Below are 57,671 nucleotides of genomic sequence, written 5' to 3' on the forward strand. Positions count from 1 at the left end.
GTGCTGAAACCTGTCAAAAAGGCCTGAAGTCAGGCCTTGTTTGGACTCCGTTAGGCCAAAGCGCTTGAAAAAGCGCCAAACCGGACGGGTTGGGGCAGTTGAAGCCGAGTTTTTCAACGGCCTGCTAACCCTTCGCGGTCGGTGCATGCGTTGCGCCGGCCAGCCTCTTCCTACAGGCCCAGGCGCTCGCGCATCTGTTCACTGAGCGTCTGCTGCACCTGCCCGATACCCGCCCAGGGGTCATCGTCGCCCAACTCCTGCAGCCGTTCGAACAGGTTGCCCACGGTCCAGAGGTTGGCGCCTTTCAGCTCACCCAGCTCCTCGCGATGGATCGGCACGGAAACCGGCAGGCCCGCCCGCGCCCGCACCGAATAGGCTGCAACGGTACTGGCGCCGCGGCTGTTGCGCAGGTAGTCGATGAAGATGCGCCCCACGCGATTCTTCGGTCCGCTGACCGCCGAGAAATGCCCGGGCAGCAGCTTGGCCAAGTATTTGGCAACGGCGTGGCTGAAGGTTTTCACCTCGCCCCAGCCATGCACCGCCTTGAGCGGCACGATGATGTGCATGCCCTTGCCGCCGCTGGTCTTGAGGAAGGAATCCAGGCCGATCTCGTCCAGCAGGGTCTGCGTCAGCTGGGTGGCTTCTACCATCCGTTTCCACGGCAGCGCGGGGTCGGGGTCGAGGTCGAGCACGAAACGGTCGGGATGGTCCAGCGCCGGCGCCACGGCGTTCCAGGTATGCAGTTCGATGGTGCCCATCTGCGCCGCGCCGACTAGCGCTTCGGCGCTGTCGATCACCAGCAGCGCGCCATGCTCGGGATCGAGCGCCGGATCGAGCTGGGTAATGTGCGGGATGGCCAGCTTGTCGGCGTGCTTCTGGAAGAACAGTTCGCCTTCGATGCCTTCCGGGGCACGCACCAGCGCCAACGGGCGGGCGCGTAGCTGCGGAAGTGCCCAGGGCGCGACGCGGGCATAGAAGCGTGCCAGCTCGATCTTGGTCGTACCGCTGGCCGGATCGATGATCCTCTGGGGGTTGGAAATCCTGATCCGAGCGTTCCCGAGCGGATCGGCCTTCTCGCGATCGGGGCGTGCCGGCGTGCCGTTGCCAACCGGCCTGGCCCGCTCGCGGGTGATCGCCTTGGCCGGCTTGTCCGTGCGCAGGCCGTGGAAGACCGAATGGCGGATGACACCTTGCCGGGTCATCTCGGCATAGGCGACCTCGCACATCAGCTCGGGCCTGAGCCACTGCGCACTGCGCACGTCGGCAGCGGGCGGCGCCTTGGTCAGCGGACTGCGTCCGGTTTCCAGCTGCTTCAGCTGTTTGTGCAGGCTCTGCAGGGTGGCATGGTTGAAGCCCGTGCCGACCTTGCCGGCATAGCGCAGCTCGCCGTGCTCGTCGTGCAGCCCCAGCAGCAGCGCACCGAAGCCGGTTCGCGTGCCCTTGGGCGGGGTGTAGCCGACGATGATGAACTCCTGGCGATTGCTGCACTTGATCTTGACCCAGCTGCTGCTGCGGCGCGACGTGTAGGTGCTGCCGGCGCGCTTGCCGATCAGCCCCTCGAGTTTCATCTGGCAGGCGCTTTCGAGAATGCTGTCCGGCTGCTCGGAGAAGTCCTCGGAAAAGCGCAGCAGGTCGCTGTCGTTGCGTTCCAGCACTTCGCGCAACGCGGCGCGGCGCTGCTCCAGCGGGACTTCGCGCAGGTCCAGGCCATTCAGGTAGGGCAGGTCGAACAGGTAGTAGAGGATATTGCCGCTGCGCCCGGCTTCGAAAGCATTCTGCAGCGCCTGGAAGTCCGGCGTGCCCTCCTCGTTCGGCACCACGATCTCGCCATCGAGCCAGGCCGACTCCAGGCCCAGGCCGGCCAGCGCCGCGGCCTGCTGCGGCATCTTCGCCGTCCAGTCATGGCCATTGCGGGTGAACAGCCGCACCTTGCGCGAGTCGATGCGCGCGACGATGCGGTAGCCGTCGAACTTGATCTCGTAGCGCCAGTCGCCGTCGGGCACCGAGTCGACCAGCGTCGCCAGCTGCGGCTTCAGGCTGTCGGGCAAGGCTGCCGGTTTCGCCCCCTGCAGCGAGACGTCCTGTTTCTTGGGGCGAGCCTTGGCCGGGTGTGCCACCGGCCTGGGCGGCGTTTCCCCGGTCCCTGCCTTCGTCGCACCGCGCTTGCGCGGCACCAGGGTGCGGTCGCTGAGCACGCTGTGTGGCTGCGCGGCGACGACGTCGTATTCGCTCTCCTCGCGTGCCGCCTCGTCGCGGGACTTGATCAGGAACCACTGCTCCTTCTTACCGTCCATGCGCGTGCGCACCAGGTTCCAGCTGCCGGCGAGCTTCTCGCCTTGCAGGGTGAACTTGAGCTTGCCCTTGCGATACCCCTCGTGCGCATCGCCCTGTGGTATCCATACGCCGCGGTCCCAGACGATCACGTCGCCGGCACCGTAGTGCCCCTCCGGGATGTGCCCCTCGAAGGAGGCATAGTCCAGCGGGTGATCCTCGACATGCACGGCCAGCCGGCGAACGCCGGGATCGAGACTCGGCCCCTTGGGAATAGCCCAGCTTTTCAGCGTGCCGTCGAGTTCCAGGCGAAAGTCGTAATGCAGGCGCGTGGCGTCGTGCTTCTGGATGCAGTACTGCAGTGCGTGCGCCGCCTTGCCCCGCTTGCGTCGTGGTTTACCGCCCGCCGGTTCGGGCGTGGCGGCGAAATCGCGCATGCGCTGGTATTCGTCGAGGGCCATGGTCGTCCTCCGTCTGGCGTGGCGGACGGATCGTTCGAGCCACCCGGTGCCCACCGAAGACCGCATGGCTGCGTTCTTATTTCGATCATCCTGCACTGGCATGAGTTCAGGACGCCTGCCGCCCCGGCTGTTGCTGCATTCCGATGAATGGCGGCGGCGCCGAAGGCCTTGGATCGCCCCTGCGGACTTAATCCGCCGAGCGGCCATATGCCGCAATTTACAACCGGCCATGGACTGCTACGGTTGGATGGTGGCGGGAAATCGGTGGTGCGCAGGATGTCGCTGCGCCTCAGTCACCTCCAAACTTTTAGGGAGGCTTTATGAGCACGCGTCTACCACTGTTCAAGATCGAAGCGATCCTGCACACCTACCTGCGCCCCTATCAGTGTGAATGTCATACGGAGCCGGATAGCTCGCTCAGCGTACGTCTGTATCGCGAACCCTGCCGCAACGAGGAATTGACCGTCCTCGGCATTTCCTACGATCAGTGCCGCGACGCCGCCAATCTGGTGCGACTGGCCCAGGAGCTGCGCATCGAGATGTATGCGACCCGGGGCAGCATCGCGGCCGAGCCCGAGCGCCTCGGCGTCGTGGAGTAGATTTCCTCAACGGGCGGCAGCCTGCATTCAGCGCTTGGCTTCGACCTTCGGCTCCATGGCGCGGGTCAGGTAGGCCTGGGTCAGCTCGGCGAGGTGATCGCGCAGCCAGTCGGCCATGGCGATTTCCTCCACCAGGATGCGCTCGCAGACTTCCTGGGTCTGCTGGTCGCCCACCGCCTGCGCTGCGGCGATAAGTACCTTGTAGGACGCGATTTCGAGATTCTCGAAGACATATCCCATCAGGGCGCCCTTGACGATCTCGTCGTTGAGCATCATCCCGCCCATGGCCTGCCCCATCGCCATCATCTTGCCGCCGAGATCCTTGAAGCCGGAATAGGATTTGTCGTAGCGCTGCAGGCAGCCCTCGATCAACCTGGCCTGGTTCTGCGTTTCGCCAATGTGCTGCTCGATGCGCGCCTTGAGTTCGGGGTAATGCTCGATGCGGCTGGCCTGCTTTTTCAGCATGGTTTCGGCCTGCGCCTCCATCGCATGGGCATCGCGCAGCCACTCGATCAGGCGTTCGGTACGGATGTCGTTGCCGGTTTGTGCACTCTGCATAGTGGGTACTCCTGCCAGGTCCAATGAACGGGCCTTCTCAGCCCTGTCGTCATGTGTGAGGTACCCCGCCGGCATGAGTTCCCCCGGCCCGACTGGCTGCCGCTGCGGGCAAACGCCCATGAACTTTGCATGGACGGATCAGTCATTGCCCAGACAAACAGCGAACGGGGAGCCTGCGTCATAGAACTTCCAGCCTTCCTTCTGCAGTGGGACCAGTACATCAGCCAGCCGGGGTTGCGCACACTGGCGGTCGCGCTGTTCGTGGCCTTGGCACTGAGCCTGTTCGGCCGGGTGCTGACTGCGCTGGTACTGCGGCTGGCCCGTGCCTTCGTGTTCACGCGCGAACTCGCCGAGCAGCTGGAAAAGCCCACCCGGGTGCTGCTGCCATTGCTCGGCCTGCAAGGCGTCTGGGCCTCGGCCCCCAGCGACCTGCTGCTGATCGGCGCGGCGCGGCAGGTCACCACGCTGCTCATCATCGCGACCCTCACCTGGCTGGCGATGCGGCTGTTGCGGGGGCTGCAGCTGTTCATCCAGTTGCGCAACCCGGTGGACGTGGTCGATAACCTGCGCGCACGGCAGATCCAGACCCAATCCCGCGTGCTGTTGCGCACCCTGGGTTTCTTCGTGCTGCTGGTGGGCCTCGCGGCGATGCTGATGACCTTTCCCGGCGCGCGTCAATTCGGCGCGAGCCTGCTGGCCTCGGCAGGCCTGGCCGGCCTTGCGGTGGGATTCGCCGCGCGGCCGGTGCTGGCCAACCTGATCGCCGGCGTGCAGATCGCGATGACCCAGCCGATCCGCCTCGATGATGTGGTGATCGTCGAGAACGAATGGGGCCGTATCGAGGAAATCACCGGAACCTACGTGGTGGTGCGCATCTGGGACGATCGGCGGCTGGTGGTACCGCTGCAGTATTTCATCGAGAAACCGTTCCAGAACTGGACCCGACGCAGCTCCAGCCTCATCGGCACGGTGTTTCTCTGGGCCGACTATTCGCTGCCGCTTGAGCCGCTGCGCGAGGAGTTGCGCCGCCTGTGCCGGGAAGTGCCGCAATTGTGGGATGGCCGGGTCTGCGTGCTGCAAGTCACCGATGCCGGCGAGCGATCCATCCAGTTGCGCGCCCTGGTCAGCTCGCCGGACTCATCCCGCAACTGGGACCTGCGCTGCCATATCCGCGAGAACCTGCTCGGCTTCATCCAGCGCCAGTACCCGCATGCACTGCCCCTGGTTCGCGCGGACCTGAGTGTCGGGCACAAGCAGACGGTGGACAGGTCGCCGCCCGAGCATACCGAGCCGGAGCGGCAGCCGCCGGTGTGACGCAGAGCCAACTTTTTCTTGGTGGGCGAAACATGCCGAAATCCCAGAAGACTATCTGGATAGATAGCCAGGGTTCTGACCGATGGCGACACCGACGAACTGATCCGTGCGATTGGCCACGTGGCAAAAGCACGCGGCATGTCGCAGATAGCCAAGGACTCGGGCTTGGGGCGGGCAAGCCTTTACAAGGCCTTTGCACCCGGCGCACAGCCCCGCTTCGATACCGTGATGAAAGTCATGCGCGCCTTGGGAATCGAACTGCACATTACAGCAGCTCATTCCTGAACTGACGGAGTCGCCGGCTGGATTGGGGAGGCATTCTGAAAAACAAACGCCTCAGTCCAATGGATAGCGGCGACATCCACATTTCGCGCTGCACATATCCGATCACTCAAGCCTCTCCAGCAGTTCGGCATATTTCTTCGGCAACCGGGTCAGCCCATGCCGTGCCGCCTGCTTGCGAATCTCCACCCGGTCGCCGTCGAATTGCACCGTTTCGCTCACCACCACCTGTCGCTCGCCCCGCATCAGTGCATAGGCGAAGCACTGGGTACCGCCTTCGTCCTGCTGTTCATCGTCCGCCACCCCCGTATTGGCGACCGCCAACGTCGCGCCGCTGACATCGAGGGCGCCGATGGCCATCTCGCTGGCGACCTCCTCGCTGGTGAGGCCGAATCGCTCGATGGTCTCGAAATCCACGTTGAGCAGGCGGTTCTTCGCCTTGGGCGAATACACCACGAAACCGCTATCCAGCACCTGGCCGCAGCCGGGAATATCACCGAGCAGCGAGGCCATCAGCCCGCAGGTGCAAGACTCCGCGGTGACCAGCCTGAGCTCTTCGCGCTGAAGAAACGCAACGATACGCTCGATCTCTTGCATGCTTTTTGCTCCAGCCCATTACAGGCCACAGTCGTTTCGGCCTTTATGTTCGGAGCGGATTGCCAGGGTACGAGTTCCAGCTGCGGTTTTTTGGTCTGCTTTTAAGAACTTCTACCGCGACGTCATGTCTGGTTTTTGGTAGGGCCAACGCAGCTCTACTGCCTTCGCGGCTGCTCCGAACAAGATTTCAGCCTTGTCGTGTTCATGGTGTGTGACGGTCATCAGATCGTTGCATGGGAGAAATATGCTCGTAGCTGGCGCCGGCGCTTGGAAGCCGGAGCTCTCTGGGGAGATCATGATGAGTATTGCCGCTGTGAACGCCCGGCCTTTCAGCCTGCTCAGAACCACACCTGTTCTACCTCGGGCAATGCGCCCCAGATTGCAGATTCGCAGTAGCCATGACGACAAACGAAGAATTCTCTTCGTCACCTCCGAACTGACCGACCTGGTCAAGACCGGTGGCCTCGCCGACGTTTCCGCCGCCCTGCCCCGCGCCTTGGGCGGGTTGCACGATGTACGGGTATTGATTCCCGGCTATTCGCAGGTGATGAACTGCGGCCAACCCATCCGCGTCGTTGGCGCACTCGGGCCGTACGCCGACATACCGGGCTGCCGCATCGGCCGGATGGACATGCCCGACGGCCTGATCATCTACGTCCTGATCTGCCCCGAACTCTACGAACGCGAAGGACTGCCCTACGGCGACGAGCACGGCAACGACTGGCCGGACAATCCGCTGCGTTTCGCCCGCCTGGGCCTGGCCGCCGCGGAGATCGCCGGCGGCAGCGCCTGCATCAGCTGGGCTCCGGAGCTGGTTCACGCCCATGACTGGCCGGCGGGCCTGGCGCCGGCGTACATGCACTGGCGTGGCCTGAACGTCCCGAGCGTCTTCACCATTCACAATCTGGCTTACCAGGGCAACATCGACATGAGCCTGCGGCGCCCGCTGGGAATTCCGGTCGAGGCCTGCGACCCCGAACGCATGGAGTTCTACGGCAAGCTCTCGTTGCTCAAGGCCGGCATCGCCTATGCCAGCCGCGTGACCACGGTCAGCGCCACCTACGCCGAGGAAATCACCACGCCCGAATTCGGCTGCGGCATGGAAGGCTTCCTGCGCATGAAGGCACGGCAGGGGCTGCTCAGCGGCCTGCTCAATGGCATCGACGAGAGCTGGGAACCGGAAAGCGATCCCCATCTGGTGCGCGGCTTCAGTGCCCGCTACTGGGACGGCAAGGTGGACAACGCGTCCTATATCCGCGAGACCTTCGGCCTCGCCCCTTCCGATGCCCCGCTGTTTGCCGTGGTATCGCGGCTGGTACACCAGAAAGGCGTGGACCTGACCCTCGATGTGGCACACAGCATCGTCGCGGGCGGCGGCCAGCTGGCCATTCTCGGCCGCGGCGAACCCCATATCGAAGAGGACGTGCGCCAGCTCGCGCTGCGCTATCCGGGGCGGGTCGCGGCGCATATCGGTTTCAACGAGACCGATGCCCGGCGGTTGTTCGCCGGCAGCGACTTCCTGCTGATGCCCTCACGCTACGAACCCTGTGGCCTGAGCCAGATGTACGCCCAGCGCTACGCCTCGTTGCCGATTGCCCGTCGCACCGGCGGCCTGGCGGACTCCATCGAGGACGGCGTCACCGGCCTGTTGTTCGACGAGCCCAGCGTCGACAGCTACCGACATGCCGTGGAGCGCGCCCTGGAAATCCACAAGCGCCCGCAGCTGCTGAGCGCCATGCGCTGTCGGGCGATGGCCGCCGGCTTCTTCTGGCGCCACGCCATCGGCCCTTATGACGCGCTCTATCAGCAACTGCTCGGCGAACGCCGTGAGGTCCGTCTTTCCCTATTCTGACGAGGGTGATCCATGCAGAGGCAACGTGCCCATGCCGGGCGGCACGGTCCGGCGATACTGGATAGCAGGACCACCCGTTTCAGGCTCTGGGCCCCGGATGCGCAGAAGGTCAGCCTGAGCGTAGTGGGTGCGCAAACATTGCCTATGAGCGCCGAGAAAGACGGCTGGTACAGCATCGACGCACCGTATGGCGCCGGCACGCTGTACCGCTTCCTGATCGACGATGAGCTGGAGGTGCCCGACCCCGCTTCACGTGCCCAGGCCGGCGACGTGCATGCCCCGAGCGTGGTGGTCGATCACACCGGTTACCGCTGGCGCAACGCCGAGTGGCGCGGCCGGCCCTGGCACGAGACGGTACTCTACGAGCTGCATGCCGGCCTCTATGGCGGATTCGCCGCAGTGGAGCAGCACTTGGCCGGGCTCGTCGAGCTGGGCGTCACCGCCATCGAACTGATGCCTATCGCCGAGTTTCCCGGCGACCGCAACTGGGGCTACGACGGCGTCCTGCCCTACGCGCCCGAAGCCGCCTACGGCAGCCCGGAAGAGCTCAAGCACCTGGTCGACACGGCCCACGGCCTGGGTCTGATGGTGTTTCTCGATGTGGTCTACAACCACTTCGGCCCGGACGGCAACTACCTGGGGCGCTACGCCCGGCACTTCTTCCGCCATGACCAGCAGACCCCCTGGGGCGATGCCATCGACTTCCGCCGCCGCGAAGTACGGGACTTCTTCATCGACAATGCGCTGATGTGGCTGCTCGACTACCGCTTCGACGGCCTGCGCCTGGATGCGGTGCACGCCATTCCCGACCGCAGCCTCCTCACCGAGCTGGCCGAGCGCGTGCATGCCACGGTCGAACCCGGGCGCCACGTGCACCTGGTGCTGGAGAACGAAGACAACCGGGCCAGCCTGCTGGCCCAGGGCTTCACCGCACAGTGGAATGACGACGGCCACAACGTCCTGCATTGCCTGCTGACCGGCGAGCACCAGGGCTACTATGCCGACTACCATCGAGAGGCGACCGGCAAGCTGGCGCGCTTCCTCGGCGAAGGGTTCATCTATCAGGGGCAGAACAACCGCCGTGGCGAATCGCGCGGCGAGCCCAGCGCGCACCTGCCGCCGACGGCGTTCGTCCTGTTCCTGCAGAACCACGACCAGACCGGCAACCGCGCATTCGGCGAGCGCCTGGTCAGCCTCGCCGATGCCGAGGCGCTCAGGGCGGCTACCGCGGTCCTGCTGCTGTCGCCGATGGTCCCGCTGCTGTTCATGGGCGAGGAATGGGGCGCCCGCCAGCCATTCCTGTTCTTCACCAGCCACCATGGCGAGCTGGCCGACGCGGTGCGCGAGGGCCGGCGTGCCGAGTTCGCCGAGTTCGCCGAGTTCGCCCAGTTTGCCGACGAAAACGTCCGCGAGCACATTCCCGACCCGAATGCCCTGTCCACCTTCGAGGACTCCCGCCCCGATTTCAGCAGCCACCGGGAGCCAGGGCACGTCGAGTGGTCGGCGCTGTATCGCCGGCTGCTGCAGATTCGCCACCGCGAAATCATCCCGCGTCTGGACGGTGCGCGATTTCGCGGCGCCCAGGTGCTCGGTGACGCCGCGGTCCTGGCGCACTGGTGGCTTGGCGATCACAGCACGCTGCGCCTGGAGCTGAACCTTGGCGCGGCGGCGGTTCCGCTGCCTGCCGCCCCGGCCGCGGCGCGCCTGCTGTTCGACAGCCGCGAGGCCGATGCCCAACGCGGGCAGTTGCCCGCCCGCAGCGCCCGGTTGTACCTGGAGAATGCCCATGAGCGATGAACGCCTTATCCACTTGGCCGAAGCGGCAGGTCTGTCCATCGACTGGGTGGATGCCGATGGCCGCGACCAACGCGCCCGGCCGGAGGTATTGCGCGCCGTGCTCGCCGGCCTGGGCCTGGCGGCCGAAACCGCCGCGGACATCGACGCCAGCCTGGAGAAACTGCACCTGAACAACCGCAGCGCCAGCCTGCCGCCCCTGCTGACAGGCGATCAGGGGCTGGCGCTGGACCTGTCCGCCCATTTCCCTCCGGCAACGCGGTTCAGCCTCCAGCTCGAGAATGGCGAATACCGCGATGCGGCGCTGGATGACGATGCACACCTGCCGGCCATCGAGGTCCCCGGTTATCACCGCCTGGAAATCGATGACCACCAGGTGACCCTGGCCATCGCCCCCCCCTCCTGCCCAACCGTGAACGAGATCGCCGGCGAAGGCGCCTGGGGGCTCACCGTGCAGCTCTACAGCCTGCGCCGTCAGGGCGATGGCGGTATCGGCGATACCCAGGCGCTGGAAAGCATGGCGCGCAATGCCGCCGCCCACGGCGCCGACGCCCTGGGTATCAGCCCGGTGCATGCGATGTTCAGCGAACACCTGAACCAGTACAGCCCCTACTCGCCCTCCAGCCGGCTGTTCTACAACGTGCTGCACAGCGCGCCGGGCAGCATCCTCGGCGATCATCCGCTGCATCAGGCGGTGGAACGCTGCGGCCTGGGCGACGAACTGCGGCGCCTGGAACAGCTCGAACTGGTCGATTGGCCGGCGGTGGCCGAGGCCCGCCAGCGCCTGCTGCGGACCTTGTTCCATGATTTCGGCACCGGTGGCAACGCCTTGCAGCAGGACTTCGAGAGCTTCCGCAAGGCCGGCGGCGAAGCGCTGGAGAACCACTGCCGTTTCGAAGCCCTGCATGCCGCGCTGCGCTCGCCACAAGGCCATCCGCAACACTGGCGCGACTGGCCGGAGCCGTACCGCGACCCGCAGAACCCGGCGGTGCAGCGCTTCGCCGAAGAACAGGCCGATGCCGTCAGCTTCCATGCCTTCGCCCAGTGGCTGATGGCGCGCGGGCTGGAACGGGCCCAGGTGGCCGCGCGCAGCTCGGGCATGCGCATCGGCCTGATCAGCGACTTGGCGGTTGGCGCCGATGGCGGCGGCAGCCAGGCCTGGAGCCGCCAGGGCGAGGTGCTGGCCGACCTCACCGTCGGCGCGCCGCCGGACATCCTCAACCGCGACGGGCAGAGCTGGGGCATCTGCGCATTCTCGCCCTGGGGGTTGAAGGAGCATGGCTATCGCGCCTTCATCGAGATGCTGCGCGCCAACCTGGCACATTCCGGCGGCATGCGCATCGACCATGTGATGGGCCTGATGCGCCTGTGGGTGATTCCCATCGGGGCCGGGCCGGACCACGGGGTCTATCTCAACTACCCGCTCGACGACATGCTGCGCCTGCTGACGCTCGAAGCCTGGCGACACAAGGCGGTGATTCTCGGCGAGGATCTCGGCACGATCCCGGCGGGATTGCGCGACAAACTCGCCGCCCGCGGCATCCTCGGCATGCGCGTGCTGCTCTTCGAGCGCGATGGCGCCTCGAACTTCCTGCCGGCGGCGCACTGGTCCCGGCATGCGCTGGCCACCACCACCACCCACGACATCCCGACGGTCAGCGGCTGGTGGCAGGGGCACGACATCGACTGGCGGATTCGCGTCGGACAGTACGCCGAACACACCCGCGATGAACAGCTCGCCGAGCGCGCGCGCGAACGCGCCGGCCTCAACCGGGCCCTGTGCGAGGACGCCGGGCAACCTGGCGAGGAATTGCTGGAGCCGTCGGCCGCGGTGGATGCCAGCGTCTGCTTCATCGGCCATACCCCGGCGCCGCTGGTGCTGGTCCCGGTGGAAGACGCCCTCGGCCTCGAGGAGCAGACCAACATGCCCGGCATCGTCGAAACGCATCCCAACTGGCGCCGCCGCTACCCTGCCGACAGTACCACGCTGCTCGACGATCCAGTCTGCAGCCGCCGCCTCAGGTGCCTGGTCGAGGCACGGCACGCATTGCACGAGGCACCATGATGAAAGAGCTCAGCGCCACCCTGCGCCTGCAGTTCCACCGGGGCTTCACCCTGGACGACGCCACCGCTCTGGTCGATTACTTCGCCGAACTGGGCATCAGCCATCTCTACGCCTCGCCGCTGCTGACCGCCCGCCCCGGCTCCATGCATGGCTACGACGTGATCGACCCGACCCGCATCAATCCGGAACTGGGCGGCGAGCCCGCGTTGCGCCGGCTGATCGCGGCCCTGCGCGAAAAAGGCATGGGCCTGATCCTGGACATCGTGTCCAACCACATGGCGGTCGGCGGCGCCGGCAACGCCTGGTGGCTCGATGTGCTGGAGTGGGGCCGACGCAGCCCCTACGCGCTGTTCTTCGATATCGAATGGAACTCGCCCGACCCGCTGCTCGAAGGCCAGCTGCTGGTGCCCTTCCTCGGCAGCGACTACGGCGAGGCCCTGCAGCAGGGCAAGGTCGTGCTGACGCTGGATGCGGACAACGGCTCGCTCTATGCCGAGCATTACGAGCACCGCTTCCCCATCACGCCCCCCAGCTATGGCGAGGTGCTGCGCGCCGCCGACCACCCGCAGCTGCGCGCCCTGGCGCAACACTTCGATGCCTTGAAGACCGAGCCCGCTCCCTACCAGACCGCGCGGCTGCTGCGCAGCGAACTGGCGCAGCAACTGGAGGACGCCGGCACGCGACAGGCGCTGGAGCAAGCGCTGAAGCTCTACGACGGCACCAGCGCAGAAGGCTTCCAGCGCCTGCACGGGCTGCTGGAGCGCCAGCACTACCGGCTGGCCAGCTGGCGTACCGCGGCCGACGACATCAACTGGCGGCGCTTCTTCGACATCAACGAGCTCGGCGGCCTGCGCGTCGAACGGCCGGTGGTGTTCGAGGAAACCCACGCGAAGATCTTCCAGCTGATCGCCGACGGCCTGGTGGACGGCCTGCGCATCGACCATATCGACGGCCTGGCCGACCCGCGCGGCTATTGCCGCCGCCTGCGCCGGCGTGTCGACCGGCTGAATGCCGGCCGCCCGCCGCAAGCGCTGCAGGACCACGTCCCCATCTACGTGGAGAAGATTCTCGCCGCCGGCGAACGCCTGCACGACGATTGGGGCGTGGATGGAACCACCGGCTACGAATTCATGAACCAGGTGTCGCTGCTGCAGCACGATCCGGCCGGCGAAGCATTGCTCTGCGCGCTCTGGCGCGATAGCAGCGGGCGTGGTACCGACTTTCTCGAAGAAGCGCGCCAGGCACGCCAGCTGGTGTTGACCGGGCCGCTGGCCGGCGACTTCGAGAGCGTCGCCCAGGCCCTGCTACAGGTGGCCCGCGGCGACGTGATGACCCGCGACATCACCCTCGGCGCGATCCGCCGGGCGCTGCTCGAACTCATCATTCATTTCCCGGTGTACCGCACCTACATCGCGGCACCGGGACGCCGCCGCCTCGACGAGCCGTTCTTCCAGCAGGCGCTGGAAGGCGCCCGTAATACCCTGGGCGAAGCCGACTGGCCATTGCTCGAGCACCTCGGGCGCTGGCTCGGCGGCGAAAGCCTGCGCGCTCTGCCACGTGGCCCGCTGCGCAAGTTGCGCCGCCAGGCCTGCATCCGTTTCCAGCAGCTGACCTCGCCCGCCGCCGCCAAGGCCGTGGAAGACACCGCCTGCTATCGCTCCGGCATCCTGCTTTCACGCAACGATGTGGGCTTCGACCCGCAGCGCTTCAGCGCACCACCGCAAGCCTTCCACGAGGAATGCCGCTGGCGAGCCGCACACTATCCGCGCAACCTGCTGACCACCGCCACCCACGACCACAAGCGTGGCGAGGACACCCGTGCCCGTATCGCCGTGCTCAGCGAACGGGCCGAGTGGTTCGCCGCCCGGGTGCGGCGCTGGCGCGAACTGGCGCGCGCGCAGTTGCAGGAGCTGGATGACGGGCCGGCCCCCTCGCCCGGCGACGAGTTGATGCTGTTCCAGACCCTGCTCGGCAGCTGGCCGCTGGCGCTGGGCCCGGACGACGAGCAGGGCATGCACGACTATTGCGCACGCATCCTGCAGTGGCAGGAAAAGGCGGTGCGCGAGGCCAAGCTGCGCAGCACCTGGAGCGACCCGAACGACGCTTACGAAAGCGCCTGCCGACGCTACGTCGAACACCTGCTGGTGAGTCCGGAAGGGATGCCGCTGCGTGGCGAGATCGCCGCCGCGGCCGCCGAACTGGCACCGGCCGGTGCGCTCAACAGCCTGGCACAGAGCCTGTTGCGCATGACCACGCCCGGGGTGCCGGACCTCTATCAGGGCGCCGAATACTGGGACTTCAGCCTGGTCGATCCGGATAACCGGCGGCCGGTGGATTTTGCCGCGCGCCGGGCTTCGCTGGACGATCAGGCGCGCCCCGACCAGTTGCTGGGCAGCTGGCACGATGGTCGCATCAAGCAGTTGCTGATCAACCGTACCCTGCAGCTTCGCCGCCGCTATCCACGATTGTTCAGCGAGGGACGCTATCTGCCGCTCGTGGTGGAAGGCGATCAGGCGACCCACCTGCTCGCCTTCGCCCGCGAACGCGGTGGTGAATGGCTGGTTGTAGTGGTGCCTCGACTGGTCGCCGGCCTGCTGGCGGACAGTCCGCTGCCGGTGGTTCCCCACCAGCGCTGGGGGGATACCCGGATAGTACTCCCCGAGGCGCTGGACGGTAGTGAATTCAAGCGACTTTTCGACGGAACGGCAGTCACATCCAGACAAGCGAGGCTCGATGCTGCGCGGGTTCTGGACAGCCTGTCGGTGGCCGTCCTGCATACGTCTATCAGTCCCACAGGAGAATCCCAACAATGAAGTCAGAAGAGCAACGTATCCGCGAGTTCGCCTACCAGATCTGGCAATCCGAGGGCTGTCCGCATGGCCAGGACGCGCGCCATTGGACGATGGCGCGCAAACTGGTCGAGGCGGAAAACGGCATCCCCACCGCCAAACCTGCCAGCCGCGCCCGCAAGACCGCCACCAAGCCCACCGACGCCACACCGAAAACCGCAGCGAAGGCCAAGGCAGCCCCGGCCAGCAAGCCACGCACCTCGCGCGCCGCGCCGAAGACGGAAACCCCGGCTATCCCGAGCCCGGCGACAACCGTCAAGAAGCCCCGCGCGCCGCGCGTCAAGAAGGAGAGCTGACCGGCGGCGGCACCTTGTCGGCATCGGGCCGGTCGAATGATCGCCCATGCCGGCAGTCCCGTTCGCCTTCGAGAATCCGTTAGTGGAGACATCATGAGCAAGAAAAAGCCCCAAGCGCCGCAGGTCATGACCCCATCCCGGATTCGCGAAGGCCTGCCCTTCCCCCTTGGAGCCACCTGGGATGGTTTGGGAGTCAATTTCGCGATCTTCTCCGCCCACGCCACCAAGGTGGAGCTGTGCCTGTTCGATGCCGGTGGCGAGAACGAAATCGAGCGCATCGAACTGCCCGAATACACCGACGAGATCTGGCATGGCTACCTACCCGATGCACACCCAGGGCAAATCTACGGCTATCGCGTATACGGCCCCTACGAACCGGACGCCGGCCACCGCTTCAACCCCAACAAGCTGCTGATCGATCCCTACGCCAAGCAACTGGTCGGCGAACTGCGCTGGTCCGAGGCACTGTTCGGCTACACGATCGGCCATGCCGATGGCGACCTCAGCTACGACGAACGCGACAGCGCGCCCTTCGTGCCCAAGAGCAAGATCATCGACCCGGCCTTCACCTGGGGCCGCGACCATCCGGTGCAGGTACCCTGGGACAAGACGATCATCTACGAGACCCATGTACGCGGCTACACCATGCGCCACCCGGCGGTGGCGGACGAGCTGCGTGGCACCTTCGCCGGCTTCAAGACGCCGGAAGTGATCGATTACATCCGCAAGCTCGGCGTCTCGTCGATCGAATTCCTGCCCATCCATGCCTTCGTCCAGGACCAGCACCTGCTGGAGAAAGGCATGAGCAACTACTGGGGCTACAACAGCATCGCCTTCTTCGCGCCGCACCCGAAATACCTGGCCAGCGGCAAGATCAGCGAGTTCAAGGAAACGGTCGCGCACCTGCATAATGCCGATCTCGAGGTGATCCTCGACGTGGTCTACAACCACACCGCCGAAGGCAACGAGCTGGGCCCGACGCTCTCCATGCGCGGCATCGACAATGCCTCCTACTACCGGCTGATGCCCGACGACAAGCGCTATTACATCAACGATTCCGGCACCGGCAACACCCTCGACATGAGCCATCCCTGCGTGCTGCAGATGGTCACCGACTCGCTGCGCTACTGGGCCACCGAGATGCACGTGGACGGCTTCCGCTTCGACCTGGCGACCATCCTTGGCCGCGAGCACGAGGGTTTCGACGAACGCCACGGCTTCCTCGTCGCCTGCCGCCAGGACCCGGTGCTGGCCAAGACCAAGCTGATCGCCGAGCCCTGGGACTGCGGCCCCGGTGGCTACCAGGTCGGTCGCTTCCCGCCGGGCTGGGCGGAGTGGAACGACCAGTTCCGCGATACCGTGCGGGCCTTCTGGAAAGGCGACGACGGGCAACTCGCCGACTTCGCCAGCCGCCTCACCGGCTCCGGCGACCTGTTCAACCAGCGCGGCCGGCGGCCGTTCAGCTCGGTCAACTTCGTCACCGCCCACGACGGTTTCACCCTCAAGGACCTGGTCTCCTACAACCACAAGCACAACGAAGACAACGACGAGGACAACCGCGACGGCAGCGACAACAACCTGTCCTGGAACCACGGCGTCGAGGGCCCCAGCGACGATCCGGAGATCAACGCCCTGCGCTACCGGCAGATGCGCAACTTCTTCGCCACCCTGCTGTTCTCCCAGGGCACGCCGATGATGGTCGCCGGCGATGAATTCGCCCGCACCCAGCACGGCAACAACAACGCCTACTGCCAGGACAGCGAAATCGGCTGGGTGAACTGGGACATCAGCGAGGACAGCTACGGCCTGCTGGCCTTCGTGCGCAAGCTGATCCGCCTGCGCCAGCGCTTCCCGATGCTGCGCCGCGGGCGCTTCCTGGTCGGTGCCTACAACGAAGAGCTGGGCGTGAAGGACGTGACCTGGCTGGCACCGAATGCCGAGGAAATGAGCATCGAACAATGGGAGGACGGCCACAACCGCTGCATGGGCATGCTCCTCGACGGTCGCGCCCAGCCCACCGGCATCAGGCGCGCCGGCTCCGACGCGACGCTGCTGATCATCGTCAACGCGCATCACGACCTGGTCAACTTCATCCTCCCCGAAGTCCCCCAGGGTGTGTTCTGGAACCGTCTGGCGGACTCCAACAACCCCACCGCACGACCGGAACGCTTCGACTTCAACGACGAATACGCCGTGACCGGCCGCTCATTGCTGCTGTTGGAGTTGATCAAGGAAGAGGAATGAGGCCCGGGAGTGGAGCACTACTAACTTTCATGGCGCCCTCTTCGCTCCGGCCTCATTCGAATGATCGCCCCTCGCCTGCCTCTTCGTGGGTCACGCCATCGCGGATGTGATAGAGGCGTTTGAACGTGGGAATGATTTTTTCGTCGTGGGTGACGACAACGATCGCGGTCTCGAATTTGCGCGCCATGTCATTGAGGATGCGAATAACGGCCATGGCACGCTCGCTGTCGAGCGGTGCGGTGGGTTCATCAGCCAGGATGACAGGGGGACGATTGACCAAGCCACGCGCAATAGCCACGCGCTGTTGCTCGCCGCCAGACAACTGCGACGGCATCGCCGTGGCGCGGTGCTGGACATCCAGTGCACGCAACAGGTCGAGTGCAGTACGGCGGGCCTCGGTGTTGGGCATCTTGGCAAGCATCGGCAGCAGCGCAACGTTGTCGATGACGTCGAGAAACGGGATCAGATACGGCGCCTGAAATACGAAGCCGATCTTGTCTCGGCGCAAGGCACGCAGGTCTCGAACATTCCAGCCATCGTCGTAGATCAGCTCGTTGCCCAGCGTCATACGCCCGGCCGTTGGTTCGATAACGGCACCAAGGCACTTGAGTAGTGTGCTCTTTCCCGACCCCGAGGGACCGATCAGCCCCACCACTTCGCCGGGGGCGACGTGCATGTTCACGTTCTTCAGGGCGAAAACGGCTGTATCGCCCTCACCATAACGCTTGCTCAGGTTTTCGATATGAATGCCTTTCCCAGTCATTTCAGCCTCCGATGGCTTCTGCCGGATCGACCTTGAGCGCGATGCGAATGGCAACGATGCTGGCCAGCACACAGATAACCAGCACGGCAAGGAATCCAGCGAGGGAGTCGAGCGGCATCAGCAGTACGTACTTGGGAAACAGCGGTGCGGAGTACGTGGCCGCAATCTTGCCCACGGCAAAGCCGATCAGCCCGAGGGCGAGCGCCTGCTGCATGATCATTGCGGCGATGGTGCGGTTTCGCGTGCCGATGAGCTTCAGCACGGCGATTTCGCGGATCTTGTCCATCGTCAGGGAGTAGATGATGAACGCGACAATGGCGGCGCTGACGATGGCCAGGATTACCAGGAACATACCGATCTGCTTGGCTGAGGTGGCGATCAACTTGCCGACGAGAATCTGCTCCATCTGATCGCGGGTGTAGACCGTCAGCCGCTTCCAGCGGCGGATGGATTCGGCCACTGCATCTGCCGAATGGCCTGGTTTCAACCTGACCAAGACGGCGTTGACGTATGGATTGGCAGCCTGGTCAGCAGTGACGGCCTCCAGCAGCCCGGGCACGTCGGGACGATCGAATACGGGATTGGCGGCCGTTCGGCGCCGACCTTGCCAGATGGCGTCGTTGTCCTTGAGGAACTGCGCCTGCTGGGCATCCTTGAGCGCAATGAACACCATCGGGTCGCCACTCGACGACACCATTCGCCGGGTCAATCCGACAACCGTGTACTGGTTGCGGCGAATGACGAGCCGATCCCCCAGCTGAAACCCGGTGGCGATATCGGCTACCGCTTCGTAGTGACCGCGGGTGATCTGGCGTCCGGCGATCAAATAGCTGGGCCAGCCTGGTGTATCCCCCAGCTCGCCAGGTGCCATGCCGACCACCATGGCACGCACGTCGCTGGTTTCCTTGCGTACCTGCATGGTCAGATAGGTGACGTTCGCCGCCTGCGAAACCCCCGGCATGGCCAGAATCGTGCGATACAGATCGTCGTTGATGCTGGACGACTCGGCGTAGGGGCCCAGCGTATCCCGTTGCACCACCCAGAGATCCGCACCGCTGTTGTCGAGCAGGACCTTGCCGTCGTCCACCATGCCGCGGTACAGCCCAGCCATGACCAGCGTGACACCGATCAGCAAGCCCAGCCCAATACCGGTGAAGAGGAACTTGCCCCACGCATGCAGGATGTCTCGGCCAGCTAGGCTGATCATCTCGCTACGCCCGGAATCTGCGTGACGACATGAATACGGTTGTGCGCCGCGAGGGCAGACTCGCTGTACAGAACAACCTGATCCCCGCTCTCGAGCCCTCTGGTCACCTGTACATAACCCGTAAGGTCGGCAGCCCCGAGTTGGACCGGAGTGAAATGCAATTTCCCATTCAGTATTCGCCAGACGCCAATGGTGTCGCGGTCACGCCTGACGGCGCCATTGGGGATGGCCAGCGCGGCCGGAAGCGCCGGCATTTCGATCGTCACTTCCGCCAGTTCCCCCACTGGTGGCAGAGGTTCGAGGGGCGTATCGAAGACTACCTTGGCCAGCAGTTCCTCCGTCACCGCATCGGCCTTGGGTTCTATCCGCAAAATACGCCCCGGCAGCGCTTCGCCAGCCCGCGAGCGCAGCACAATGCGAGCTGGCAGGCCCTCGGCGAGCCCTGTCGCGCCAACCTGATCGAAGCGTACATTGATCCAATAGCTACCGGGATCGATGATTTCCACGACTGCCTGCCCGGCTACAACCGTCGATCCCGGATCCGCATCGCGCATGGTCACCATGCCGTCCACCGGAGCAATCAGGCGCAAATCCTGATACTGCGCCAACAGGACCTCCAGGTCGGCGCGTGCCCGGGCGAGTTGGCCGGAAGCAGAAGCCAGCGCGGCATCGGCGAGCTGCAGCTCATGTCGCTTCGTCACGGCGATTTCTTCGCTGGTTGCGCGAGCCGCGAACAGTTGCGCATAACGCCGGGCCTGGGTACTGGCGTAGGCCTGCTTGAGTTCTGCCTCATGCAGGCTCGCCTCGGCACTTCTGACGGTCGATTCCTGCGCGCGCATCCGCTCGTGGAGATCGATGGGATCCATTTCTCCGAGCAGTTGCCCCGCCATGACCCGATCTCCGACATGCACATCGAGATGCCGAAGGCGCCCGGTCGAGGTTGGGCCGATTTTGTAGGTGTAGCGCACCTCTACCGTACCGATACCGAACAGTGCCGGCGCAACCGACCGTGACGCCACCGGCACGGTCGTCACCGCGACTGGCGCGAGCGGTCCAGAGCGCAGGCCGACGTATCCGAACAGCACAACCAGCGGCACGACTATCACAAGCATCGCAAGGGCGCGACGGTTTAGCGTAGGCCGTTTCATGATGAAGTCTCGATGCCGCGCCGATAGATCGCGAAGGCTCGAGGTGCGTCGCGGCGGATTCGTTCTACGTCTCCATCCAGCAGCGATTGCATCACCAAGCCCTGGATCGTTCCGATGAAAAGCATCGCCGCCGCCTCGCTATCCAGCGAGGCGGACAATTCGCCACTCGACTTGCCTCGTTCGATGACTCGATGCAGACGCTCCCCGTAGCGCTGGATCAACGTCTGTACCATCCGCTTGGCCGCCGTCGACTCGGCACGCTGCAGCTCACCGAAGATCATGCGTGGCACTCCGGGATGCTCGGCGACGAATTCGACATGGCTCATGAACATCGCCTCCATGGCCCCCAGAGCGGATTCGATGCCCTGAGCGGAGCGATCGACCCGCGCGAGCAGGCGCTCGGCCACCCATTCCATCGTTGCTTGCCAGATAGCGTCCTTGTTCGCGAAATGCCGAAACAACGCGCCTTGGGTCACGTGCATGTGCTTGGCGATCGCCGCAGTCGTGATCTCGCTGGGGTTCTTCGATCCGGCGAGTTCGACTACCGATTCGACCGTTACAGCCCGACGTTCGCTAGCTGAGAGGTGTTTGGAGTGTTTGTCCATGGCGGCGCCCAAAAGATAGTAATTGATTACTATCTTATCTCGACCGGAGAACAATGCAAGCAAGCCTCCCATACCGGAGTCGAATTCATGCCGTCCTGTGCCGCTTCAGCCGATCACCAATTGGAATACCGACGTGCGGTCATGAACCCAGGCCTGTGAGCCAAGTCCCAAAACGAACGCGGCCATCTCCAACGAACCGACGGATTCGTCCTGCCCGTCGCCGCGTCGGCAGGTTGTCCCTTCCGTGAAGGATCACGCCATGCACCCTTTGCGACCGCTCGTCTATCCGCTGCTATTACTGCTGGGCCTTGCGCCCCTGCCCGTCCTGGCTACCAGCAATCAAACGAACGCCACCGGCAAGCCCGGGAGCGTGCGCCTGTTCATCAACCGAGCCGGCAGCGGCAAGGTGATGGATGTCAGCAATACCCTGGATGTACCGGTGGAAGTGACGTTGCGGCTCACCCGCAGGGTGAATGTGGCCGGTGTCGGCAAGGGGCCGATCCGCAAGACGGTGCCGGCCAACAGCCGGGTGCGCGTGGCCACGCTGAGCAAGCGCCAGCCCGGTGGGCCGATCATGTTCAAGCATTCGTTCAGCTATGCGCTGGTCTTTTCGCCGGAGCCGGACCAGCCCGGTTCGGTCGCCGGGCCGGCCTATGCGCTGCCCTGGCAAGGCGGGCCTTTTCGCATATCCCAGGGGGCCGGGGGCGACTTCAGCCACAATTCGCCGAGCGGCCGCTACGCGGTGGATATCGCCATGCCGGTGGGCACGCCGATCGTGGCTGCACGGGCGGGCACCGTGGTGAAGGTACGCAACGGCCAGGGCGGCCGCCTGCCCGATCCGGCCGGCAACTACGTGCGTATCGAGCATGAGGACGGCACGCACAGCGCCTATCTGCACCTGCGTCGCGGCTCGGTGCGGGTACAGCCGGGCCAGCCGGTGAAGGTCGGAACGCTGCTCGGCAAATCGGGCAGTACCGGCCGCAGCACCGGGCCGCATCTACATTTCGTGGTGCAGAAGCCCTACGGCAAGCGCATGCTGTCGATCCCTTTCCGGTTCACCCAGCCGGTGGAGTCACTGCCCAACTTCACCCTGAGCAGCAAGTGAGGTCAGGCGGGGCCGGAAAGCCAGGCGATGCCCAGCGATTCGTCGCCTGCCATGCGCTGCAGGTGATCGGCCACCACCGTTTGCATGCGTTGCAACTGCTCCGGATCGGGAGACTGCAATCGCGCTTGCAGGCCGGTCGGCGATACCTGCAGGCTGCACTGGCCGAGCGGCAGCTCGATCTCGCCGCCCTGCTCGTCCACCTGCACCGGAAACTTGTGCCGCCAGTGATTGCACAGGCGTTTGACCAGTCGTGCCGGGTTCGTCGTGGCAACCTGCGCATGGGATGTGTGCATTGGGTTCTCCTGAGGATCGCAGCCCTGGTCGGGTATTCGTTCAGCCGAATCGATAGGCTGACAAGGTGGTTTCCATAACGCGATCGGCGAATACCTTCCGACCGCTCGACGTCGCGCCCGCTCCGGCAGCGACCAGCAGCGGCAGCAGATGCTCCTCGGCGCGCGGAGGATGACAGAGGCGTGCCGCGGGTGCCTGCTCCCAGTGCCGCAGCCGGTCATCGCGCTCTGCCGGGGCTGCCTCGACCGCGGCGGTCAGCCAGCGATCGAAGGTGTCGGAGATCGGCCCGAAACGTGGATCGCCGTAGCCGCGCATGTTGTGGAAGCTCATTCCGCTGCCGACGATCAGAACGCCCTCGTCCCGCAAGGGTTCCAGCGCGCGGCCCGCCTCGATATGCGCGAGTGGGTCGAGATCGCTGCGCAGCGACAGCTGCACCACCGGAATATCCGCGCCGGGGAACATCAGCTTCAGCGGGATGAACATGCCATGGTCGAACCCGCGCTGCGGCTCCTCGCGGGCCGCCAGCGAGGCCTGGCCAAGCAGCTCGGTGACGTGCCGGGCCAGCTCCGGCTGCCCCGGCGCGGGATAGCGCAGTTCGTAGGTATGCGGCGGAAAGCCATGGTAGTCGTAGATCAGCCCCGGGCGTGCAGCGCTGGTGACGCTGAATGACGGCTGCAGCCAGTGCCCGGATACCAGCACGATGGCCTTCGGCTTCGCCGGCAGGCTGGCGGCCACGCCCTTGAGGAATTCGGCCATGGCGTTCCAGGCGGTTGGCGGGTTCCAGTCCATGAAGAAACACGGCCCCGCACCATGCGGAACGAACAGGGTCGGCATGCGCTGTTCGAGGGATGAAGTGTTCGATGTGGCCATGGCCCATTACTCGTGCAGTGAACGTGTCGACAGCATGAATTACACTCCTGCCCGGGAGAACCCGGCAATAATCGCGAACACTTCATACCCAGGGTAGGAAACCAGATGCTCGACCGCATCACCAGCATGCGTGTATTCATCCGGGCGGCCAGCGCCGGCAGTCTCTCGGCTGCGGCGCGTCATCTGGGCATGTCGCCGGCAATGGCGACCAAGCACGTCGATGCGCTGGAAGCACGACTGGGGGTGAAGCTGTTTCACCGCAGCACCCGGCGCCTGAGCCTCACCGAAGCCGGCAGCCGTTATCTGGAGGCCTGCCAACGCATCCTGCCGGAGATCGACGAAGCCGAAGCCAGCATAGCCTCGCAACGGGTGGAGGCGACCGGACTGTTGCGGCTGAATGCGCCGCTGTCCTTCGGTACGCGCTACATCGCCCCGCTGCTACCGGCTTTCAGCCGGCGCCATCCGGCGGTGAAGGTGGAACTGGGGCTGGCCGACAGCCAGGTCGACCTGCTCGACGGCGGTTGGGACCTGGCGGTGCGCATCGGCCAGCTCGAGGACAGCCCGCTGCAGGCCCGGCGCCTTGCCGATTGTGCGATGCAGGTCTGCGCGGCCCCGCGCTACCTGGATGAACGGGGTGTCCCGCGGCGCGTAGCGGACCTCGCCCAGCACAACTGCCTGGGCTACAGCCTGTCGACGCTGGTCGGCAGCAAGCAGTGGGCCTTCGGCCGCGATGCGCAGGTGCGCGTCGCGATCAGCGGTGATCTGGTCGCCAACAACGGTTCGGCGCTGCTGGCGGCGGCCCTGGGCGGCCAGGGTGTGATCTACCAGCCGCAGTTCATCGTGGCCCCGGCGCTGCGCAGCGGCGAGCTGGTGGCGCTGGAGCTGGACCAGCCCTGCATAGCGCTCGGCGGCATCCATGCCGTCTACCCGCCCGAGCGGCGCCCGCCGGCCAAGGTGCGGGTGATGATCGACTATCTGGTCGAGGCCTTTTCCGGCGAGCTGCCATGGAGCCTGACGCCGCCGTGAAGCGTTGCCGCGACAAAAAAAGATGAACCATCCAAAGCCGGAAAAAGTCGGAACAAGTGAGCGCGGTGCCAATCGCCTCACGTCCGGCTGCGTCGCGGTTCCGGCGAATCCGTAGCACAAGCCCCGCGTTCGATATTTCCTACAGCGACCAGGACTGTAGCTCCACCCACCACCCGCCCTTGACACCGCCTAGTGCGATCAAGGGGTGCGATATGGAGTCGTTATGAAAGCTGTTGTCTACCACGCCGTTGGCGATATCCGCCTCGACGATGTGCCCGAGCCGCGCATCGAGGCGCCGACCGACGCCATCGTGCGCATCACCGCCTCGGCCATCTGCGGCACCGACCTGCACTTCGTACGCGGCACCTTCAGCGGCATGCAACCCGGCACCATTCTCGGCCATGAAGGCGTGGGCATCGTCGAGGAGCTTGGCCCCGACGTGCGCAACCTGCAGATCGGCGATCGCGTGGTGATCCCGTCCACCATCGCCTGCGGCAACTGCTCCTACTGCCGCGCCGGTTATTTCGCCCAGTGCGACGGCGCCAACCCCAATGGCAAGGAGGCCGGCACCGCCTTCTACGGCGGGCCGTCGGCCACCGGCCCGTTCCATGGGCTGCAGGCCGAGAAGGCACGCGTGCCTTTTGCCAACATCGGCCTGGTCAAGTTGCCCCCGGAGGTCAGCGACGATCAGGCGATCCTGCTTTCCGATATCTTCCCCACCGGCTACTTCGGGGCCGAGATGGCCGAGGTCGGCAGTGGCGATACCGTCGCGGTGTACGGCTGCGGCCCGGTCGGCCAGTTCGCCATCGCCAGCGCCAAGCTGCTCGGTGCCGGCCGGGTGTTCGCCATCGACCAGTTGAACGACCGCTTGCACATGGCCCAGCACCAGGGCGCGGAAGTGATCAATTTCAGCCGCGAGGACCCGGTCGCCACCCTCAAGCGCCTGACCGGCGGCATCGGCGTCGACCGCGTGATCGATGCCGTGGGCATCGATGCCGACCATGGCTGCTGTGCCGGCAAACCGGACGACCGCCAAAGCCTCCACCGGGGCCTCTGGCAGCCCGGCGATGCGCCGTCCCAAGTGCTGGAGTGGGCGGTACAGAGCCTCGCCAAGGCCGGCACGTTGTCGATCATCGGCGTCTACCCGCCGGATGCGATGACCTTCCCCATCGGCCTGGCGATGAACAAGAACATCACCATCAACATGGGCAACTGCCACCACCGCAAGTACATCCCGCTGCTGATCGAGATGATCCAGGCGCGGCGCATCGATCCGGCGAAGATCCTCACCCAGATCAAGCCGATGAGCGACGCGATCGCCGCCTTCGAGGCGTTCGATCGGCGCGAGAACGGCTGGATCAAGGTCGAGCTCCAGCCACAGCGGCGTGACGGCCGTGGCAGCGAGGAAACGGTGGTGGACGATGCGGTCGCCGATACCTTCCCGGCCAGCGATCCGACCTCGATGCAGAGTCCCAGCTAGCAGGTGAATAGGTGAACGATGGCCGCCATCCATATCGGCATATCCGGCTGGCGTTACGCACCATGGCGAGGTGACTTCTATCCCAAGGGGCTGGCGCAGAAAAACGAGCTGCGCTTCGCCTCGCGGGCGGTGAACAGCATCGAGATCAACGGCTCGTTCTACGCGCTGCAGACGCCCGAGCGTTACGCCGACTGGTACGCCGATACCCCGGACGGCTTCGTCTTCAGCGTCAAGGCGCCGCGCTACGTCACCCATATCCTGCGTCTGCGCGAGGTGGAGAAACCGATCGCCAACTTCTTCGCCTCGGGCCTGTTCCTGCTCAAGGAAAAACTCGGGCCGATCCTCTGGCAGTTCCCGCCCTCTTTCCGCTTCGACCCCGCGCTGTTCGAGAACTTCCTGCGCCTGCTGCCCCACGACAGCGCCGCCGCGCTGGAAATGGCCAAGGGTTGCGAGGTGCGCATGGAGGGCCGCAGCCATCTCGCCATCGACCGCAAGCGCCCCATGCGCCATGCCGTGGAGATCCGCAACCCGAGCTTCGTCGACCCCGCCTTCATCGAGCTGCTGCGCCAGTACCGAGTGGCGCTGGTGGTCGCCGATACCGCCGGCAAGTGGCCCTACCGCGAGGACCTGACCAGCGACTTCGTCTACATCCGCCTGCATGGCGCCGAAGAGCTCTACACCAGCGGCTATACCGACCAGGCCCTGGAACGCTGGTGCCGGCGCATTCGCCTGTGGAGCGGCGGCTCGCAGCCCGAGGATGCCCAACTGATCACCGCGTCCGCGGCGTCGCCAGCCCGTTCGCGCGAGGTGTACTGCTATTTCGACAACGACGTGAAGGTCCGTGCGCCCTACGACGCGCGGCAGCTGCTGCGCCGGCTCGGGCTGGACGAGGGCCTGCAGGCCACGCCCGGCCAGTTGCAAGAAGGAGCATTCGCTTGACTCTGGATAAAGACCACCCCATCGAAAGCACCGATCTCGATGCGCACATGGCCACCGCGGTCAACTCGCTGCGCATACTCACGGTGAACACGCACAAGGGCTTCACCGCCTTCAACCGCCGCTTCATCCTGCCGGAACTGCGCGAGGCGGTGCGCAGCGTTGCGGCCGACGTGGTGTTCCTCCAGGAGGTGCTCGGCACCCACGAGAAGCACGCGCTGCGCTTTCACAACTGGCCGGCGGCGCCGCAGTACGAGTTTCTCGCCGACAGCATCTGGACCGACTTCGCCTACGGGCGCAATGCGGTCTATCCCGATGGCGACCACGGCAATGCACTGCTGTCGAAATTCCCCATCCTGCGCTACGAGAACCTGGACATCTCCATCGCCGGGCCGGAACGCCGCGGGCTGCTGCACAGCGTGCTGCAGGTGCCCGGCCACGACGAATTCCACGCGATCTGCGTGCACCTGGGGCTGCGCGAATCCCACCGCCAGCAGCAGCTCGAACTGCTCTGCGATCTGCTCGACACCCTTCCCGAAGGCGCGCCGGTGGTGGTGGCCGGCGACTTCAACGACTGGCGGCTGAAAGCCACCCGCACACTGGACCGCTGTGCGGGGCTGCACGAAGCGTTCGCCGTCTCCCAGGGGCAGGTGGCCAAGACCTTCCCGGCGCGCTGGCCACTGCTGCGCCTGGATCGCGTCTACATACGCAATGCCAGCAGCCACGGCGCGAAGATCCTCGGCAACAAACCCTGGACGCACTTGTCCGATCATCTGCCCCTTGCGGTGGAGATACGCCTATGAAATTCCACTGGAGAGACGGAAATCGCCTTCAGTTGCTGGAGAACGGCGAAGAGTTCTTTCCCCGTGTGTTCACGGCCATCGCCCAGGCCAAGAAAGAGGTATTGCTGGAAACCTTCATCCTGTTCCAGGACAAGGTCGGTATCGAATTGCAGAAGGCCCTCATCGCCGCTGCCGCGAACGGTGCCAGCATCGACGTCACCGTCGATGGCTACGGCTCGGCCGACCTGCACGGCGAATTCGTTGCACAGATGACCCATGCCGGCATCCGCATCCACATGTTCGACCCCGGTAAGCGCCTGATGGGTCGCCGCCTCAACGTGTTCCGCCGCATGCACCGCAAGATCGTCGTCGTCGATGGTGAGATCGCCTTCATCGGCGGCATCAATTTCTCCGCCGACCACCTGGGCGATTTCGGCCCTGGCGCCAAGCAGGACTACGCCCTGCAAGTGGAAGGCCCGGTGGTGCACGACCTGCACCATTTCGCGCTGAGCCAGATCGCGCCGGACAAACCGACGCGCCGCTGGTGGCAGCGGCGGACCTGGCCGCAGGCGCCGGGCTACGGTGGTGTCAGCCGCGGCGAGGCGCGGGCGCTGTTCGTCATCCGCGACAACGACCAGCACCGCAATGACATCGAGCAGCACTACCTCCAGGCAATTCGAGATGCACGCTCCAGGTTATTGATTGCAAACGCCTATTTCTTTCCCGGCTATCGCGTGCTGCGGGAAATACGCAATGCCGCGCGGCGTGGCGTGCGGGTCCGCCTGATCCTCCAGGGCCAGCCGGACATGCCGATCGCCAAGTTCGGCGCGCGCATGCTCTACAACTACCTCATGCGCGACGGCGTGGAGATCCACGAATACTGCCGCCGGCCGCTGCATGGCAAGGTCGCCCTGGCCGACTACGAATGGTCGACCGTGGGCTCGAGCAACCTCGATCCGCTGAGCCTGTCGCTCAACCTGGAAGCCAACCTGATCATCCGCGACCACGTGTTCAATCGCCATCTGCACGAGCGGCTCGACTACCTGTTGCAGACCGACTGCCGGCGCATCCCGCTGGAACGCATCATCCGCGGCTTCTGGTGGCGGGCGCCGCTGGCATTCCTGATCTTCCACTTCCTGCGGCATTTCCCCGGCCTGGTGGAACTGTTCCCCAGCCACCGGCCGCGGCTCGAACTGCTCGACCCGGATGCCCCGCCCATGGACCCGGCCCCCTCACCCATGCAGCGAGAACAACGATGAGCCAGCCGAGCGAAGCCAAGGCGCAGGGCAGATGGCAGCGGCGCTGGCCGCTGATCAAGAAAATCCTCACCTACGTGTTCTTCGCGTTGGTGGCCGGCCTGTTGATCGGCCTGGCACGCAACCTGGACTGGCAGGAGGTCTACGCCACGCTGCGCAACTACCGCGCCGAAACGCTGTGGATGGCCGGCGCGGCGGCATTCGGCAGCTACGCCGTGTACTGCTTCTTCGACGTCCTGGGCAAGGGCTACGCCCGCCACCACCTGCCGGTGCGGCAGATCCTGCCGGTGACCTTCGTCTGCTATGCCTTCAACCTGAACCTGAGCGCCTGGGTCGGCGGCATCGCGCTGCGCTTTCGCCTCTACTCCCGGCTGGGGCTGCGCCCGTCGCAGATCACCCGGGTATTCACCATGAGCCTGCTGACCAACTGGCTGGGCTACATGTGGCTGGCCGGGCTGATCTTCGTCATGGGCTGGATAAAGCCGCCGGCGAGCTGGGAGATCGGTTTCACCGCACTGCGCGTGCTGGGCGCCGGACTGCTGCTGGCATGCCTGGTGTACCTCGGCTTGTGCGGCTTCTCCAGGCGGCGCTACTGGACGGTGCGCAGGCACGAGATCCACCTGCCCTCGCTGCGGATGGCGCTGGTGCAGATGCTGCTGGGCGCGGCGAACTGGGCGCTGATGGCCCTGGTGGTCTATTTCATGCTCTCCCGGCAGGCCGCCTACCCCGAGGTGCTGGGCATCCTGATGATCAGCAGCATCGCCGGCGTGGTCACCCATATTCCCGCCGGGCTCGGCGTGATCGAGGCGGTATTCGTCGCCATGCTGGCCGACGAGATGAGCAAGGCCGCCATCGTCGGCGGCCTGATCGGTTACCGGGTGGTCTACTTCCTGATTCCCCTGCTGTTGGCCACGCTGCTGTACGTGGCACTGGAAGCGCGGGCCAAGAAGCTGCGCCACAACGGCAACCAGCCCCAGGCGCCGCGTGGGGCGTAGCCCTCGCGGAGCACCAAGCGGGAAGCCCCTGGGGCTCGTAGGAGCCCGCTTGCGGGCGATCCGCCGCAACGCCGATGATCGCCGGCAAGCCGGCTACAGCATGCTCAGTGCTGCTACACCTGCGGCCGCAACACCAGCACGCCCAGCGGCGGCAGCGTCAGCAGGAGCGAGAACTTCTCGCCGTGGCTGACGATGGGTTCGGCGAGCATGCCGCCGCCGTTGCCGGTATTCGAGCCGCCGTAGCATTCGGCATCGCTGTTGAACACTTCCAGCCACCTGGCATCCACCGGCACGCCGATGCGGTAGCCCTCGCGCACCACCGGGGTGAAGTTGCCCACCACCAGCAACGGATGCCCGGTCGAGCTCTTGCGCAGCCAGGCGAACACGCTGTTGGCGCGGTCGTCGCCGATCAGCCACTGGAAACCCCGCGGATCGCTGTCCAGCTCGTGCAGCGCGGGCTCCTGGCCATACAGGCGGTTGAGATCGCGCACCAGATTCTGCACGCCGCGATGGTCCGGCTCGTCGAGTAGATACCAGTCCAGCTCGCGGTCGTGGCTCCATTCGCGCCACTGGCCGAACTCGCTGCCCATGAACAGCAGCTTCTTGCCCGGATGCGTCCACATGAACGACAGGTAGGCGCGCAGGTTGGCGAATTTCTGCCAGCGGTCGCCGGGCATCTTGTCGATCAGCGAGCCCTTGCCGTGCACCACCTCGTCATGCGAGATCGGCAGCACGAAATGCTCGGAGAAGGCATAGATCAGGCCGAAGGTCATCTTGTCGTGGTGGTACTGGCGGTGGATCGGGTCCTCGTGGATGTACTTGAGCGTGTCGTGCATCCAGCCCATGTTCCATTTGTAGGAGAAGCCCAGTCCGCCGTCGCGGGTCGGCTTGCTCACCCCCGGGAAGGCCGTGGACTCCTCGGCGATCACCAGCGCGCCGGGCGTCTCGGTGGCCACCACGTCGTTCAGGTGCTGGAGGAAATCGATCGCCTCGAGGTTTTCGCGCCCGCCGTGGCGGTTGGGAATCCACTCACCCTCGTTGCGCGAGTAGTCGCGGTAGAGCATCGAGGCCACCGCATCCACGCGCAGCGCGTCGACATGGAACTCGCGCAGCCAGTGCAGCGCCGAGGCCAGCATGAAGCCATGCACCTCGGTACGACCGAGGTTGTAGATGTAGGTGTCCCAGTCCTGGTGGAAACCCTCGAACGGGTGGGCGTACTCGTACAGCGCCGTGCCGTCGAATTCGCCGAGGCCATGGGCATCGGTGGGGAAATGCGCCGGCACCCAGTCGAGGATCACACCGATGCCGGCGTTGTGGCAGGCATCGACGAACGCGGCGAAGTCGTGGGCCGTGCCGTAGCGGGCACTGGGGGCGAACTGCGAGAGCAATTGGTAGCCCCAGGAACCGCCGAACGGGTGCTCCATGATCGGCATCAGCTCGATATGGGTGAAGCCCAGGTCGACGATGTAGGGGATCAACCGCTCGGCCAGCTCGTGCCAGTCGTACAGGCGCCCGCCTTCCCCGCCCTCGCGCCGCCAGGAGCCGGCATGCAGCTCGTAGATGGTCATTGGCGCCTGGTACGACTGGCGCGCGGCGCGTTGTTGCAGCCAGGCCTGGTCCTTCCACTCGTACTCCAGCGGCCGCGCGACCACCGAAGCGGTGCCCGGCGGGTGCTCGGTGGCCAGCGCGATGGGGTCGGCCTTGAGCGGCAGGATGCCGTGCGGGCCGAGAATCTCGTATTTATAGATGTCTCCCGGCTGCAACCGCGGGATGAACAGTTCCCATACGCCGGAGGGAAAGCGCAGGCGCATCGGGTGCCGCCGGCCATCCCAGCCGTTGAAGCTGCCGACCACCGAGACGCGCCGCGCATTCGGTGCCCAGACGGCGAAGCGCACGCCCTGCACCCCATCGACCTCCATGACCTGCGAGCCGAACACCCGGCCGATCTCGCGGTGATTGCCTTCGGAGAACAGGTGCATGTCCAGCTCGCCCAGCTGGGGGCCGAAGCTGTAGGGATCTTCGGTGATCTGCTCGCCCCCGGCCCAGCGGATCTTCAGCAGATAGGGCTGCAGGTTGCTCAGGCGGGCGAAGAAGAAGCCCGGTACCTGGCCCTGCTCCATCGCCGCCAGTACCCGGCCGCTGCTGCGCTCCAGAACCTCGGCGCCGAGCGCGTTGGGCAGGTAGGCGCGCACCACCATACCGTCACCGTCGGGGTGCGGGCCGAGAATGGAAAACGGGTCGCCATGCTCGGCTCGCACCAGCGCGTCGACCTCGGCATCGCTGGGCAGCAGGTTTTCCCCGGGCGTCGTCAGAACCGGGCGGTCAGTCATTGGAGCCTCCATCGAAAAGCTGTTGGGTCAGGCTCAGCAGCCCCTGCAGCGGGACAACCAGCCAGGCCGGGCGGTTCTCTGCCTCGTAGACGATTTCATACGCGCATTTCTCCAGGCTGAACAACAGCAGTGCAGCATTCGCGCCATTCTCGTCGCGCCAGGCATGTGGCAACCCGGCGGCCGCCTCGCGATAGGCCTGGAGGAAGACCCCATGCGCGCTCTGCCGATAATTGGCGGCGATGTTCTGCCGCGCCAGGTCGGCCTCGGCGGAGCTGTCGCTGACCTGCGCACCGCGGATGGTCATGGCCGCGGCGTACTCGAAGGAGCGCAGCAGGCCGGAAACATCCTTGAACGGGCTGTGCTTGGCACGCCGCTGGTCCAGCGGCCGCGAGGGCTCGCCCTCGAAGTCGATGAAATAGGCATCGCCCTGCACCACCAATACCTGCCCCAGGTGCAGGTCGCCGTGCACGCGGGTACGCAGTCCACCCTGGGTTCTAGCAGCCAGACGTTTCACTTGTGCGAGCAGCTCGGTACGACGTTCGAGAAGCTGGCCGAGGGCCGCGGCATCCTTGCGCTCGAGGTCGCCGCGGTGCTCGGTGAGCCGCTGGAGCGCCTGGTCCAGCTGCTCGGCGACGCTTGCGGCCCATTCCGTGGTCTGCTTCTTGTCCGTGCTCTCGCGACGGAAGGCCGGATCATCGGTATCGCTGGCCAGCAGCATATGCATCTCGCCGAGGCGCTGGCCGAGCAGACGGTTGAAGGCCTCCAGCTCGTCGAGGGCGCTGAACTGGTTCTCGTGCAGCGACACGCCGCCAGCCAGTTCGTCGCGCACCGCGCGGTCGAGGGTGTTGAGCGTCCACTCCCAGGCATCGCCCTGGCTGTCGAGGTAGTGCTGCACCACCATCAGGGCCACCGGTTCGCCCTGCCTGTTGATCCGACTGACCTGGCCGAGCATGCCGGAGATATGGCCGAAACCGCGTTCGGTGAGGAAGGTGCCCATTTCCAGTTCGGGGTGGATGCCCGCTGCCACGCGACGGAGCATCTTGATCATCACCGAGTTGTTGATGATCGCCGAGCTGTTGGATTGCTCCGCCGAGACATAGCGCACCTCGATCTCGGCCGGCAGTTGCAGCTCGGCGAGCTGCGGCATCGGCACGAAGCGGATCTCGCCGTCGTTGCACGGCAGCACCAGCTCGTCGCGCAGGCCCTGGATCACTCCGGTGACGAACTGTTCGAGGGCGAAGGCGTCGGTCATCAGGCCGACCCGCGGGCCGCGCCGCACCCGCGCCAGGGCCAGCTGCTGCGGCAGCGCGGTGCCGAAGTCGGCCTCGTCGAGGAAGCCCAGCGGCAGCTGGTAGAGGTCGCTGCGCCCGGCCGACTCGACGCATAGCTCGCAGAGCAGCACCGGCCGCTGCGGGTCGCCGAAGGGCACGCTGTAGCAGATCCGGATCGACTCGATGGGCACGTCCTTGGCCGCGAACCAGCGCCGCTTGGGTAGGTAGGCCGGCAGCGCATCGCTCTCCAGGATACGCTTGCAGGCGGCGTTGAGCGTATCCAAGCGCTTGAGCACCAAAGTCTGGAAGTCCGGCATGGTTTCCACCGGTTCCTGGTGCCAACTGGGCATCTGGTTGGTCGGCGCCAGCTGGAACCAGTAGAAGCCGTACGGCGGCAAGGTCAGCAGGTACGGCAACTGGCCGATGGGGGGGAAGGCGCTGCCGCCGACCATCTCCACCGGCACCATGCCGGCATGGTGCGACAGCTCCAGCTCCGCCGCCTGGGCCGAGCGCGAGACGTTGGCCACGCAGAAGACGATCTCGGTCTCGCCGGTGGGCCCGGTGAATTCGCGCAGGTAGGCGAGAATCCGCCGGTTGCTCGGCGCCAGCATTTTCAGCGTGCCGCGGCCGAAGGCCTTGAACTGCTTGCGGATGGCGAGCATGCGCCGGGTCCAGTTGAGCAGCGAATGCGGATCGCGCTGCTGGGCCTCGACGTTGATGGTGTAGTAGCCGTAGAGCGGGTCCATGATCGGCGGCAGCACCAGGTTCGGCGGATCGGCGCGGGAGAAACCGCCGTTGCGGTCCACCGACCACTGCATCGGCGTGCGCACGCCGTCGCGGTCGCCGAGGAAGATGTTGTCGCCCATGCCTATCTCGTCGCCGTAGTAGATCACCGGCGTGCCCGGCATCGACAGCAGCAGGCTGTTGAGCAGTTCGATGCGCCGACGGTCGCGTTCCAGCAGCGGCGCCAGGCGGCGGCGGATACCCAGGTTGATGCGCGCGCGGGTGTCCGAGGCGTAGTAGTTCCACAGGTAGTCGCGCTCGCGGTCGGTCACCATCTCCAGCGTCAGTTCGTCGTGGTTGCGCAGGAAGATTGCCCACTGGCAGTTGTCCGGGATGTCCGGCGTCTGGCGCAGGATGTCGGTGATCGGGAAGCGGTCCTCCTGGGCGATGGCCATGTACATGCGCGGCATCAGCGGGAAGTGGAAGGCCATGTGGCACTCGTCGCCCGGCCCGCCGTCCTCGCCGCCGAAATACAGCTGGGTGTCCTCCGGCCACTGGTTGGCCTCGGCCAGCAGCATGCGGTCCGGGTAGTTGGCGTCGATCTCGGCGCGGATCGCCTTGAGCACCGCGTGGGTCTCGGGCAGGTTCTCGTTGTTGGTGCCGTCGCGCTCCACCAGGTACGGAATGGCGTCCAGGCGCAGGCCGTCGATGCCGAGGTCGAGCCAGTAGCGCATCACGCTGAGCACCGCCTTCATCACCTGCGGGTTGTCGAAGTTGAGGTCCGGCTGGTGCGAGTAGAAACGGTGCCAGAAATACTGCTGGGCCACCGGGTCCCAGGTCCAGTTGGACTTCTCGGTGTCGAGGAAGATGATCCGCGTGCCCTGGTACTTGTCGTCGGTGTCGGACCAGACGTAGAAGTTGCGCGCCGCCGAGCCCTTCTTCGCCTTGCGCGCACGCTGGAACCAGGGATGCTGGTCGGAGGTGTGGTTGATGACCAGCTCGGTGATCACCCGCAGGCCGCGCTTGTGCGCCTCGGTGATGAAGCGCCGGGCATCGGCCATGGTGCCGTAGTCCGGGTGCACGGCGCGGTACTCGGCGATGTCGTAGCCGTCGTCACGCCGTGGCGAGGGGTAGAACGGCAGCAGCCAGATAGTGTTCACGCCGAGGTCGGCGATGTAGTCGAGCTTGGCGATCAGCCCGGGGAAATCGCCGACACCATCGTTGTTGGAGTCGAAGAAGGACTTCAGGTGAACCTGGTAGACCACCGCATCCTTGTACCAGAGCGGGTCCTTGATGAAAGCGGCGGGTTTGCGCGGTTTTGCCATTTCTTCGTTCCTTTTGCGGCGCCGGGGCTCCGTCTGTTTTGCGGCTTCAGATCGCTTGCCTGCTATTCGAAAGCACTTTATTTATTTCTCTCAACTAACTGATATTTATTAAATAAATACCTATATTCTAGAAATCACTTCAGGTCTGGATCGACCTGCTGGGCTGTCAGCCGCCAGATCCCGAACGGCAGGTGCCAGGGCTCGATGCGCATCCACTGGGTCTTGCCGTACCAGGTCCAGCGATGGCCGTTCATCAGGTCCTCGCCCTGGGTATGGGCGTCATCCGGCAGCCCCAGTTCCCATAGCGGCAGTTCGAAATGCGCTTCCTGGGCGTTGTGTGGATCGAGGCTGATGGCGACCAGGATGAAGTTGCTCAGGTCCACGGTGCGCTTGCCGAAGTAGAGGATGTTGTCGTTCCAGGCCAGGTAGGGCTTGAAGCCCAGATGGGTCTGGAGCGCCGGGTTCTGCCGGCGGATGCGATTGAGCTGGGCGATCTCGGCGATGATGTTGCCCGGCGCGTGGTAGTCGCGCGGCCGCAGCTGGTATTTCTCCGAATCCAGGTACTCCTCCTTGCCGGGAATACCCGCCGCCTCGCACAGCTCGAAGCCCGAGTACATGCCCCACAGCCCGGAGCCCATGGTGGCCAGCGCGGCGCGGATGAGAAAGCCGGCGCGGCCGGAGTCCTGCAGGAAGAACGGGTTGATGTCCGGCGTGTTGACGAAGAAGTTCGGCCGGTAGCAGTCGCATAGCGGCGGCTCGTTCAGTTCGACCAGGTATTCGCTGAGTTCGGCCTTGGTGTTGCGCCAGGTGAAGTAGGTGTAGCTCTGGTTGAAGCCGACCTTACCCAGCCGGGCCATCATCGCCGGGCGGGTGAAGGCCTCGGAGAGGAACATCACGTCGCGGTCGCGGTCGCGGATGTCGGCGATCAGCCATTCCCAGAACGGCAGCGGCTTGGTGTGCGGGTTGTCGACGCGGAAGATCTTCACGCCCTGCTCCACCCAGTGCCAGACCACGTCACGCAGCGCCAGCCAGAGGTCGGGCTTGGCGTCGTCGGCGTAGAAGTCGACGTTGACGATGTCCTGGTATTTCTTGGGTGGGTTCTCGGCGTACTTGATGGTGCCGTCCGGGCGCCAGGAGAACCAGCCGGGATGTTCGGTCAGCCAGGGATGGTCCTGCGAACACTGGATGGCGAAATCCAGGGCGATCTCCAGGCCGTGCTCGGCGGCGGCGGCGACCAGCTCGCGGAAATCCTCCAGCGTGCCCAGCTGCGGGTGCACGGCATCATGCCCACCCTCCTCGCTGCCGATGGCGTAGGGGCTGCCGGGATCGTTCGGCCCGGCCTGCAGGCTGTTGTTCGGGCCCTTGCGGTGTTTGCGGCCGATCGGGTGGATCGGCGGGAAGTAGAGGACGTCGAAGCCCATGTCGCGAATCGCCGGCAGGCGCTTGTGCACGTCGCGGAAGGTGCCGTGGCGGTTCGGGTCGTCGGTCTCCGAGCGCGGGAACAGCTCGTACCAGCTGGCGAACTGTGCCAGTGGCCGCTCCACGTCCAGCGGGAACAGCGGGCTCTGGCTGCAATGCTCGCGGGGATCGGCGGCGGCCATCGCTGCCGCCGTCTCCTGCGCCAGCAGCAACGACACCCGCTCGTCATCCAGGTGCGCCGAGCCCAGGCGGTGCAGCAGGTCGTCGAGGATCGCCCGTGTTTCGCCCTGGGCGCGGGCGACGGCCTTTTCCAGCAACAGCCGGCCTTCCTGCAGTTCGAGCTGGACCGGCACGCCGGCGGCATGCTTCTTCGACAGCTCGTAGCGGTAGGTTTCGAACACGTCCCACCAGGCCTCGATCATGAACTCGTGGTTGGCGACCTGGGTCGGGGTGAACTGGCCTTGCCAGGCGTCGTTGCCAAGCAGCTTGAGCCGTGCCCGCCGCCAGCCGCTTTCGCCCTGCTCGCGCCAGCACACCGCGGCGGCGAGCTGATCGTGGCCATCGGCGAAGATCTTGCTGCTGACCACCACCGGCTGGCCGATGATCGCCTTGGCCGCGAAACGACCGGCATCCACCACCGGCTGGGTGGATTCGATGGCGATGCGGGGCATCTGCAGGGCTTCTTCGAGGCGAGGGTGAATCGTTGCAAGGGGCTGTGCATCGTTCATCGAACAGGCTCCTGAAGCGCAGGCATAAAAGGCTCGGTTTGCCCGGGCCGTTTTCGGAGGCGTCGAACATGCGGCTCAGGTGGTCGTCGGCCCCCCGGCGAGGCTTTGATCGGGCTCTTTCTTCCGAGCCAGCAGGCCGGGGAAAGTTCAGCCGCGGAGCGGCCCGTGCGGCCGGATACCCGAGTGCTGCAGGCGCGGCGACATGTGGCTTTTCGTCGCTCGCGATGCCGCTGGACGGACGCATCCGGCCGTCGCCTACTCGATCGCAGGCGACGGCAGGCTGGAACTAAGCCTGCATGTCCCCTCTCAATCCAGAACCTTAGCCGATACTCCGCAGGTTGCCCGGACAGGCAGGAGGATGACGATGCCCCATGCACGCCCCGATGTGCCCCAACCCGACCCGATCGTCCACGACAAGCCCGGCGACGTACCGCAGGTGCCCTGCGCCGAAGAACTCGACGAGTTCAAGCCCGGCGCGCCCTACGGCAACCAGACCGTGGCGGATACCGACGAGGAGCAGCAGAGCTGAGGGCGAACGACGATCCCGTCAGGCTTCGCGCAAACGCCTGAGCAACGCCTGGCCGATGCCCTGCCGGGTCGCGCCGTAGCGCGCCCAGGGATCGCCCGGCAGTGTGGCCAGGCGTTCGTGCAGGTTGTGGATGTTCCATTGATCGGCGGCTTCGATCCGTTCCAGTTCGTCGTGGCCGATCGGCACCGAGACAGCCAGCCCCGGGCGGGCCCTGGCCGAGTAGGCCGCCACCGTGCTGGCACCCTTCTGGTTGCGCAGGTAGTCGACGAAGATTTTTCCGATACGATTCTGCGGCCCCATCTTGTCGACGATCAGCGCTGGCGTCTGCCGGGCCAGGCGCTCGGTGACGGCACGGGCGAATTGGCGGACCTGCTCCCAGCCATGCCGCCGATCGATCGGCACCACCACGTGCATGCCACGCCCGCCACTGGTCTTGAGGAAGGCCTGCAGGCCCAGCGCATCGAGCAGTTGCAGCGTCAAGCCGGTGGCCTCGAGCATGCTCGACCAGGGCAGCGCCGGATCGGGGTCGAGGTCGAAGATCACCCGGTCGGGCCGCTCGATCCGGTCGCTGCGGGCGTTCCAGGTGTGGAATTCCACGGTACCCATCTGCACCGCCTCGATCACCGCGGCGATGCCGTCGGCCTGGATCAGCCGCGCATGCTCCGGATCGAGGTCCTTCGGTAGCGCGCGCATGTGTGGCATCTTCAGCCGGCCGCAATGGCGCTGGAAGAAGCGCTCGCCAGCGACGCCCTCCGGCGCGCGGACGATGGACAGCGGCCGGCCGGCAAGCTGTGGCACCAGCCAGTCGGCGACCGACAGGTAGTATTCGGCGAGCGCCAGCTTGGTCGCACCGCTGGCCGCATCGATCACCCGCTGCGGATTGCTGATGCCGATACCGCCCACCGGCGGCCGGCTGCCGCTCTTGCGCTGTGCAGGCATGGGGAACCCCGATCAGCTGGCCTTCTTGCTCGATTTGCCGCCACCCGCTGGCGTCTTGCGCGTTCGCGAAGCGGTGCTCTTGCCCGTCTTGGCCTTGCCGGCCGTCTTGCCCTTGGCGGCGGGCTTTTCCGCCTCGTCGGCTTCGTCCTCCTCGCTCGCCGTGCGGGCCTTGCCCGGCTTGGCCGCGAGGCTGCGCTTGAGCAGCTCGGTGAGGTCGATGACGTCTGCCGAGCGGCGATCCAGCGCCTCCTCCGGCCCGCCAACCGCTTCGAGCTTGCCTTCGTGTGCCTTCTGCTCGACCAATGCCATGATCTGGTCTTGGAAGGTGTCCTTGTACTGCTCCGGCTTCCACTTCTCGCTCATGTCCTCGACCAGGCGCCGGGCCATGTCCAGCTCGCGCTCGGCCAGGTCGGGATCGAGCGCCTCGTCCTTCAGGCCGAGGTAATCGACCCCGCGCACCTCGTCGGCCCAGCGCAGGGTGTTCATCACCAGCGCCTTGCCCAGCGGCATCACCACCGCGAGGTGCTGCTTGTTGCGCAACACGACGTTGGCGATGCCGACCTTGCCGGTGCGCACCAGGGTTTCGCGCAACAGCGCATAGACCTTTTCGCCACGGCGGTCGGGCGTCAGGTAGTACGGCGTGTCGATGTAGAGAAAGGAAATGTCCCTGGCATCGACGAAGGCGACGATATCGACGGTCTGCGTCGCCTTGGGATGCGCGGCCTTGATCTCCTCGTCGCTGAGCACGATGTAGTGGCCCTTCTCGTACTCGACGCCCTTGACGATGTTCTCGCTGTCGATTTCCTTGCCGGTGGTCTTGTTGATGCGCTTGTAGCCGACCCGGTCCATGCTGCGCTTGTCCAGCCAGTCGAAGTCGATGCCCTGGCGGGTGGTGGCCGGCACCAGCGCCACCGGGATGTGTACCAGGCCGAAACTGACGGCACCTTTCCAGATCGTGCGGGGCATGGTCGTTCTCCAGCATGGGTTGCGGCGGGCGCTCAGCCGTTGACCACCGTGCCGCCGTTGACGTGCAGCACCTGGCCGCTGACATAGGCCGCATCGCTGCTGGCCAGGTAGACGTAGGCCGGCGCCACCTCCTCGGGTTGGCCGGGGCGCTTCATCGGCACGTTGGCGCCGAATTCGGCCACCTTGTCGGCATCGAAGGTGGATGGGATCAACGGCGTCCAGATCGGCCCCGGCGCCACGCCGTTGACGCGGATGCCGCGCTCGGCCAGGTGCATCGCCAGCGCCCGGGTGAAGCCGACGATGGCGCCCTTGGTCGAGGAATAGTCGATCAGCATCGGGTTGCCCTTGTAGGCGGTCACCGAGGTGGTGTTGACGATGGCCGCGCCCTCCTGCAGGTGCGGCAGCGCCACCTGGGTCATCTGGAACATGCCGAAGATGTTGGTGCGGAAGGTCTTTTCCCATTGCTCCGGCGGAATGTCCTCGAAGCGCTCACGCAGATGCTGCTCGGCGGCGTTGTTGATCAGGATGTCGAGCCTGCCGAACTGCGCCAGCGTCTCGTCGACGACCTTGCGGCAGACATCGCGCTCGGCGACGTCGCCGGCGAAGGTCAGGCAGCGCCGGCCGTGCTGCTCCACTTCCTTGCGCGTCTGCTCGGCATCCTGGTGCTGGTCGAGATAGAGGATGGCCACGTCGGCACCCTCGCGGGCGAACAGCACCGCCACGGAGCGGCCGATACCGCTGTCGCCGCCGGTGATGATGGCGACCTTGCCTTCGAGCTTGCCGGCGGCCTTGTAGGCCTCGCCGCGATACGCCGGTCGCGGGTGCATCAGCCCTTCCTTGCCGGGTTCGGCCTGCTCCTGGGGCGGCAGGGTCTGGTTGTCGTCGGCCATGCAAGAATCCTCCGTCAAGGTAGATAACCTGTCTTCGGAGGACTTGGAGGGCGCGGGAAAAGTTTCTATGGCGCGATGAGAGGGGCTTGGCGAACGCCTCGGGGCATCACTCCAGGGTCAGCACGACCCGGCCGCGCGGGATGCCGCTTTCCACGTATTCGTGGGCTTCGACGACCTGCTCGAAGCGGAATTCGCGATCGACCTGCGGCTTGATCAGGCGGTCGGCCGTCAGTTGGTTGATATGCTGCAGCGCCCGCTCCACCGCTTCGCGATTCTGCTCGATGCCAAGCTCCGGCTGGCCGGTGAAGTCGCACAGGCAATGCAGGAAGAACTTGAAGTTCTTCTTGAACGCCGCACAGACCGGAAGAGCCGTCTCGTTGCCACCGTTCATGCCATACAGGATCAGCTTGCCCCGCGGCGCCATCACGTCGCCCAGCAGTTTCATCTGCGAACCGCCGCAGGCATCGAGCACCACCTCGACACCACGGCCCTCGGTGATCTTCTGCAGGCGGCCAACCAGATCCTCTTCCTCGCTGACGATCACCGTATCCGCGCCCAGTTCGCGCAGATAGTCGCGATCGGCCGCGGTATCGCAGGTGGCGATGACCCGCCCACCCAACGCCCGGGTCAGCTGTACCGCCGCCGGGCCGGTGCAGTGCGCCGCCTGGTTGATCAGCACGTACTGGCCGGGCTCCAGCTGCGCCAGTTCGACCAGCGCGAAATAACTCACCAGCATCGGCGTGTAGTGGATCGCCGCCTCGCTGGCGCTGAGCATGTCCGGGTAATGCACCAGTGCCTGCTGCGGCAGCAGCGCATGCTCGGCGTACAGCGGATACTGGTTCGGGTCGTGCGCCGGAAAGCCGGCTACCCGATCGCCGACGTCGAAACCCTGGACGCCCTCGCCCACCGCCAGCACTTCACCCGCCACCTCGCTGCCGAGCCCGGCCGGCAGGCGCGCATGCCGCGGCGCCAGGTCCTGCCGCCAGAGCACGTCGTTCCAGCTGACGCCGATGGCGTGCACGTCGATGAGCACCTCGCCGGGGCCAGGAACGGGTATCGTGCGTTCTTCATAACGCAGCACATCGGCCAGGCCGAAGTGGTGAAAACGGATGATGCGGGACATGGCGACTCCTCGCCTTACTACTGTGCAAACGGACTCTATCGTCAGTATCGTCACAACTCCAGCCAGCAGCATGGATTCCGGTCGATAGTTGCCATGCACGGGAATGATGGACAACCGTATGTATCCGCGCCGGCCCCATTGCAGGTTTGTGCAGTTTGCAAGCGGAATTGGGCATGCCGCCGTCAGGCGAAGCTGTCTAGAATGCAGATCACCTCCAGCGCCGGGCACCTTTCGTCCGGCCCCAGGCCCGAAGTGAACCAGGCATGAATCGCAACGACCTTCGCCGCGTCGACCTCAACCTGCTGATCGTCTTCGAAACGCTGATGCATGAGCGCAGCGTCACCCGCGCCGCGGAAAAGCTGTTCCTCGGCCAGCCGGCGATCAGCGCCGCGCTGGCACGGCTGCGCACGCTGTTCGACGATCCACTGTTCGTGCGCACCGGGCGGAGCATGGAGCCCACCGCCCGCGCGCAGGAAATCGCGCAGTTGCTGTCGCCGGCGCTCGACTCGATTTCCACGGCGGTCAGCCGCGCCTCGACCTTCGACCCGGCGACCAGCACCCAGGTGTTTCGCATCGGCCTGACCGACGAGGTGGAATTCGCCCTGCTGCCGCCGCTGCTGCGCCGCCTGCGCGCCGAGGCACCGGACGTGGTGCTGGTGGTGCGCCGCGCCAATTACCTGCTGATGCCCGGGCTGCTGGCCTCGGGCGAGATTTCCGTGGGCGTCTGCTACACCGAGGAGCTGCCAGCCAACGCCAAGCGCAAGGTGCTGCGCCGGCCCAAGCCGATGCTGCTGCGCGCCGACAGCATTCCCGGGCGCATCAGCATGGAGGACTACTGCGCCCGGCCGCACGCGATGGTGTCCTTCGCCGGCGACCTCAACGGCTACATCGACGAGGAGCTGGCGCTGCATGGCTGCAAGCGCAAGGTGGTGCTGGCGGTGCCGCAGTTCAACGGCCTGGCCAGCCTGCTCGCCGGCACCGACATCATCGCCACGGTGCCCGACTACGCGGCCGCCGCCCTGGCCGCCAACGGCGGCGTGCGCGCCGAGCCGCTGCCCTTCGAGACCAGCCAGGACTTCGAACTCTCCATGGCCTGGCGCGGCGCCCAGGACAACGACCCCGCCGAGCGCTGGTTGCGCTCGCGCATCCAGATGTTCGTCGGCGATCCGGACAGCCTGTAGGGTGGAAAACGGCGCAGCCTTTTCCACGCGTATTCCCGCCCAGCACGCCGTCACGCCTTTCTCGACTTCACTGCCCAGTGCCCTGACCGCCTGCTGACGCAGCCGATCGACGCGCGAATCGGTGGAAAAGACCTGGCGGTCGTTTTCCACCCTACCGTTATTGCCTGCTGCTGATGATCGATGCGCAATCATCATCGGCAATGATATTCACCTTCGCCCCATTCGATTTCCGCCGGACGGGGCAGCCGCGCAGACTCCACAACCTCGATAAAACCCGACTTGCGGAGTCAAGCATGGAACGTTCCCTCAACGCCTTGCGTTTTCCCCTTATAGCCTTGGCGGTCGTCATCACGGCCGCCTGTGGCAAGGCGCCGGAGGCCACCCAGTCAGGGATGCCGCCGCCGGCCGTCAGTGTCGCCGAAGTGATCGAGCAGCGAGTGACCGAGTGGGACGAGCTCACCGGCCGCCTGGAAGCGCCGGAATCGGTTGAAATCCGCCCGCGCGTCTCCGGTTTCATCGACCAGGTGGCCTTCGAGGAAGGCGCCCTGGTAAAGAAAGGCGACCTCCTGTTCCAGATCGACCCGCGCCCGTTCCAGGCCGAGGTCAAGCGCCTTCAGGCACAGCTGCAACAGGCGCGCGCCACCCAGCAGCGCACCGTCGCCGAGGCCGAGCGCGGCGAGCGTCTGCGGCAGAAAAACGCCATTTCCGCCGAACTGGCCGATGCCCGCATCAGCGCCGCCAGCGAAGCACGCTCGGCGGTCGCGGCGATCCAGGCGCAGCTCGACAGGGCGCAGCTGGACCTGTCCTTCACTCGCGTCACTGCGCCGATCGACGGCCGCGCCGGCCGTGCGCTGATCACCGCCGGCAACCTGGTCAACGCTGGCGAGGCGCTGCTGACTACGCTGGTCTCCACCGACAAGGTCTACGCCTACTTCGAGGCCGACGAGCGCACCTACCTGAAGTACCGCGAGCTGGCCCGCGAGGGCGCGCGTGGCGAGGCGACACCGGTGTACCTCGGGCTGTCCAGCGAGGACGGTCATCCGCACCTGGGCCGCATGGACTTCGTCGACAACCAGGTCGATCCGCGCACCGGCACCATCCGCGGCCGGGCGGTGTTCGACAACCGCGACGGCAGCTTCACCCCAGGGCTCTATGCGCGGCTCAAGCTGGTCGGCAGCGCCACCTACGACGCGGTGTTGATCAAGGACGTGGCGGTCGGCACGGACCTGGGCAAGAAGTTCGTCCTGGTCCTGGCCGAGGACGACACCGTGGCCTACCGGCCGGTGGAGCTCGGGCCCAAGCTCGAGGGCCTGCGCATCGTGCGCAGCGGCCTGGCCAAGGGCGAGCGCATCGTGGTCAACGGCCTGCAGCGGGTGCGCCCGGGCAGCCCGGTGCAGCCGGAATCCGTGCCCATGGCCGACGCCGAGACGCTGGCCATGCTGAGGCAGCAGAACCGCGCGATCAGCGAGGCGATGAAACCGCAGGTGGTCGAGCGCACGCTGGCCCAGCGCCCGAGCAGCTGACCATCACTCGACAGCAGCCCTGAACCCCGGCGCGCCAGGCGCGCCCATCCGATCGATCCGCCAGGGCGCGCCCGCCGCGCCCTCCCCCGGAGTGCGCCATGAATTTCTCGCAATTCTTCATCAAGCGGCCGATTTTCGCCGCCGTGCTGTCACTGGTGATCCTCATCGGCGGCGCCATCTCGCTGTTCCAGCTGCCGATCAGCGAATACCCCGAAGTGGTGCCGCCCACCGTGGTGGTGCGCGCCAACTTCCCCGGCGCCAACCCCAAGGTAATCGGCGAAACCGTCGCCTCGCCGCTGGAACAGGCCATCACTGGCGTCGAGGGCATGCTCTACATGTCGTCCCAGGCGACCGCCGACGGCAAGCTGACGCTGACCATCACCTTCGCCCTCGGCACCGACCTGGACAACGCCCAGGTGCAGGTGCAGAACCGCGTGACGCGCACCATGCCGACGCTGCCCACCGAGGTGCAGCGCCTCGGTGTGACCGTGGACAAGGCCTCCCCCGACCTGACCATGGTGGTGCACCTGACCTCGCCGGATAACCGCTACGACATGCTCTACCTGTCCAACTACGCCGCGCTCAACGTCAAGGACGAGCTGGCGCGGTTGGACGGCGTGGGCGACGTGCAGTTGTTCGGCATGGGCGATTATTCGCTGCGCGTCTGGCTCGACCCGAACAAGGTCGCCCAGCGCAACCTCACCGCCAGCGACGTGGTCGCCGCCATCCGCGAACAGAACCGCCAGGTCGCCGCCGGTGCCCTGGGCGCGCCGCCGGCGCCGGGCGCCACCGACTTCCAGCTGTCGATCAACACCCAGGGCCGCCTGGTCGACGAGGAGGAGTTCGAGAACATCGTGGTGCGCGCCGCCGAGGACGGCGAGATCACCCGCCTGAAGGACATCGCCCGCATCGAGCTGGGTTCCAGCCAGTACGCCCTGCGTTCGCTGCTCAACAACCAGCCGGCGGTGGCCATCCCGATCTTCCAGCGTCCGGGCTCGAACGCCATCGCCATCTCCGACCTGGTGCGTGAGCGCATGGCCCAGCTGAAGCAGGACTTCCCCCAGGGCGTGGACTACGAGATCGTCTACGACCCGACCATCTTCGTACGCGGCTCCATCGAGGCGGTGGTACACACCCTGCTCGAGGCCATCGTGCTGGTGGTGCTGGTGGTGATCCTATTCCTGCAGACCTGGCGCGCCTCGATCATTCCGCTGGCCGCCGTGCCGGTGTCGCTGATCGGCACCTTCGCGGTGATGCACCTGCTCGGCTTTTCGCTCAACGCGCTGTCGCTGTTCGGCCTGGTGCTGGCCATCGGCATCGTGGTGGACGACGCCATCGTCGTGGTGGAGAACGTCGAGCGCAACATCGGCCTCGGCAAGTCGCCGGTGGACGCCACCCGCCAGGCCATGAAGGAAGTCACCGGGCCGATCATCGCCACCGCCCTGGTGCTCTGTGCGGTGTTCATCCCGACCGCCTTCATCTCCGGCCTGACCGGGCAGTTCTACCAGCAGTTCGCGTTGACCATCGCCATCTCGACGGTGATCTCGGCGTTCAACTCGCTGACCCTGTCGCCGGCCCTGGCGGCCACCCTGCTCAAGGCCCACGATGCGCCCAAGGACGGTTTCTCGCGGCTGCTCGACCGACTGTTCGGCGGCTGGCTGTTCCGCCCGTTCAACCGCATGTTCGACCGCGCCAGCCATGGTTACGTTGGCATGGTGCGGCGCATCCTGCGCGGCAGTGCCGTGGCGCTGGTGGTCTATGTCGGCCTGGTGGGCCTGGGTTACCTGGGCTTCGCCAGCACCCCGACCGGCTTCGTTCCGCAGCAGGACAAGCAGTACCTGGTCGCCTTCGCCCAGCTGCCGGACGCCGCCACCCTGGATCGCACCGAGGACGTGATCAAGCGCATGTCGGAAATCGCCGGCAAGCACCCGGGCGTGGAGAACACCGTGGCCTTCCCGGGGCTGTCGATCAACGGCTTCACCAACAGCCCGAACAGCGGCATCGTCTTCACCCCGCTCAAGCCCTTCGATGAGCGCAAGGACCCGGCGCTGTCGGCCAATGCCATCGCGGCGGACCTGAACGACCAGTTCGCGCAGATCCAGGATGCCTTCATCGCCATCTTCCCGCCGCCGCCCGTGCAGGGCCTGGGCACCATCGGCGGCTTCCGCGTGCAGGTGCAGGACCGCGGCAACCTCGGTTACGAGGAGCTGTACAAGCAGGTACAGAACGTCATCGCCAAGAGCGCCGACTATCCCGAGCTGGCCGGTCTGTTCACCAGCTACCAGGTCAACGTGCCACAGGTCGATGCCGACATCGACCGCGAGAAGGCCAAGACCCACGGCGTGGCCATCGACGACATCTTCGACACCATGCAGGTCTACCTGGGCTCGCTGTACGCCAACGACTTCAACCGCTTCGGCCGTACCTATCAGGTCAACGTCCAGGCCGACCAGAAGTTCCGCCTGGCGCCGGAGCAGATCGGCCAGCTGAAGGTACGCAACAACCGCGGCGAGATGGTGCCGTTGTCGACCTTCGTCAAGGTCAGCGACAGTGCCGGCCCCGACCGGGTGATGCACTACAACGGCTTCCTCACCGCCGAGATCAACGGCGCCGCCGCGCCGGGCTACAGCTCCGGCCAGGCCGAGGCCGCCATGGAACACCTGCTGCGCGCCGAGCTGCCCAACGGCATGAGCTTCGAGTGGACCGAGCTGACCTACCAGCAGATCCTCGCCGGCAATACCGCGGTGTTCGTCTTCCCGCTCTGCGTGCTGCTGGCGTTCCTGGTGCTGGCCGCCCAGTACGAGAGCTGGAGCCTGCCGCTGGCGGTGATCCTGATCGTGCCGATGACGCTGCTCTGCGCCATCGCCGGGGTGATCCTGGCCGGCAGCGACAACAACGTGTTCACCCAGATCGGCCTGATCGTGCTGGTGGGCCTGGCCTGCAAGAACGCCATCCTGCTGGTGGAGTTCGCCAAGGACAAACAGGAAGAAGGCATGGACCGCCTCGCCGCGGTGCTGGAAGCCTGCCGCCTGCGCCTGCGGCCGATCCTGATGACCAGCTTCGCCTTCATCATGGGCGTGGTGCCGCTGGTGCTGTCGAGCGGCGCCGGCGCCGAGATGCGCCATGCCATGGGTGTCGCGGTGTTTTCCGGGATGCTCGGCGTGACCTTCTTCGGGCTGCTGCTGACCCCGGTGTTCTATCTGGTGATTCGCGCCTTCGTCGAGAAACGCGAAGCGCGCAAGGCGGTATTCAAGGAGGCCCGCGCATGAAGTTCTTTGCCCTATCCCTGCTCGCCCTGGCCGTGACCGGCTGCGCCGTCGGCCCGGGCTACCGCGCACCGCAGCCCGAACCGGCGCGCATCGCCCTGGCCGAAGGCAACGACTACGACCGTTCGCGCTTCGAAGCGGCCTGGTGGCACCAGTTCGAGGACCCGACGCTGGATGTACTGGTCAGTCGGGCACTGGCGGAAAACCGCGAGCTGCGCATCGCCTTCGCCAGGTTGCGCGCGGCCCACTCGATTCGCGACGACGATGCCAACGATCGCTTCCCCACGGTCACCGCCGGCGCCAGCGCCGACATCGGCAAGGCACAGCAGCCCGGCGTCACCGAGCGGCGGATCAACGCCGAGCGCTACGACCTGGGCCTGGACATGGCCTGGGAGCTGGACCTGTTCGGCCGCATCCAGCGCCGCCTGGAAGCCAGCGAAGCCCAGGCCGAGGCCGCCGAGGCCGAGCTCTACCAGCTGCAGGTCAGCCTGATCGCCGAACTGGTCGACGCCTATGGCCAGTTGCGCGGCGCCCAGCTGCGCGAACGCATCGCCCGCGACAACCTGTCGAACCAGCGCGACTCCCACGAACTGACCGAGCAGTTGCGCGACGCCGGCATGGGCAGCGAACTGGACGTGCTGCGCGCCGACGCACGGCTGGCCGCCACCGAGGCCAGCCTGCCGCAACTGCAGGCGCAGCAAGCCCGCGCGCGCAACCGCATCGCCACCCTGCTCGGCCAGCGCGCCGACCGCCTCAGCGTGGACCTGTCGCCGCGCGAACTGCCGGCGATCGCCAAGGCGCTGCCGATCGGCGACGCCGGGGAGCTGTTGCGCCGGCGGCCGGACATCCGCGCCGCCGAACGCCAGCTGGCCGCGGCGACCGCCACTGTCGGCGTGGCGACCGCCGACCTGTTCCCGCGGGTGAGCCTGACCGGCTTTCTCGGCTTCATCGCCGGACGCGGTTCACAGATCGGCTCCAGCGCAGCCGAGGCCTGGGGTGTAGCACCGAGCATCAGCTGGGCGGCGTTCGACCTGGGCAGCGTGCGTGCCCGCCTGCGCGGTGCCGAAGCCGACGCCGACGCTGCCCTGGCGGGCTACGAGCAGCAGGTGCTACTGGCGCTGGAAGAGTCGGAGAACGCCTTCAGCGACTATGCCCGCGCCCAGGAGCGCCTGCTGTCGCTGCTGCGCCAGTCCACGGCCAGCCGCGCGGCCGCGCAACAGGCGGAAATCCGCTATCGCGAAGGCACGGTGGATTTCCTCGTGCTGCTGGACGCCGAGCGCGAACGGCTGGCCGCCGAGGACGCCCAGGCACAGGCGGAGGTGGAGCTGTACCGCGGCGTGGTGGCGCTGTACAAGGCGCTCGGCGGCGGCTGGCAAGCCGAAAGCTGAACGTTCGGTCATGTGTACGCGCGCCTGGCGACCGAGACTCCGCCAGGCGCGCGCCTGCCAGCGTGAAAATGTGATCTGATGCCGTTCCCATCATGTTGGCCGTGCAAAGCGCTTTCGATCGTCATCCATCTTTGGCATAAGGAACGGCTGAAAGCCCGAACGCGGTCGGCGGTAGCTCCAAGCCCGCACGGACGCACTGCCAACCAACCAGAATAAAGAGTCTTTCATGAAGCCGATCATTACCCTTGCCGGGCTTGTGCTGGCTGCCGCCAGCGCGTTCGCCCAGGCCGAGCCCATCGTCATCAAGTTCTCTCACGTAGTGGCCGAAGACACGCCCAAGGGCAAGGGTGCGCTGATGTTCAAGCGCCTGGCCGAAGAGCGTCTTCCGGGCCAGGTCAAGGTCGAGGTCTACCCGAACTCGACGCTGTTCGGCGATGCCACCGAACTGGAGGCGCTGCGTAACGACGAGGTGCAGCTGCTGGCTCCGTCGCTGGCCAAGTTCGAGCAGTACACCAAGCAGTTGCAGGTATTCGACCTGCCCTTCCTGTTCGACGACCTCGATGCGGTCAACCGCTTCCAGAAGCGCGCCAAGGGCCGGCAATTGCTGCGCTCGATGGAAGACAAGAACATCACCGGCCTGGCCTATTGGCACAATGGCATGAAGCAGCTCAGCGCCACCCGCGCGCTGCGCATGCCACGCGACGCCTCCGGCCTGAGCTTCCGCATCCAGCCTTCGGCAGTGCTCGAAGCGCAGTTCGGCGCGGTGGGGGCTTCGACCCAGAAGCTGGCCTTCGCCGAGGTCTACAACGCACTCAAGGCCGGCACCGTGCAGGGTGCGGAAAACCCCTGGTCGAACATCTACAGCAAGAAGATGCACACCGTGCAGCCCTACATCACCGAGACCGATCATGGGGTGCTGGACTACATGGTGGTCACCAATACCCGCTTCTGGATGGGCATGCCCCACCAGATCCGCTATGAACTGGAAGCCATCCTCGACGAAGTGAGCTACATGGTGAACCTCGAGGCCGAGAAACTGAACCAGGCCGACCGCGAGCGCATCCGCCAGTCCGGTACCTCGGAGCTGATCACCCTCACGCCGGAAGAACGCGAAGCCTGGCGCGACGCGATGCGCCCGGTCTGGCAGCGGTTCGAATCGGTGATCGGCGCGGACATCATCAAGGCGGCAGAAACCGTCAACCGCAAGCAACGCAACTGAAAGATCGATGGGCAGGCCTACGGCCTGCATCGCCGCGAGGGCGCGCCTCCCACTGGGTTCGGTGCACCGGCTGCCTTCGCGGGAGGCCCGACCTCGGGGCGAGGCTCTTGAGCTTCGGGCAGGCCTACGGCCTGCATCGCCGCGAGGGCGCGCCTCCCACTGGGTTCGGTGTGCACCGACTGCCTTCGTGGGAGGCCCGACCTCGGGGCGAGGCTTTATAAGCTGGCCTGTGACTGTTCCTGAGGCGCGCCCACGGGTTCGGGGGTATCCGCCGCGCCTGTGGCCCGCCCCTACTCGTCCACCCGCTGCAGCTGCCTGGCTTCGTACCCCGGATAGAGATGGCTGACGCTGCGAATCAGCTCGTAGCGCGTCAGGCTGACGCCGGCGAAACGCTCGGGAATGGGGCTGTGGATCACCTCGTTCATGTCCTCCCCGTTGGCCGCCGCATCGCGCAGCAGGCCGTCGAGCCAGCCGAGATAATCACGCATCTGCGCGAACGGCGCCGCATCGTCGGCGAGCGGTCCGTGGCCAGGCACCAGGCGCTTCCACGGCAGGGCTTCGAGGGTGTCGAGATCCGTCAGCCAGACATCCAGGCCCGGGCTGTTGGGCGTGGTCAGGGCACGCTGGTAGAAGAGAATGTCGCCGGCGAACAGCACGCCGCTGCGTTCATCGAGAATCGCCAGATCGGCTCCGGTATGCCCGCGCAGTTCCAGCAGGCGCAACCTGCGCCCGCCGATTTCCAGTACACCGGGCTGAAGCATCTCGGACGGCAGCAACACTTCGGTTCCGCGCATCCAGTCGCCGACCAGGCGGTACATGTTCTCGGCCATGGCATCGCCCTGCTCGCGCAGCAATTCGGTGGTGCCGGCCAGGGCGGCGATGGGCACGTCGGCGAAGGCCTGGTTGCCGAGCACGTGGTCGGGATGATGATGGGTGAGCAGCACCTTGACGACGGGCTGTTCGGTAACACCGGCGATGGCCGCGCGCATGGCCTCGCCGTAGCGTCGGGACGGCCCGCTGTCGATCACCAGCACACCGGCACCGGTGACGATGAAACCGGTGTTGACGATATTGCCGCCGTTGCGCTGGTCGAAGTTGTCGGTCGAGCCTTCCAGCAACCAGACGTTCTCGGCGATCTGTCGCGGCTGCAGCTGGTAGCGCAACTCGGCCTGTGCCGGCAGCGCCAGGCAGAGCGCAATGATCAGGATGGGCAGGCGCATGTCATCTCCTTTGCCTGGGTGTTTCGCCGCTGGCACGTGCCGGGGCGGGCTACAACGCCGCCTCGAACTCGTTGCCATTGTTGTCGCGCAGCCATAGCCGGGCGCCTTGCCGGTCCTTCACTTCCAGGCTCAGCGTCGGGTTTTCGCTGACGGCCGGATACAGTTCCAGCGTGGCCAGTACGTTGCCGGCCGTATCGCGCAGCTGTGCCTGGTTGAGGAAGAACTCCGGGATTCCGCCGACCAGGCCGTTGTCCATCGGGTGCGATACCTGTAGCCGCAGGCGGCTGCCGTCGCCGCGCCCGAAGCGCTTGCCGACGATCGTGCCCAGGCGGTCCTCCCATCCGGGTTGCGCCCGCACCACGCTCGGCGCGGTGCAGCCGCCACCGGCGGCATCGACCTTGGCCGAGCCCACGTGCCAGAGGCCATCGCGGGTCAGCACCGCCGCGCGGATCGGCGTCGCCTGTTCCACGCGGATGCGGATGGCCACCAGCGGCAATACCTGCGCGCCGGGCACGAAGCTGAACACCCGCGGAATGGGATTGAGATCGGCCCAGGCCTCGATGCGTACCACTTCGTCGCCCAGCGCCCGGGCATCGATATGCACCGGCACCTGGCGCGCATCCTCGGCGAACGGCGGCACCTGCACCCGCACGCGTTCGTCGAACACGTAGGGTTCACCGCCGAGCAGGCCCTTGTGGTGGTATTCCCACATGACCGATTGCAGCGGATCGGGCTCGGCCGCCTGCAGGACAGCGGCCTGCACGGCCAGCAGGAACACCAACAAGACTCGAATGCTCATGTCGCCTCCTCGGCATGGGGCCATATCGCCTCAATGCCCCGCCACGTCACGCTCCACATCCTGGTACAGCCCGGGCAGCTCATAGTGCAGCCCGTAGCCGGCGTAGAGCTTTTCCATGTCCCCGTCCTGGATCAGCGTTTCCAGCACTTCCTCCAGCGCATAGGCCAGTTGCCGGTTGGACTCGTGGACCGCCATGCCCAGGTCCCAGACCTGCTTGCCCATGTTCGGATAGGCGTTCTCGGCAAGCTTCAGGTGGCTGTCCCCAGCCTGCGCGAGCAGCCATTCGATTTCACCGCGCATGGCCATGGTCGCATCGACTTCGCCCCGACGCATGGCAGCGAACGCTTCCTGCACGGTCGGATAGTGATGGGCGTTCTTGGCCAGCCGCCCCTCGAACACCGAAGACAGGTAGAACGACGGTACGCTGTCCACCTCGACGCCGACCGGGTGGTACTGGAAGATCGCCACGCTGGGAACCGCGTCGATCCGGCGGTCATCGTAGGCCGCCTGCCAGCGCTCGCGCTGGTAGGGCCCGAACATCACCACCAGTTCGTTGATCAGCTCGCCCAGCTCGTTGCGCTTGTAGGAGAACTCGCGGTCGTAGGGCACGCGCAGCATCACGTCGGCAAGCACGCCGCTGCGCAGGTAGTGTCCCTTCCAGATGAAGTTGCGCAGGTCGTCGTCCAGGGTTTCGTCCGGGGTCACCCACAGTATCTGCAGGTCCAGCCCCAGGCCTTCGGCGAGCTTGCCGGCCAGCTCCACATCCACGCCGCGCGGCCGGCCATCCTGCAGGTAGCTGTACGGTGGGAAATTCTCGTACATGGCCACCTTGAGCACGCCCGACTCGATGATGTCGTCGTAGGCGCGCACCTTCACCACGTCCGCCTGCGCGAATGCGCAGCAGAGCAGCAGGCACAGCGCCAGGACCCGCCGGCCCAGGCACCTCACTGCTTGGCTGCCTCGGATTCGATATAGGTACGGATCGCCCACAGCGCTTCCTGGCTGAGGGTGTCGGCCATGCGCGGCATGTACACCGCACCGTCGCGCACCGCACCGTTGATCACGCGCTCCTTGAACCACTCGTCACCGTCGTAGCTGGCCTCCAGCTCGCGCAGGTCCGGGGCGATGCCGCCGGAGATGGCTTCCAGGCCGTGGCAACGGGCGCAGTTCTGGTTATAGGCCGAAGAGCCGATCTCCACCGCCAGGTCATGATGTTCGCTCGGCGCGCGGTAGGGATTCTCCTCCACCCATTCCTCACCGAGCGAGGGCAGGCCCTTGGTGTTGACGGGTTGCGGCGTCACGTCGCCATGCGCCAGCACGAGGCCGGACATCCCCAGAAAGCCTGCGGTCAGCAGTGCGCGCATATGCATCTTGTTATTCATGACTACCACCTCATTTGCTAAAACCGTGCAAGGCAGCTCCCATCGGAGCGCATGGTGGTCATGTTGGCGGTGCGGCCGAATCGGCAGAATCCTGCTTTGGACGCCTGCTTCTCCTCCCTTGGTAGTGGGTTTTGCCACCGTCTTTGGCAGCAGGTCGGATGCCACTGCGGTAGCAAGGCCAAATCACCGGGCGTTTGGGAAGTTTTCCCGGCAATCGCGGGAGCATTTCCGTATCGGCGCCGTCGTCGCGCTTTCGATAATCGAATCGCCAGGCCACCGGCAGACGGCGGCCTCGTCCGAATCGACCAAGGGAATCGCAACCATGACAACAAGATCGCACCCCGGCACAACCCGCCCGCTCGCCCTCGCGGTACTCGCCGGCAGCCTCGCGCTGGGCGGCAATGCCCAGGCCAAGCCGGTCAGTTGGGAAGACATCGCCAACGACCATCTTTCCACCGAAAGCGTCCTGCAATACGGCCTGGGCACCCACGCCCAGCGCTGGAGCCCGCTGGCGCAGGTCAACGAGCGCAACGTGTTCAAGCTGACACCGGCCTGGTCGTTCTCCTTCGGCGACGAGAAACAGCGCGGCCAGGAATCCCAGGCCATCGTCCACGACGGCGTGATCTACGTGACCGGCTCCTATTCGCGCGTCTTCGCCCTGGATGCCAGGACCGGCAAGCGCCTGTGGAGCTACGCCCACCGCCTGCCCGACGACATCCGCCCGTGCTGCGACGTGGTCAACCGCGGCGCCGCCATCTACGGCGACAAGATCTACTTCGGCACCCTCGATGCCCGCGTCGTGGCCTTGAACAAGGACACCGGCAAGGTCGTCTGGAACAAGAAGTTCGGCGATCATGCCGCCGGCTACACCATGACCGGCGCGCCGACCCTGGTGAAGGATGGCAAGAGCGGCAAGGTGCTGCTGATCCACGGCAGCTCCGGCGACGAGTTCGGCGTGGTCGGCAAGCTGTTCGCCCGCGACCCGGACACCGGCGAGGAAATCTGGATGCGGCCCTTCGTCGAAGGCCACATGGGCCGCCTCAACGGCAAGGACAGCAGCCCCACCGGCGACATCAAGGCGCCGTCCTGGCCGGACGACGCCAACTCGCCCACCGGCAAGGCCGAAGCCTGGAGCCAGGGCGGCGGTGCGCCGTGGCAGAGCGCGAGCTTCGATGCCGAGACCAACACCATCATCGTCGGCGCCGGCAACCCAGCCCCGTGGAACGGCTGGGCGCGCACCGCCAAGGACGGCAAGCCGCAGGACTACGACAGCCTCTACACCTCCGGCCAGGTCGGCGTCGACCCGAGCACCGGCGAGGTGAAGTGGTTCTACCAGCACACGCCGAACGATGCCTGGGACTTCTCCGGCAACAACGAACTGGTGCTGTTCGACTACAAGGACAAGGCCGGCAAGACGGTCAAGGCCACCGCCCACGCCGACCGCAACGGCTTTTTCTACGTGGTCGACCGCAAGGACGGCAAGCTCAAGAACGCCTTCCCCTTCGTCGACGGCATCACCTGGGCCAGCCACATCGACCTCGAGAGCGGCCGGCCGGTGGAGAACGAAGGCCAGCGCCCGCCCAGGCCGGAACCAGGCGAGAAGCACGGCAAGTCGGTGGAAGTCTCGCCACCCTTCCTCGGCGGCAAGAACTGGAATCCCATGGCCTACAGCCAGGACACCGGGCTGTTCTACGTGCCGGCCAACCACTGGAAGGAGGACTACTGGACCGAGGAAGTCAGCTACAAGAAGGGCTCGGCCTACCTCGGCCAGGGTTTCCGCATCAAGCGCATGTACGACGATCACGTCGGTATCCTGCGCGCCATGAACCCCACCACCGGCAAGGTGGCATGGGAACACAAGGAGAAACTGCCGCTGTGGGCCGGCGTGCTGGCGACCAAGGGCAACCTGGTGTTCACCGGCACCAGCGACGGCTACTTCAAGGCCTTCGATGCCAGGACCGGCGACGAGCTGTGGAAATTCCAGACCGGCAGCGGAATCATCTCGCCGCCGATCACCTGGGAGCAGGACGGCGAGCAGTACATCGGCGTGACCGTCGGCTACGGCGGCGCGGTACCGCTGTGGGGCGGCGACATGGCCGTGCTGACCAAGCCGGTCGCCCAGGGCGGCTCGTTCTGGGTGTTCAAGCTGCCGCAATGGGAGAACAAGACCGCACAGCGCTGAACCGGGCCGACGCCGTGCCTGCCGCCTCGACGGGCACGGCCACGCACAGGTTCGCGGGGCGATCCCATCGCATGCCCGGCTCCGGGTTGGCGCTCTCGCCGGTCATGCTGGAGCGCCCCGCGCAACCGCCTTCCTCCCCTTCGAACGAGAACTGCCATGAAGACACTTCACAGCCTGTCGTTGCCCCTGATCCTGCTCGCCGGCACCGCCGCGTTCGCCGCCGACGACTTGCCGCTGACCATCAACGGCTGCGTCATCCAGCCGCAAAGCCACTGCCCGAACGCCGACCTGCGCGGGGCCGATCTCAGCAACCAGGACCTGCGCAAGATCGATCTCGCCGGCGCCAACCTTGCCGGCGCCAACCTGCGCCACGCCAACCTCGACCTGGCCAACCTGGAGAAGGCCGACCTTTCCGGCGCCACCCTCAACCGCGCCAGCCTGCAGCAGGCCAACCTGCGCCTGGCGAACCTCACTGGCGCCCGGCTGGTCGCCATCCAGGGCTGGGGCCTGTTCGCCCAGGCCGCGCAGTTCAAGGGCGCCGACCTCACTGCCGCCTACCTCGAATTCGCCCGCATGAGCGGCGCCAGGCTGCACGACAGCAACCTGCACGCCGCCGACCTGGAAATGGCCTGGCTGAGCAAGGCCGACCTCGCTGGCGCCAATCTCACCGATGCCAACCTGCAAGAAGCCAAGTTCAACGATGCCAACCTGGCCAATGCCATCTTAAGCGGTGCCCGGCGGCATTATGCGACCTTCCAGGGAACCCATATGGAGGGTTGCCGGGACTGCCCGCTGGATTGGGAGAAGTAGCCCAGGCGCTCAACCAAGCCCACGCATCGTACGCTGCAGCAACGACAGCGCGGCATAGGCCAGCACCCCCAGCGTCGCCGATAGCCACAGCGCGGCGACGCCGAAATCCTCGATCAGCACGGCGAACACGAACGGCGACAACGCCTGGGCGAAACGCGCCGGGACCATCAACAATCCCTGGCGCAGGCCATAGCCCTGCGCTCCGAAGATCGCCAGCGGCAAGGTGCCCTTGGCAATGGTGAGGATGCCATTGCCGCCACCATGCAGCAGCGCGAACACGGTGGTGGCGGGGGCGCCGACCAGCATCACGCCCACTGCCCCGAGGGGATGCGCGATGGTGGCCAGCCGCGCCGAGAACAGGGGATGGAAGCGTTGCAGCAGGACGAACTCCAGGCAGCGCGCGCCCACCTGGGCCGGCCCCACCAGCGCCGCCACCCCGATCGCCGCGGCAGCCGAAAGCCCGGACGCCTGCAACAACCGCGGCAGGTGCGCGGCCATCGCGGTGCTGGTGAACCAGGTGGCCGCGAAGACGAAGGCCAGCAGGCCCATGGTCAGCCCGGCCCGGGAGTTTTCCTCGTCCGGGGGCCTGCCGGTGGACGCGAGGATGGGCTGGACACCCACCGGAAGCATCAGCCGGTTGAACGGCAAGCCGAGGAACACATGCATCGCGGCCCAGGCCAGGCAGGTCGCGCGCCAGCCGTAGTGTGCCTCCAGCCAGCCGCTGATCGGCCAGCAGACGGTGCTGGCGAAGCCCGCGAGCAGCGTGATGCCGGTGATCGCGCCGCGCGCATCGCGGCCATAGATGCCGGCCA

The 57,671-nt window shown here is 65.9% G+C and carries 44 protein-coding genes and 1 pseudogene (1 of these 45 running past the window's edge); 24 read left to right on the plus strand and 21 right to left on the minus strand.

What is annotated here, in order from left to right; all coding sequences use genetic code 11:
* Positions 1–170 precede the first annotated feature (170 nt).
* On the minus strand, positions 171–2,732 hold the full coding sequence (gene ligD, locus CXK94_RS18650) for a DNA ligase D (protein WP_102895424.1): 2,562 nt from the start codon (positions 2,730–2,732) through the stop codon (positions 171–173).
* Between the two features lie 320 nt (positions 2,733–3,052).
* Between ligD (CXK94_RS18650) and CXK94_RS18655 the strand changes: the two genes are divergently transcribed.
* On the plus strand, positions 3,053–3,331 hold the full coding sequence (locus CXK94_RS18655; protein ID WP_102895425.1) for a DUF1652 domain-containing protein: 279 nt from the start codon (positions 3,053–3,055) through the stop codon (positions 3,329–3,331).
* 27 nt (positions 3,332–3,358) lie between these two features.
* On the opposite strand, the gene CXK94_RS18660 is transcribed toward CXK94_RS18655, so the two are convergent.
* Positions 3,359–3,889, minus strand: coding sequence for a ferritin-like domain-containing protein (locus tag CXK94_RS18660; RefSeq protein WP_102895426.1), 531 nt, complete (start codon positions 3,887–3,889; stop codon positions 3,359–3,361).
* 201 nt (positions 3,890–4,090) lie between these two features.
* Here CXK94_RS18660 and CXK94_RS18665 point away from each other — a divergent pair, with 201 nt between their 5' ends.
* Positions 4,091–5,203, plus strand: a complete 1,113-nt coding sequence (locus CXK94_RS18665) for a mechanosensitive ion channel family protein (RefSeq protein WP_102895486.1) — start codon at positions 4,091–4,093, stop codon at positions 5,201–5,203.
* A gap of 63 nt (positions 5,204–5,266) precedes the next feature.
* Positions 5,267–5,488 (plus strand): annotated as a pseudogene (locus CXK94_RS18670) (addiction module antidote protein); the annotation flags it as partial.
* Between the two features lie 102 nt (positions 5,489–5,590).
* On the opposite strand, the gene CXK94_RS18675 reads toward CXK94_RS18670, so the two are convergent.
* Positions 5,591–6,082, minus strand: coding sequence for a CinA family protein (locus CXK94_RS18675; protein WP_102895428.1), 492 nt, complete (start codon positions 6,080–6,082; stop codon positions 5,591–5,593).
* 298 nt (positions 6,083–6,380) lie between these two features.
* Here CXK94_RS18675 and glgA point away from each other — a divergent pair, with 298 nt between their 5' ends.
* The 6 genes from glgA (at position 6,381) to glgX (ending at position 17,182) form a co-directional block, all read left to right on the plus strand.
* Positions 6,381–7,934 carry a glycogen synthase GlgA gene (gene glgA / locus CXK94_RS18680; RefSeq protein WP_102895429.1) on the plus strand — a complete coding sequence of 518 codons (1,554 nt, stop codon included), beginning with the start codon at positions 6,381–6,383 and terminating at the stop codon, positions 7,932–7,934.
* A gap of 12 nt (positions 7,935–7,946) precedes the next feature.
* The gene (gene treZ, locus CXK94_RS18685; protein ID WP_102895430.1) at positions 7,947–9,731 is read left to right on the plus strand and encodes a malto-oligosyltrehalose trehalohydrolase; all 1,785 of its coding nucleotides are present in this window, start codon (positions 7,947–7,949) and stop codon (positions 9,729–9,731) included.
* Positions 9,721–11,793, plus strand: coding sequence for a 4-alpha-glucanotransferase (gene malQ, locus CXK94_RS18690; protein WP_102895431.1), 2,073 nt, complete (start codon positions 9,721–9,723; stop codon positions 11,791–11,793). Before treZ ends, malQ begins: the two co-directional genes overlap by 11 nt.
* Positions 11,793–14,606: a malto-oligosyltrehalose synthase gene (locus tag CXK94_RS18695; RefSeq protein ID WP_102895432.1), complete on the plus strand. Its 2,814-nt coding sequence runs from the start codon at positions 11,793–11,795 to the stop codon at positions 14,604–14,606. The genes malQ and CXK94_RS18695 overlap by 1 nt, the downstream gene beginning before the upstream one ends.
* Complete coding sequence (locus tag CXK94_RS18700) at positions 14,603–14,938, plus strand: DUF2934 domain-containing protein (RefSeq protein ID WP_102895433.1); 336 nt, start codon at positions 14,603–14,605, stop codon at positions 14,936–14,938. Before CXK94_RS18695 ends, CXK94_RS18700 begins: the two co-directional genes overlap by 4 nt.
* Positions 14,939–15,031: 93 nt before the next feature.
* Positions 15,032–17,182 carry a glycogen debranching protein GlgX gene (gene glgX / locus CXK94_RS18705; protein WP_102895434.1) on the plus strand — a complete coding sequence of 717 codons (2,151 nt, stop codon included), beginning with the start codon at positions 15,032–15,034 and terminating at the stop codon, positions 17,180–17,182.
* A gap of 52 nt (positions 17,183–17,234) precedes the next feature.
* Here the strand turns inward: glgX and CXK94_RS18710 are convergent, their stop codons facing one another.
* Genes CXK94_RS18710 through CXK94_RS18725 form a run of 4 tightly spaced genes read right to left on the minus strand, consistent with a single transcriptional unit; the run spans position 17,235 to position 20,905 of the window.
* Entirely contained in the window at positions 17,235–17,945 is a 711-nt protein-coding gene (locus tag CXK94_RS18710; RefSeq protein WP_037038089.1) for an ABC transporter ATP-binding protein, read from the minus strand.
* A gap of 1 nt (position 17,946) precedes the next feature.
* The gene (locus CXK94_RS18715; protein WP_102895435.1) at positions 17,947–19,152 is read right to left on the minus strand and encodes an ABC transporter permease; all 1,206 of its coding nucleotides are present in this window, start codon (positions 19,150–19,152) and stop codon (positions 17,947–17,949) included.
* Positions 19,149–20,300, minus strand: coding sequence for an efflux RND transporter periplasmic adaptor subunit (locus CXK94_RS18720; RefSeq protein WP_102895436.1), 1,152 nt, complete (start codon positions 20,298–20,300; stop codon positions 19,149–19,151). Before CXK94_RS18720 ends, CXK94_RS18715 begins: the two co-directional genes overlap by 4 nt.
* Positions 20,297–20,905, minus strand: coding sequence for a TetR/AcrR family transcriptional regulator (locus tag CXK94_RS18725; protein ID WP_102895487.1), 609 nt, complete (start codon positions 20,903–20,905; stop codon positions 20,297–20,299). The genes CXK94_RS18720 and CXK94_RS18725 overlap by 4 nt, the downstream gene beginning before the upstream one ends.
* A gap of 259 nt (positions 20,906–21,164) precedes the next feature.
* On the opposite strand from CXK94_RS18725, the gene CXK94_RS18730 reads away from it, so the two are divergent.
* Entirely contained in the window at positions 21,165–22,010 is an 846-nt protein-coding gene (locus CXK94_RS18730; protein WP_102895437.1) for a M23 family metallopeptidase, read from the plus strand.
* 2 nt (positions 22,011–22,012) lie between these two features.
* Here the strand turns inward: CXK94_RS18730 and CXK94_RS18735 are convergent, their stop codons facing one another.
* Together CXK94_RS18735 and CXK94_RS18740 are read right to left on the minus strand one after the other, a co-directional pair.
* Positions 22,013–22,303, minus strand: a complete 291-nt coding sequence (locus tag CXK94_RS18735) for a DUF2218 domain-containing protein (RefSeq protein WP_102895438.1) — start codon at positions 22,301–22,303, stop codon at positions 22,013–22,015.
* A gap of 40 nt (positions 22,304–22,343) precedes the next feature.
* The gene (locus tag CXK94_RS18740) at positions 22,344–23,171 is read right to left on the minus strand and encodes a DODA-type extradiol aromatic ring-opening family dioxygenase (protein WP_102895439.1); all 828 of its coding nucleotides are present in this window, start codon (positions 23,169–23,171) and stop codon (positions 22,344–22,346) included.
* 105 nt (positions 23,172–23,276) lie between these two features.
* Between CXK94_RS18740 and CXK94_RS18745 the strand changes: the two genes are divergently transcribed.
* From CXK94_RS18745 to CXK94_RS18770, 6 genes are all read left to right on the plus strand, one after another.
* On the plus strand, positions 23,277–24,197 hold the full coding sequence (locus tag CXK94_RS18745) for a LysR family transcriptional regulator (protein WP_102895440.1): 921 nt from the start codon (positions 23,277–23,279) through the stop codon (positions 24,195–24,197).
* 223 nt (positions 24,198–24,420) lie between these two features.
* Entirely contained in the window at positions 24,421–25,677 is a 1,257-nt protein-coding gene (locus tag CXK94_RS18750; protein WP_102895441.1) for a zinc-dependent alcohol dehydrogenase, read from the plus strand.
* A gap of 18 nt (positions 25,678–25,695) precedes the next feature.
* On the plus strand, positions 25,696–26,616 hold the full coding sequence (locus CXK94_RS18755; RefSeq protein ID WP_102895442.1) for a DUF72 domain-containing protein: 921 nt from the start codon (positions 25,696–25,698) through the stop codon (positions 26,614–26,616).
* Positions 26,613–27,416, plus strand: a complete 804-nt coding sequence (locus CXK94_RS18760; RefSeq protein ID WP_102895443.1) for an endonuclease/exonuclease/phosphatase family protein — start codon at positions 26,613–26,615, stop codon at positions 27,414–27,416. Before CXK94_RS18755 ends, CXK94_RS18760 begins: the two co-directional genes overlap by 4 nt.
* Positions 27,413–28,654, plus strand: coding sequence for a cardiolipin synthase ClsB (gene clsB / locus CXK94_RS18765; RefSeq protein ID WP_037038102.1), 1,242 nt, complete (start codon positions 27,413–27,415; stop codon positions 28,652–28,654). Before CXK94_RS18760 ends, clsB begins: the two co-directional genes overlap by 4 nt.
* On the plus strand, positions 28,651–29,646 hold the full coding sequence (locus tag CXK94_RS18770) for a lysylphosphatidylglycerol synthase domain-containing protein (protein ID WP_102895444.1): 996 nt from the start codon (positions 28,651–28,653) through the stop codon (positions 29,644–29,646). Before clsB ends, CXK94_RS18770 begins: the two co-directional genes overlap by 4 nt.
* Positions 29,647–29,759: 113 nt before the next feature.
* Here the strand turns inward: CXK94_RS18770 and glgB are convergent, their stop codons facing one another.
* From glgB to CXK94_RS18785, 3 genes are all read right to left on the minus strand, one after another.
* Entirely contained in the window at positions 29,760–31,976 is a 2,217-nt protein-coding gene (gene glgB, locus CXK94_RS18775; protein ID WP_102895445.1) for a 1,4-alpha-glucan branching protein GlgB, read from the minus strand.
* On the minus strand, positions 31,969–35,295 hold the full coding sequence (gene treS / locus CXK94_RS18780) for a maltose alpha-D-glucosyltransferase (protein WP_102895446.1): 3,327 nt from the start codon (positions 35,293–35,295) through the stop codon (positions 31,969–31,971). The genes glgB and treS overlap by 8 nt, the downstream gene beginning before the upstream one ends.
* 134 nt (positions 35,296–35,429) lie before the next feature.
* A complete protein-coding gene (locus CXK94_RS18785; RefSeq protein ID WP_102895447.1) occupies positions 35,430–37,442 on the minus strand; it encodes an alpha-1,4-glucan--maltose-1-phosphate maltosyltransferase in 2,013 nt (670 codons plus the stop codon).
* A 364-nt stretch (positions 37,443–37,806) separates the two neighbouring features.
* On the opposite strand from CXK94_RS18785, the gene CXK94_RS22485 reads away from it, so the two are divergent.
* The gene (locus CXK94_RS22485) at positions 37,807–37,971 is read left to right on the plus strand and encodes a hypothetical protein (protein WP_164838424.1); all 165 of its coding nucleotides are present in this window, start codon (positions 37,807–37,809) and stop codon (positions 37,969–37,971) included.
* A gap of 18 nt (positions 37,972–37,989) precedes the next feature.
* Here the strand turns inward: CXK94_RS22485 and ligD (CXK94_RS18790) are convergent, their stop codons facing one another.
* The 4 genes from ligD (CXK94_RS18790) to CXK94_RS18805 form a co-directional block, all read right to left on the minus strand.
* Positions 37,990–38,910 (minus strand): non-homologous end-joining DNA ligase, encoded by a 921-nt coding sequence (gene ligD / locus CXK94_RS18790; protein WP_102895448.1) that lies wholly within the window; start codon positions 38,908–38,910, stop codon positions 37,990–37,992.
* 12 nt (positions 38,911–38,922) lie between these two features.
* On the minus strand, positions 38,923–39,876 hold the full coding sequence (locus CXK94_RS18795) for a Ku protein (RefSeq protein WP_102895449.1): 954 nt from the start codon (positions 39,874–39,876) through the stop codon (positions 38,923–38,925).
* Between the two features lie 32 nt (positions 39,877–39,908).
* On the minus strand, positions 39,909–40,766 hold the full coding sequence (locus tag CXK94_RS18800) for an SDR family oxidoreductase (RefSeq protein ID WP_102895450.1): 858 nt from the start codon (positions 40,764–40,766) through the stop codon (positions 39,909–39,911).
* A 106-nt stretch (positions 40,767–40,872) separates the two neighbouring features.
* Entirely contained in the window at positions 40,873–41,889 is a 1,017-nt protein-coding gene (locus CXK94_RS18805; protein WP_037038111.1) for a zinc-dependent alcohol dehydrogenase family protein, read from the minus strand.
* A 263-nt stretch (positions 41,890–42,152) separates the two neighbouring features.
* Here CXK94_RS18805 and CXK94_RS18810 point away from each other — a divergent pair, with 263 nt between their 5' ends.
* From CXK94_RS18810 to CXK94_RS18830, 5 genes are all read left to right on the plus strand, one after another.
* Positions 42,153–43,070: a LysR substrate-binding domain-containing protein gene (locus tag CXK94_RS18810; RefSeq protein WP_102895451.1), complete on the plus strand. Its 918-nt coding sequence runs from the start codon at positions 42,153–42,155 to the stop codon at positions 43,068–43,070.
* A gap of 293 nt (positions 43,071–43,363) precedes the next feature.
* Positions 43,364–44,593: a multidrug efflux RND transporter periplasmic adaptor subunit MexE gene (mexE, locus tag CXK94_RS18815; protein WP_102895452.1), complete on the plus strand. Its 1,230-nt coding sequence runs from the start codon at positions 43,364–43,366 to the stop codon at positions 44,591–44,593.
* 98 nt (positions 44,594–44,691) lie between these two features.
* Positions 44,692–47,862 carry an efflux RND transporter permease subunit gene (locus tag CXK94_RS18820; RefSeq protein ID WP_102895453.1) on the plus strand — a complete coding sequence of 1,057 codons (3,171 nt, stop codon included), beginning with the start codon at positions 44,692–44,694 and terminating at the stop codon, positions 47,860–47,862.
* Positions 47,859–49,247, plus strand: coding sequence for an efflux transporter outer membrane subunit (locus CXK94_RS18825; RefSeq protein WP_102895454.1), 1,389 nt, complete (start codon positions 47,859–47,861; stop codon positions 49,245–49,247). The genes CXK94_RS18820 and CXK94_RS18825 overlap by 4 nt, the downstream gene beginning before the upstream one ends.
* 226 nt (positions 49,248–49,473) lie before the next feature.
* Positions 49,474–50,466: a TRAP transporter substrate-binding protein gene (locus tag CXK94_RS18830; protein WP_037039543.1), complete on the plus strand. Its 993-nt coding sequence runs from the start codon at positions 49,474–49,476 to the stop codon at positions 50,464–50,466.
* Between the two features lie 290 nt (positions 50,467–50,756).
* Here the strand turns inward: CXK94_RS18830 and CXK94_RS18835 are convergent, their stop codons facing one another.
* The 4 genes from CXK94_RS18835 to pedF are packed head-to-tail and all read right to left on the minus strand — an operon-like array spanning position 50,757 to position 53,867.
* Positions 50,757–51,686 (minus strand): quinoprotein relay system zinc metallohydrolase 1, encoded by a 930-nt coding sequence (locus CXK94_RS18835; RefSeq protein ID WP_102895455.1) that lies wholly within the window; start codon positions 51,684–51,686, stop codon positions 50,757–50,759.
* 49 nt (positions 51,687–51,735) lie between these two features.
* Entirely contained in the window at positions 51,736–52,485 is a 750-nt protein-coding gene (locus CXK94_RS18840; RefSeq protein WP_037039539.1) for a quinoprotein dehydrogenase-associated SoxYZ-like carrier, read from the minus strand.
* Positions 52,486–52,515: 30 nt separating this feature from the next.
* Entirely contained in the window at positions 52,516–53,433 is a 918-nt protein-coding gene (locus CXK94_RS18845; protein WP_256046079.1) for a substrate-binding periplasmic protein, read from the minus strand.
* Positions 53,430–53,867: a cytochrome c-550 PedF gene (gene pedF / locus CXK94_RS18850; RefSeq protein WP_037039537.1), complete on the minus strand. Its 438-nt coding sequence runs from the start codon at positions 53,865–53,867 to the stop codon at positions 53,430–53,432. Before pedF ends, CXK94_RS18845 begins: the two co-directional genes overlap by 4 nt.
* A gap of 322 nt (positions 53,868–54,189) precedes the next feature.
* Here pedF and exaA point away from each other — a divergent pair, with 322 nt between their 5' ends.
* Complete coding sequence (gene exaA, locus CXK94_RS18855; protein WP_102895456.1) at positions 54,190–56,049, plus strand: quinoprotein ethanol dehydrogenase; 1,860 nt, start codon at positions 54,190–54,192, stop codon at positions 56,047–56,049.
* 156 nt (positions 56,050–56,205) lie between these two features.
* Positions 56,206–56,859, plus strand: a complete 654-nt coding sequence (locus tag CXK94_RS18860) for a pentapeptide repeat-containing protein (RefSeq protein WP_037039534.1) — start codon at positions 56,206–56,208, stop codon at positions 56,857–56,859.
* A gap of 9 nt (positions 56,860–56,868) precedes the next feature.
* Here CXK94_RS18860 and CXK94_RS18865 read toward each other — a convergent pair whose 3' ends face one another.
* On the minus strand, positions 56,869–57,671 hold the 3' portion of the coding sequence (locus tag CXK94_RS18865; RefSeq protein WP_102895457.1) for an MFS transporter. The gene runs 361 nt beyond the window's last position; 803 of the gene's 1,164 nt are visible here — the last part of the coding sequence; its start codon lies beyond the right edge, outside the window; it ends in the stop codon at positions 56,869–56,871.

Origin of the sequence: Stutzerimonas stutzeri, assembly GCF_002890915.1 — a bacterium.
Lineage (GTDB): Bacteria > Pseudomonadota > Gammaproteobacteria > Pseudomonadales > Pseudomonadaceae > Stutzerimonas > Stutzerimonas stutzeri_AF.

Excerpts from the sequence above, each read along its gene's own strand:
- exaA (WP_102895456.1), top strand. The coding sequence starts at position 54,190 with ATGACAACAAGATCGCACCCCGGCACAACCCGCCCGCTCGCCCTCGCG.
- CXK94_RS18825 (WP_102895454.1), top strand. The coding sequence starts at position 47,859 with ATGAAGTTCTTTGCCCTATCCCTGCTCGCCCTGGCCGTGACCGGCTGC.
- CXK94_RS18660 (WP_102895426.1), bottom strand. The coding sequence starts at position 3,889 with ATGCAGAGTGCACAAACCGGCAACGACATCCGTACCGAACGCCTGATC.
- CXK94_RS18860 (WP_037039534.1), top strand. The coding sequence starts at position 56,206 with ATGAAGACACTTCACAGCCTGTCGTTGCCCCTGATCCTGCTCGCCGGC.
- CXK94_RS18805 (WP_037038111.1), bottom strand. The coding sequence starts at position 41,889 with ATGTCCCGCATCATCCGTTTTCACCACTTCGGCCTGGCCGATGTGCTG.
- CXK94_RS18725 (WP_102895487.1), bottom strand. The coding sequence starts at position 20,905 with ATGGACAAACACTCCAAACACCTCTCAGCTAGCGAACGTCGGGCTGTA.
- CXK94_RS18655 (WP_102895425.1), top strand. The coding sequence starts at position 3,053 with ATGAGCACGCGTCTACCACTGTTCAAGATCGAAGCGATCCTGCACACC.
- treS (WP_102895446.1), bottom strand. The coding sequence starts at position 35,295 with ATGGCAAAACCGCGCAAACCCGCCGCTTTCATCAAGGACCCGCTCTGG.
- CXK94_RS18835 (WP_102895455.1), bottom strand. The coding sequence starts at position 51,686 with ATGCGCCTGCCCATCCTGATCATTGCGCTCTGCCTGGCGCTGCCGGCA.
- CXK94_RS18715 (WP_102895435.1), bottom strand. The coding sequence starts at position 19,152 with ATGATCAGCCTAGCTGGCCGAGACATCCTGCATGCGTGGGGCAAGTTC.
- CXK94_RS18800 (WP_102895450.1), bottom strand. The coding sequence starts at position 40,766 with ATGGCCGACGACAACCAGACCCTGCCGCCCCAGGAGCAGGCCGAACCC.
- CXK94_RS18830 (WP_037039543.1), top strand. The coding sequence starts at position 49,474 with ATGAAGCCGATCATTACCCTTGCCGGGCTTGTGCTGGCTGCCGCCAGC.
- CXK94_RS18840 (WP_037039539.1), bottom strand. The coding sequence starts at position 52,485 with ATGAGCATTCGAGTCTTGTTGGTGTTCCTGCTGGCCGTGCAGGCCGCT.
- ligD (WP_102895448.1), bottom strand. The coding sequence starts at position 38,910 with ATGCCTGCACAGCGCAAGAGCGGCAGCCGGCCGCCGGTGGGCGGTATC.
- CXK94_RS18675 (WP_102895428.1), bottom strand. The coding sequence starts at position 6,082 with ATGCAAGAGATCGAGCGTATCGTTGCGTTTCTTCAGCGCGAAGAGCTC.
- CXK94_RS18710 (WP_037038089.1), bottom strand. The coding sequence starts at position 17,945 with ATGACTGGGAAAGGCATTCATATCGAAAACCTGAGCAAGCGTTATGGT.
- CXK94_RS18700 (WP_102895433.1), top strand. The coding sequence starts at position 14,603 with ATGAAGTCAGAAGAGCAACGTATCCGCGAGTTCGCCTACCAGATCTGG.
- CXK94_RS18740 (WP_102895439.1), bottom strand. The coding sequence starts at position 23,171 with ATGGCCACATCGAACACTTCATCCCTCGAACAGCGCATGCCGACCCTG.
- CXK94_RS18755 (WP_102895442.1), top strand. The coding sequence starts at position 25,696 with ATGGCCGCCATCCATATCGGCATATCCGGCTGGCGTTACGCACCATGG.
- CXK94_RS18785 (WP_102895447.1), bottom strand. The coding sequence starts at position 37,442 with ATGAACGATGCACAGCCCCTTGCAACGATTCACCCTCGCCTCGAAGAA.
- glgX (WP_102895434.1), top strand. The coding sequence starts at position 15,032 with ATGAGCAAGAAAAAGCCCCAAGCGCCGCAGGTCATGACCCCATCCCGG.
- CXK94_RS18810 (WP_102895451.1), top strand. The coding sequence starts at position 42,153 with ATGAATCGCAACGACCTTCGCCGCGTCGACCTCAACCTGCTGATCGTC.
- malQ (WP_102895431.1), top strand. The coding sequence starts at position 9,721 with ATGAGCGATGAACGCCTTATCCACTTGGCCGAAGCGGCAGGTCTGTCC.
- CXK94_RS18820 (WP_102895453.1), top strand. The coding sequence starts at position 44,692 with ATGAATTTCTCGCAATTCTTCATCAAGCGGCCGATTTTCGCCGCCGTG.
- clsB (WP_037038102.1), top strand. The coding sequence starts at position 27,413 with ATGAAATTCCACTGGAGAGACGGAAATCGCCTTCAGTTGCTGGAGAAC.
- CXK94_RS18720 (WP_102895436.1), bottom strand. The coding sequence starts at position 20,300 with ATGAAACGGCCTACGCTAAACCGTCGCGCCCTTGCGATGCTTGTGATA.
- CXK94_RS18730 (WP_102895437.1), top strand. The coding sequence starts at position 21,165 with ATGCACCCTTTGCGACCGCTCGTCTATCCGCTGCTATTACTGCTGGGC.
- treZ (WP_102895430.1), top strand. The coding sequence starts at position 7,947 with ATGCAGAGGCAACGTGCCCATGCCGGGCGGCACGGTCCGGCGATACTG.
- pedF (WP_037039537.1), bottom strand. The coding sequence starts at position 53,867 with ATGAATAACAAGATGCATATGCGCGCACTGCTGACCGCAGGCTTTCTG.
- CXK94_RS18695 (WP_102895432.1), top strand. The coding sequence starts at position 11,793 with ATGAAAGAGCTCAGCGCCACCCTGCGCCTGCAGTTCCACCGGGGCTTC.
- mexE (WP_102895452.1), top strand. The coding sequence starts at position 43,364 with ATGGAACGTTCCCTCAACGCCTTGCGTTTTCCCCTTATAGCCTTGGCG.
- CXK94_RS18770 (WP_102895444.1), top strand. The coding sequence starts at position 28,651 with ATGAGCCAGCCGAGCGAAGCCAAGGCGCAGGGCAGATGGCAGCGGCGC.
- CXK94_RS18735 (WP_102895438.1), bottom strand. The coding sequence starts at position 22,303 with ATGCACACATCCCATGCGCAGGTTGCCACGACGAACCCGGCACGACTG.
- ligD (WP_102895424.1), bottom strand. The coding sequence starts at position 2,732 with ATGGCCCTCGACGAATACCAGCGCATGCGCGATTTCGCCGCCACGCCC.
- CXK94_RS18795 (WP_102895449.1), bottom strand. The coding sequence starts at position 39,876 with ATGCCCCGCACGATCTGGAAAGGTGCCGTCAGTTTCGGCCTGGTACAC.
- glgB (WP_102895445.1), bottom strand. The coding sequence starts at position 31,976 with ATGACTGACCGCCCGGTTCTGACGACGCCCGGGGAAAACCTGCTGCCC.
- CXK94_RS22485 (WP_164838424.1), top strand. The coding sequence starts at position 37,807 with ATGCCCCATGCACGCCCCGATGTGCCCCAACCCGACCCGATCGTCCAC.
- glgA (WP_102895429.1), top strand. The coding sequence starts at position 6,381 with ATGAGTATTGCCGCTGTGAACGCCCGGCCTTTCAGCCTGCTCAGAACC.
- CXK94_RS18750 (WP_102895441.1), top strand. The coding sequence starts at position 24,421 with ATGAAAGCTGTTGTCTACCACGCCGTTGGCGATATCCGCCTCGACGAT.
- CXK94_RS18745 (WP_102895440.1), top strand. The coding sequence starts at position 23,277 with ATGCTCGACCGCATCACCAGCATGCGTGTATTCATCCGGGCGGCCAGC.